Here is a 57,671-nt window from a genome sequence, read left to right as displayed (position 1 = left end):
CTGCGGCGTGAGCGTCGGACTGGTCAGGCTGTCGTCTCGGGTATCGATCGTCATACCGGATCTGCGCAAACGGAAGATTGAGGAGAATAGCAAGGCAATTCCCATGCCGAACGCATTCGCCGCCTTTCTCACCCGCATGGCATCGGCATGCGCAAAGCCCCTGTTCAATTCATGAACAGTGCTGCACACATTGATCAGAAACGAAACGCTCCAGCGCCGCGGCTAAAGCAGCGTGACGCATGATGCCACGCGCCGGTGCTTGCTGTGCGTGCACGGATCCCCTGCGCGGTGCATTGGCACACTTCTGGCTCCAGGCTGTCACGGCCGAGCGAAATATCGCGCCTGATATAGCCCATTCAAACATGTGAGGAGCACACAGATGAATCACGCAGAGATGCAGTTTCTGACCACCGAATTCCCGTACAAGAAGCAGTATGCGAATTTTATCGGCGGGGAATGGGTGAAGCCCGTGGGCGGAGAGTACTTCGACAACGTGTCGCCGATTACCGGCGAGCCCTTCACGTCGATCCCGCGCTCGCGCGAAGCCGATATCGAACTCGCGCTCGACGCCGCGCATCGCGCGAAAGTGGCATGGGGCAAAACCTCGACCACCGATCGCGCGAACATCCTGAACCGTATCGCCGACCGGATGGAAGCGAACCTGCAACGCCTCGCGGTCGCCGAGACGATCGACAACGGCAAGCCGTTGCGCGAAACCATGGCCGCCGACATTCCGCTCGCGATCGATCACTTTCGTTATTTCGCCGGCGCCGTGCGCGCGCAGGAAGGCTCGATCTCCGAGATCGACGACGATACCGTCGCTTATCACTTTCATGAACCGCTCGGCGTGGTCGGCCAGATCATCCCGTGGAATTTCCCGATCCTGATGGCGGTGTGGAAGCTCGCACCCGCGCTCGCCGCCGGCAACTGCGTCGTGCTGAAGCCGGCTGAGCAAACACCCGCTTCGATCCTCGTGCTGGTCGAACTGATTCAAGACCTGCTGCCCGCGGGCGTGCTGAACGTGGTGAACGGTTTCGGCCTGGAAGCCGGCAAGCCGCTCGCGTCGAACAAGCGCATCGCCAAGATCGCGTTTACCGGCGAGACCACGACCGGCCGTCTGATCATGCAGTACGCGAGCCAGAACATCATTCCGGTGACGCTCGAACTCGGCGGCAAGAGCCCGAACATCTTCTTCGCCGACGTGATGAATGCGGACGACAGTTACTTCGACAAGGCGCTCGAAGGCTTCACGATGTTCGCGCTGAATCAGGGCGAAGTGTGCACGTGTCCGTCGCGCGTGCTGATCGACGAGAAGATTTACGACCGCTTCATGGAACGTGCGTTGAAGCGCGTCGCCGCGATTGCGCAAGGGCATCCGCTGGACAGCAAGACGATGATCGGCGCGCAGGCCTCGCAGGAACAGCTCGAAAAAATCCTCTCGTATGTCAATCTCGGCAAACAGGAAGGCGCCGAATGTCTGATCGGCGGGGAACGCAACCTGCTTGGCGGTGAGCTGAGCAAGGGCTATTACGTGAAGCCGACCGTGTTCCGTGGCCACAACAAGATGCGCATCTTTCAGGAAGAAATTTTCGGGCCGGTGGTATCGGTCACGACGTTCAAAACCGAAGAGGAAGCGCTCGAAATCGCCAACGATACGCTCTACGGCTTGGGCGCCGGCGTATGGACACGCGACGGCACCCGCGCGTATCGCTTCGGCCGGCAAATCCAGGCGGGACGTGTGTGGACCAACTGCTATCACGCATATCCGGCGCATGCTGCGTTCGGCGGCTACAAGCAATCGGGCATCGGCCGTGAGAATCACAAGATGATGCTCGATCACTATCAGCAGACCAAGAACCTGCTCGTCAGCTATAGCGAGAAGCCGCTCGGTTTCTTCTAAGCCTCCTGCTAGCGCTCACGATCCTGTTCAAGCGGGCCGCATTGCGCGGCTCGCTCTTTTTCAGCGAGGACATGTGATGGCCGATGAAAAGAAAGTCGCCCGCGTGATCGCGACGCCTGCCGCAGTCGAGTTGATCGACAAGTTGCGCGCCGAACACGGGGGCGTGCTGTTCCATCAATCCGGCGGATGCTGCGACGGCAGCGCGCCGATGATGTTTCCCCGGAACGAGTTCATGGTCGGCTCGTCCGATGTGAAACTCGGGACGATCGCCGGCGTGCCGTTCTACATGAGCGAATCGCAATTCGAATACTGGCAGCACACGCAGTTGATCATCGACCTGGTGCCGGGAAATGGCGGGATGTTTTCTTTGGAGCGTCCTAGCGGCTTGCGGTTTTTGACGCGTTCCCGGCTTTTCGAAGACGACGAGAATGCGTGGCTGGAAACGCATCCGGTGGAACGGGGCGACGCGTGATCGTTCATGTTTGATCGACTACGTTGCGGCTGTATTTGAATCGTCGCTGATGGCGGGTGTTGCTGGCGCGCTTGCCAGCAGCGCGTCGCTATCGTCTTTCAGGCCGACGCCGGTGAGACCCAGGCGCCGCGCATGCGTCAGCAGGTAGTGCAACTTGTGCGCGGCCAACGGATAGTCGAGTCCTTCAGGACGCACGTTCGAAATGCAGTTGCGCTGCGCGTCGCTGCAACCCACTTTTGGCGCGTATGTCAGGTAGATGCCGAGGCTATCAGGCGAGCTCAAACCTGGCCGCTCGCCGATCAACATCACGACGATCTTCGCGTTGAGCAACTCGCCGATCTCATCGCCGAGCGCGACCCGTGCCTGACGCGCGACTACCACAGGACCAATTTTCCAGTCCGCTATTTTGGGGCGGACAGCTTGCAGCAGCGAAATCGATTGCTTCGATGCGGCGAACGCGGAAAGACCATCGCCGATCACGAACACGACATCGCTCGGCTCGGCCGAAATCTGCGCGAGCGCCGCGCGACTCTCCTCCGATAAGCGCCTGCCAAGATCGGGACGCCGCAAGTAATGCTCGCGATCGGGCGCGGCGCTATGCACATCCAGTGACTCGAAGCCTTGCGCGTGCAACTGCTCATGCAATACATCGGTATCGAGCGGATGATGCACCGCGTCGCGCGCCTGCGCATGCGACAGGTTGAACGCGAGCAACGGCGCGGTCGGCAAGCTGCTGCCCGCGCGGCCCAACGCAATGCGCGCATTGGTAAACTGGCGCAGCGCGTTCCACGGATTCTTTTCGAGGAAGTCACTCATGCGATGCCCATCCAGTCGCGCGCGCCTTCCAGCAACGGTTGCTGTGCCGATGCGCTCAGCAACGCACCGCGCGCGTCGGTGATCTGCATCGACTCCAGCCACTCTTCGAATTCCGGCGCTCGCCGTAAACCGAGCACGTCGCGCACATAAAGCGCGTCGTGGAACGACGTGCTTTGATAGTTGAGCATCACGTCATCCGCGCCCGGAATGCCCATGATGAAATTGATGCCCGCTACGCCGAGCAACGTCAGCAGGTTGTCCATGTCGTCCTGATCGGCTTCGGCATGGTTCGTATAGCAGATGTCGCAACCCATCGGCACACCGAGCAGCTTGCCGCAGAAATGATCTTCGAGACCGGCGCGCGTGATCTGCTTGCCGTCGTACAGATACTCCGGGCCGATGAAGCCCACCACGGTGTTCACCAGAAACGGATTGAACTTGCGCGCCACCGCATAGGCACGCACTTCGCACGTCTGTTGATCGACGCCGAAATGCGCGTCAGCCGATAACGCGCTGCCCTGGCCGGTTTCGAAGTACATCAGATTATTGCCGACCGTGCCGCGTTGCAGCGACAGTCCCGCTTCATACGCTTCCTGCAGCAGCGCGAGCGAAATGCCGAAGCCCGCGTTCGCTTTCTCCGTGCCCGCGATCGATTGAAACACCAAGTCGACCGGCGCACCTTTTTCGATTGCGGCGATCGTGCTGGTGACGTGGGTCAGCACGCACGATTGCGTCGGCACCTGATAGCGCTGGCGGAACTCGTCGATCATCAGCAAGAGCTTCGTGATCGCGGCGAGATTATCGCTGGCCGGGTTGATGCCGATCATCGCGTCGCCGCAGCCGTACATCAGGCCGTCGAGCATCGATGCGGCGATGCCTTTGACGTCGTCGGTCGGATGATTAGGTTGCAGACGTACCGACATGTGGCCCGGTAAACCGACCGTATTGCGAAAGCGCGTAATCACCGGACGTTTACGCGCCGCTGCGATCAGATCCTGGTTGCGCATCAGCTTGGACACCGCCGCGACCATCTCCGGCGTGAGGCCGGCGGTGATGCGCGTGAGCGCGTCGGCATCGGTCGTGTTGCTCAGCAGCCAGTTGCGGAAATCGCCGACCGTCAGATGCGCGATCTCGGCGAACGCCTGCGGCGAATGATCGTCGATCACGAGACGCGTGACCTCGTCGCTCTCGTAGGGGATCAGCGCTTCGTTGAGGAAGGTGCGCAACGGCAGCTGCGCGAGCGCCATCTTGGCCGCGACGCGTTCTTCTTCGCTTGCCGCCGCGACGCCCGCAAGCTGGTCGCCCGAACGTTGCGGACTGGCCTTCGCCATCAGCGTTTTCAGATCGGCGAAGCGATACGTGCGGCTGCCGATCGATTCGGTGTAGCTCATGTTTACCACTCCATCGCCGCTGCTTGCGCAGCGGCTTGATCCGTCATGTCATTCTTCTAGCAAAACGTCCGACGGCGCCGCGTCGCGTTGATTGCGCGTCAACAGGAAGTAGACGTAGCCCAGCGCGAGAAAGATTGCGAACACGATCGCCACCAGAAAATTGAAGTAGACCATCGTCGCCAGACAGATCACCGCGGCCACCAGCGCGAACGCCGGGAAGAACGGAAACAGCGGCGCGCGGAACGGGCGCTCCATGTTCGGCGCCGTGCGGCGCAGCTTGAACAGCGACAGCATGCTGATGATATACATCACGATAGCGCCAAATACCGACATCGTCACGATGTTTGCCGTCAGCGTCTGCCCGCCGAACTGGATCAGCTCGTCACTATAGATCGCTGCGATGCCGACCGCGCCGCCCGCCAGGACCGCGCGATGCGGCGTCTTGAAGCGCGGATGCACCTTGGAGAGCCACTCCGGCAGATAGCCCGCGCGAGCCAGCGCGAAGATCTGCCGCGAATAGCCGAGGATGATCCCGTGAAACGACGCGACGAGTCCGAACAGGCCCAGCCACACCAGCATGTGCATCCAGCCACTGTGTTCGCCGACGATGAATTTCATCGCTTGCGGCAGCGGATCATTGATGTTCGCGAGCTTGGTCCAGTCGCCGGCCGCGCCGGCAAACACCATGACGCCGATCGCGAGCACGACCAGCGTCAGAATGCCGGTGACGTAGGCGATTGGAATCGAACGTTTCGGGTTTTTGGCTTCTTCGGCGGCCATCGCGACGCCTTCGATCGCGAGGAAAAACCAGATCGCGAATGGAATCGCCGCGAACATCCCGTGGAATGAGCCCATGGTGAAGGTGTTCGCGCCGGACCAGCCGCCGGTTGTGAAGTTCGACCAGCGGAAACCGGGCGACACGACGCCCATGAAGACGAGCAGCTCGAAGATCGCGAGCAGTGTCACGCACAGTTCGAATGCCGCGGCGATTTGCACGCCGACGATATTCAACGCCATGAAGACGAGATAGGCGCCCATTGCTGCGTGCTTTGGTTCGAGGCCCGGGAATTGCACGTGCAGATAGGCGCCGATTGCGAGCGCGATGGCCGGTGGCGCGAATACGAATTCGACTAACGTTGCAGCACCTGCGAGATAGCCACCGGTCGGACCGAACGCCTGGCGCGCGTACGCGAATGGGCCGCCCGCGTGTGGAGTCGATGTGGTGAGTTCGGTGAAACTGAAGATGAAGGTCGTATACATCGCAGCGATGAAAATCGCCGTGATGACGAAGCCGAGTGTGCCGGCGGTCGCCCAGCCGTAGCTCCAGCCGAAATATTCGCCGGAAATGACGAGGCCGACGGCGATGCCCCATAGCTGCCATGTGCCAAGCGTCTGCTTCAGCTCGTGCTGCATGGCTTTACCGATGTGCTGACTGTTGGATTCTGATTTCACCGGGCGCTCCTGAGGTTGGCGTTTGTGCGGTTTGCTCGACGCCGCAAGGCTTTGCGGCGCGTGGGCCGACAGGCTTCAGCCGATGGTAGGGAGCCATTATTCGGTGGTGTTATCGAAATTCGGCAAAGTTCGGGGCGGAGGGGTTTGTCGAGGATGCTGTGTTAGCGGGCGCTTAACTGTGCTTACGTGCCACGGTGAAGTTCGCAAGATTTGGTAAACGGGGACGTGGTAGTTTTGTTTTTGTTCGTATCCATTCGCGCCGTGTTTTATCGACTCAATCAATCATGAACGAATCAGGCAATCGGGCTCGGTACGAAACGCGGCTCGCACGCGTGCTCGACCATATTTACGATCACCTCGATGAACCGCTCGACATTGAGCGTCTCGCGGAAATTGCGTATCTGTCGCCGTATCACTGGCATCGGATTTATCAGGCGATGTATGGCGAGACGGTCGCGACAACGGTGCGACGCTTGCGGCTGCATCGCGCGGCGGGGTATCTGGCGAATGGTTCGATGTCGATCGCGGAGATTGCCGAGCGTTCGGGTTACAGCAGTTTGCAGTCTTTTTCTCGTACTTTTCGTGCGGTGTTTGGTGTGCCGCCGGCGCAGTATCGCAAGCGAGGTACGCATAGCCGGTTTCGGCCGGCACTCTCAGGAGACGATCAAATGACGATGCGTGAAGTGGTGATCCGTTATGTGGAGCCGGTCGAGGTTTTGTCGATCGATCATGTTGGGCCGTATATGCAAATCGGGAAGGCGTTTGATGGTTTGTTCGGTTGGCTCGCCAAACATAATTTGCTGGCGGCGGAATTGCGCATGATCGGGATTTACTACGACGATCCTGGCGTGGTGGAAGAAGAGGCGTTGCGCTCGAAGGCTGGTGTGTTGTTGCCTCATCCGCTGCAAGTGGCCGTGACGGTGAGTCCGCCGGTTTCGGTCGCGCATCTGAAAGGCGGTGAATACGCGGTGTTGCGGCACAAAGGTCCGTACAGCGATATGCGTGCGGCGTATGAATGGCTGTATGGGACGTGGCTCGTGCAGTCTGGCCGTGAAGCAGCCGATGCGCCGGTGTTCGAGGAGTATCTGAATAGCCCGAAGGACACTGCGCCTGCGGATCTGGTTACGGAGATCTGTTTACCGTTGGCTTGATGGCGGCTTTTGTCTTCTTCGTTTACGTTGCCCGCTCTGTGCCCGCTTGTGCAGCGTGCTTCCCGGTTGCCTCTCTGGTTTTTATAGTCTTTGTATATGTATACGTAGTAATAGTTAACAAGCATCGCATCCGGCTGTGGATAACCTGGAAGTTCGTTTACGGATCAAGGGACTGCGTAAACCATAAGTCTGCGTAGTAAACACGGACAGGAAGACGGAGCCTGGGAAAACTTTTGTGCGGCCTGGTTAACCGGCGGTTTTATCAAGATTTCGCCCACAACGTGTCAGGTGGCTTGTACAAAAGTTGTCCAGAGGGGGCTGTGGATAAGTTTTTGGGCGTGCCGGGTGGCGTGGTGAAGTTTGGCGACGGGAGAAAAGCCTGTTGTAAGTGGCGAAGTGAGTTGAGCCTGGTACTCGGGGTGCTCTTGTATGTTTCTCATAGCATGCGAACCTGTACACCTACGTTCAGGCGTTCTTGCCGGCCGCGCGCGATATCTTCGAACGCTTCGATTTCTACACCCAGGTCGAGCGGCTGGCCAAGGCGAATCTGCGCTTGTCCTCGCCTCGAACGTCCCTCCCAGCGGAGGCGCGTCACGTTAGTGCCCCGCAGCCGATGTCACTCGCTCCAGCTCTGATGTCCCAACGGCAAAGCGTTCAACTCAGCACGTGACTCGCGCCATTGAGGCCAGTACTGGTCGATCAGTGCGACGAAGCGATCGCTGTGTTTCGGCTCTAGCAGGTGCAGCATCTCGTGCAACACGACATATTCAACAAGATCCTTTGGCTTCTTCACCAATTCAGTGTTGAGACGAATGTTACCCGCACGGTGATTGCAGCTACCCCACTTGGTCTTCATGCGCTGCAGGAAGTAGCCCGAGACGTGCACACCCAGCTTGGGCTCCCATTTGGCGATCAACTCCTGCACCAGGGCATGGAGCAAAGACATATGCCAGGCGTGCATCACCTCGGCTCGTTTGGCCATATCGTGGCCCGGCCGCACCGAGAGCGTGATGCGCTTGTGGTTCAGCTTGACGAAGGGCTTCACGTCCGCTTCCACCACGATCATCAGATGCCGGCGGCCCCATAGCTCATGACTCTCACGCTCGAGGAACTGGCGGGGTGTCTCGCGAGCCTGGGCTTTCAGCGTTTCTTGCTGCTGGCGAATCCACGCGAGCTTGGAGATGGCATAGGCTCGCGCCACCTCCGTACGGGTACTCTGCGGCGCCACCAGGGTCACGCGCCCGTCTGGCGGGTGCACGGTGAGGTGCACGTTCTTTACCCCTTTGCGGATCAGATTGATCCGTAGCGGACCCAAGGTAATCTCTTCGCTCATCAGTACCCTGGCTGATTTTTGATGATGTCGAAGATGGCCATGGTGGCGGCCTTGTTCCTCTTCATGATCGGGTAGATAGCATTCAGCACCTGGGCCTCCCGCGCGGAGTCGCCCTTCCAGCCCGACGGCGCCTTTTCACGAATAGCCTTGTCCAACATCAATGCCAAGGTCAGGTACTCGTCGCCATAGGGCGGAGTAGGTTCCTCCACGGTGTTTTCCGGCACAGCAGCGGCCAGCACGCTGGGCAAGTTGTTGTAAAGGACGGCGGCCTCCTTGTTGCCCTGCAGGGCGGTCGGCAGCTTGCTGCTATCTTGCCCTTGATTGCCCAACTTTTTGGCTAGGGCCTCGGCATTCTTCAAAAACTGCTCGTAGCTCTCGGTGTCGTCACGCTTCTGCTGAATCAGGTCCTCCAGCAGCTTGGACATCTGCTCATAGAACTTGGGGTCGGTCAATTGATCCCGGATGATGGTCTTGCGGACATTGTTGATGATGCCTTCCGCAATCGCGTTGCGCGACAGCTTGCCCTTCTCATTGAGTTTCCTGGCAATCGCATCGTGGATGCCCGTCTCGATGATCAGCTCGGTCAATGATAGCGAACTCAAGTCGCCTAGCAGGTCCGCCGGGTCGGCCTGGATGTAGGTGTTGATGAGGTGACGCATGTCGGCTTCGAAGGGCTTTGTGTCCAGTTCTTCGCCCGAGTTGTTCTTGATTGCAGCGCGCACCTCGCTGTAGAAGGCCGTTTCCTTCTCGAAGGTCTCAATCTGCTTTGCGCTGTAACCGGCCTCATCCAGGTTCTGTGCCAAGTCCGCATAGGCGCGCACTCATAGCCCCGAAGAGGTCGCGGTCCGGAATGCCGCCGTTCAGGTGGGCGCTGAGGTCCTGGATGTCTTCGGCTTCCGTGCTGTCGATGTAGCGCGGCAGGTTGAGGTTGTAGTCGTTCTTCTCACTTGCTATCTCGCTGAGCGGCACCATGCGGGCGTAGCCGGGCACGTCGTCCAGCTTGTGAAAGCTGTCGACGATGCGGTGCAGGTCTTGCTCGCGCAGGCGGTTCTTGTTGCCGTCCTTGATGAAACCCCTGCTGGCGTCGATCATCATCACGCCCTTGCGGGCGGCGGCGTTCTCTTTGTCCAGCACCAGGATGCAGGCAGGGATGCCGGTGCCGTAGAACAGGTTGGCCGGTAGGCCGATGATGCCCTTGAGGATGCCGCTGCTTACCAGTTGCTTGCGGATGACGGCTTCCGCATTACCGCGAAATAGCACGCCGTGCGGCAGGATGCAGGCCGCCTTCCCGCTGGCCTTCATACTGCGGATGATGTGCAGCAGATAGGCGTAGTCGCCCTGTTTGGTGGGCGGCGCACCCCACGTGAAACGCTTGTACGGGTCGTCAGTGGGGGTGAGGCCCGTGCTCCAGGCCTTATCGGAAAATGGCGGGTTGGCCACCACATAGTCATAGGTGCGCAGTTGCTCGCCATCCTTGAACTTGGGGTTGGCCAGTGTGTTGCCGCTGAGAATGTTGGCCGTGGGGAAGTCGTGCAGGATCATGTTCATCCGCGCCAAGCCGGCGGTGGTCACGTCTTTCTCCTGGCCTTCCAACGTGATGTGCTTGCCGGCCTCGGCGGCCACCTTCAGCAACAGCGAGCCCGAACCACAGGTGGGGTCGTAGGCGGTGGTGCGTGCCTTGGTGTTGGCGGGCGAGATGCCGATGACCTTGGCGATGACGCGGCTCACTTCGGACGGCGTGTAGAACTGGCCCTTGCTTTTGCCACTCTCGGTGGCGAAGTGGCGCATCAGATACTCGTACGCATCGCCCAGGATGTCGTCGTGCTCGGCGCGGTTCTGCGAGAAGTCCAGCTCGGGCTTCTGAAAGATGCTGATCAGATTGGTGAGGCGCTCGACCATCTCGGCGCCGGTGCCTAGCTTCTCGGGATCGTTGAAATTGGGAAAGTCGCTGCGCGCCAGGCGGCTGTTGGCATCGATCAGCGGCTGGATGATCTGGGTGTTGATCTTGTCGCCGATGTCGCTCTTGCCCTTGAGCGCGATCATGTCCTTGAAACTGGCGCCCTTGCGGATGACAACCGGCGGCGCGAAGTCGTCACTATCGGCGTACTTGTCGCTGATGTACTTGATGAACAGCATGAACAGGACATAGTCCTTGTACTGGCTGGCATCCATTCCGCCGCGCAGTTCATCGCAAGAGGCCCAGAGGGAGGAATAGAGGTCTGACTTCTTGATTGCCATAGTTTTCGAAAGTGATGTAGAAGCCGCTTTTCTAGTCAGTGCTGCAGTTTACACAGTTCCTGAAAGGGTCTTCCGCGCAGCCGAGGTAGGGTGGCCATTCGGGGGCACTTTGGGGGCAAACTTCGGCGGGTGATGGGACGGCTCCTTACCAGGCGGGGATTTGCCCGCTGAGTTTGCTAGTCCGTAAGGCATAAAGGGTTACAAGCAAATCGCTTGTAACCCTTTGAGTTTCTTGATTGGGCGTAAGTTACTTAAAAGTTCGCCTGCAATAGGATCGCAGTCAAACGTCAATATTCCCCGCCCTAAGCGCATTCGACTCAATGAAAGCCCGCCGCGGCTCCACATCATCCCCCATGAGCGTGGTGAAGATCCCATCAGCCGCAATAGCATCCTCGATCTGCACACGGAGCAAACGACGCACCGTCGGATCCATCGTCGTCTCCCAAAGCTGCTCAGGATTCATCTCGCCGAGACCTTTATAGCGTTGCTTGGAAATATTGCGTTCAGCATCCGCCAGCAACCACTTCATCGCGCTCTTGAAGTCGGTAACCGCCATGCTCCGCTCGCCGCGTTTGATGACAGCACCAGTCCCGATCAACCCCTTAAACGTATTAGCGGTATTGATCAGCTGTTGGAAATCGGCGGTCAACTGAAACTCTTCATCGAGCACAGAGATCTTCTGATTCCCGTGATGGGTCCGAGCGACGCGCAGCGAGCGCAGTTCACGCACGGGGTCATACATCGTCGTAACCGTGACTTCAGGCTTCAACGCATCATCACGCAGCTTCGCCTCAAGAGCCTTGGCCGAAGCCTCAGCCGCCGCTTCACTGGAGAGGTCAATAACAACCCCATCCATCACAGCCTCAAGCGCCCCAGCGTCATACAACCGGCTCAAGCGATTAACCACAGCCTGAGCCAGCAAATAAGCCCGAGCCAACTCACCCAACGCATCGCCTGTAATCGGCGTAGCGCTTTCCGAAGCCAGAAGCTCCGACCCTTGCAGCGCCAGCTTGAGGATGTGAGCATTAACCTCAGCCTCATCCTTCAAATACCGCTCATCCTTACCCGCCTTGATCTTGTACAGCGGCGGCTGCGCGATATAGATATACCCGCGCTCGATCATGTCCGGCATTTGCCGATAGAAGAACGTCAACAACAGCGTCCGAATGTGTGCACCGTCGACGTCAGCATCGGTCATGATGATGATCCGGTGATAACGCAGCTTCTCGAGGTTGTAGTCTTCCTTGCCGATCCCACAACCCAACGCGGTAATCAACGTAACGATCTGCTCCGAAGAAAGCAGCTTGTCATAGCGCGCCTTCTCGACGTTGAGCACCTTGCCGCGCAGCGGCAAGATCGCCTGAAACTTCCGATCACGCCCCTGCTTCGCCGACCCACCTGCCGAGTCACCCTCGACGATATAAATCTCCGACTTCGCCGGATCCTTCTCCTGGCAATCCGCGAGCTTCCCAGGCAACCCAACGCCGTCGAGAACGCCTTTACGCCGCGTCATCTCCCGCGCCTTCCGAGCCGCATCGCGTGCCCGCGCCGCATCGACAATCTTGCCGCAAATAATCTTCGCGTCGTTCGGCGTTTCCAGCAGGAATTCCTCGAGCGCCTTCGCGACCACATCCTCCACCGGCGCGCGCACTTCCGACGACACCAGCTTGTCCTTGGTCTGCGCGCTGAACTTCGGCTCCGGCACCTTCACCGACAGTACGCACGAAAGCCCTTCACGCATGTCATCGCCGGACGTCTCGACCTTCGCTTTCTTCGCGACTTCGTGATCGTTGATGTACTTGTTCAACACGCGCGTCATCGCCGCCCGCAACCCGGTCAGGTGCGTGCCGCCGTCGCGCTGCGGAATGTTGTTCGTGAAGCACAGCACGTTTTCGTTGTAGCTGTCGTTCCACTGCATCGCCACTTCCACGCCCACGCCGTCCTTCTCGCCGCTGATGTGGAATATGTTCGGATGCAGCACGGCCTTGTTCTTGTTGATGTACTCGACAAAACCCTTCACGCCGCCGACGAACGCGAAATCCTCTTCCTTGCCCGAGCGCTGATCCAGCAAACGAATCCGCACGCCGTTATTCAGGAACGACAGTTCGCGAATCCGCTTGGCCAGAATGTCGTAGTGATATTCGACATTGCCGAAGATCGTCTCATCAGCCATGAAGTGCACTTCGGTGCCGCGGTTCTCGGTGTCACCCACCACCGGAATCGGCGACACGGCCACACCGTCGACCTCTTCGATCACACGGTTCTGCGGCACGCCACGGTGGAATTCCATGAAGTGCTTCTTACCGTCGCGCCGCACCACGAGGCGCAGCCACGCCGACAGCGCGTTCACGCACGACACGCCCACACCATGCAAACCGCCAGAAACCTTATAGCTGTTCTGGTCGAACTTGCCGCCGGCATGCAGTTCGGTCATCACGATTTCAGCGGCGCTGCGCTTCGGATCGTGCTTGTCGTCCATCTTCAGGCCGGTCGGCACGCCGCGGCCGTTGTCGGTGATCGAAATGGAGTTGTCCGCGTGAATGATCACCTGGATGTCGTTGCAGTGCCCGGCCAGTGCCTCGTCGATCGAGTTGTCGAGCACCTCGAACACGAGGTGGTGCAAACCGGTGCCATCCGATGTATCCCCGATGTACATCCCCGGCCGCTTGCGCACAGCCTCCAGACCTTCGAGGATCTGAATGGACGAGGCGCCGTAGCTGTTGTCGGGTTGCGTATTGTTCGTTTCAGTCATGGATTTTTTCCGGTTCTGCGTTACTGCAAGGTTGCTGCTCTGGACTTTTCAAAACGCCATAAAAACGCCAAAGGGGCGCTGCGCCCCTTGGTGTGTTCTTGGTATTGGACGCGTCAGATGCGCATCGGCATCACCACGTATTTGAATTCGTCGTTCTCGGGAATCGTGATCAACGCGCTGGAGCTGGCGTCGCCAAGGCTCACTTGCAACATGTCGACCTTCAGGTTCGCGAGCACGTCGAGCAGATACGTGACGTTGAACCCGATATCGACGCTGTCGCCGCTGTACGCGATTTCCAGTTCTTCCTGCGCCTCTTCCTGATCGGCGTTGGTGGACATGATCTTCAACTGGCCCGGCTCGATGATGCAGCGCACGCCCTTGAACTTGTCCGACGTCAAAATCGCCGCGCGTTGCAGCGAACGCTGCAGTTCTTCGCGGCCAATCAGGAATTGGTTCTTGTGCGACTTCGGAATCACACGCTGGAAGTCGGGGAATTTGCCTTCCACCAGCTTCGACACCAGTTCGACCTGGCCGAACGTGAACTTCACCTGCGTTTGCGCGATGTCGATCTTCAGCGTGTCGTCGATGTCTTCCAGCAGGCGCTGCAATTCCAGAATCGTCTTGCGCGGAATGATCACTTCCTGACGCGAGAACGAGCCTTCAATCTTCATCGACGAAAACGCCAGACGGTGGCCGTCGGTTGCGACCGCCATCAGCTGGTCGCCGTCCACCACCAGCAGCATGCCGTTCAGGTAGTAGCGAATGTCCTGCTGGGCCATCGAAAAATGGACCATGCCGAGCAACTGGCGAAACGTCTTCTGGGGAACCACGAGGTTCGCGCCGTAGTCCCTAGCTTGCGCGACCGTCGGGAATTCGTCCGCGGCCAGGGTTTGCAGCGCAAAGCGGCTCTTGCCGGATTGCACGGTCAGGCGCTTGTCGTTCAGCGTGAGCGTGACCTGCCCGTCGGGCATCGCGCGCAGAATGTCGAGGAGCTTTCGTGCCGCCACCGTGGTCGCAACCGAATCGCCGCCCACGCCGAAATCGGCACGCGTGGTGATCTGCAACTCGAGGTCGGTCGACAGGAACGACACGTCCGGGCCGTTCTTGGTAATCAGCAAATTGGCGAGGATCGGCAGCGTATGGCGGCGTTCGACGATGCCGCTCACAGTTTGCAGCGGCCTGAGGAGGTTATCGCGTTCGGTCTTGACCAGTTGCATAGGGTTCCTTCGTTGATATAACGGCCTGCGCGCCTTGCCAGGCAAGCTTCGCAGCATGCAGCCGTGGCTCCCCGCCGGCACCATGCAGCGCCTGTCGCGGCGTGAAATCCGCCCGCGGCCGCCGGGCGGTTAAACCTGTATTGTGCCTGAAAACGGAACCGCCTCACTAAATTGGGGGCGAGTTTGGAAATAAACAGGTCGATTTCTCCGTCCGGGTCGCTTAGCCCTTCAGGGTCTGCTCCAGCACGTGCAATTCGTGGTTCAGTTGCGCGTCCTTGCTGCGCTCGTCGGCAATCTTGCGCACCGCGTGCAGCACGGTGGTGTGGTCGCGCCCGCCGAACAGCTCGCCGATTTCCGGCAGGCTCTTCTGCGTCAGCTCCTTCGCCAGATACATCGCGATCTGCCGCGGCCGCGCGATGTTCGCCGGACGCTTCTTCGAATACATGTCGGCGACCTTGATGCTGTAGAAGTCAGCCACGGTCTTCTGGATGTTTTCCACCGAAATCTGCCGGTTCTGCACCGTCAGCAGGTCTTTCAGCGCTTCTTTCGTCAGTTCGATCGTGATTTCGCGACCGTGGAACTTCGAGTACGCGAGGATCTTGCGCAACGCGCCTTCGAGCTCACGGACGTTCGAGCGCAAGTGCTTGGCGACGAAGAACGCGACGTCCTCGTTCAGGCTCACGAATTCCGATTGCGCCTTGCGCATCAGAATCGCGACGCGCATTTCCAGCTCGGGCGGCTCGATCGCGACCGTCAGGCCGGAGTCGAAGCGCGAGATCAGGCGGTCGTCGATGCCTGAAATTTCCTTCGGGTACGTGTCGCTGGTGATGATCACTTGCGCCTTGTTCGCGACCAGTGCCTCGAACGCGTAGAAGAATTCCTCTTGCGTACGCGACTTGCCGGAGAAGAACTGAATATCGTCGATCAGCAGCAGGTCGAGCGAGTGGTAATAGCGCTTGAAGTCGTCGAACGCCTTGCGCTGATACGCCTTCACCACGTCGGACACGTACTGTTCCGCGTGGATGTAGCGAATCCGCGCGCCGGCCTTGTCCATCAGAAGCTGATTGCCGATCGCGTGAATCAGGTGGGTCTTGCCCAGGCCCACGCCGCCATACAGGAATAGCGGGTTGTACGAGATGCCCGGGTTGTCCGCGACCTGAATCGCCGCGGCGCGGGCCAGCTGGTTGGCCTTACCGGTCACGAAGTTGTCGAACGTCAGAACCGGGTTCAGCTTCGAGCGCTCGTACATCGAGTCGCTTTCGCCGCTGCTGTTCGAGCCGGCGCTTTGGCCCGGACGCCAGGTGCGGCGTGCGGCCGCAGCTTCGTTCGCGTCGAGGCTCGGCAGATCGAGGTCGGCAGCGTCTTCAGCCGCCGCGCGGGCGTTCGCGTGTTGCGTCGCCATCGCCTGGTTGGCGCGCGCCATTTGCGCGGCTTGCACGGCGCCGACAGCCGCTTCCACCACGGCGCCGCCGGCGGAATGACCGCCGGGGTGACCACCCATCGGCGCGGAAGAAGCCGGACGTGCCGGTGCCGCTGCCGGGGGGGCGCGCATGCTGGCTTTCGGGTCCAGTACGAATTGCACGTCGACCGGGGCGTGCCAGAAATCGCGGGCCATATCCGCGATGCGGCCGGAGAACTGGCTCTTGACCCAGTCGAGCTTGAAGCGGTTCGGCGCGGCGATGCTCAGTGTGTTCGCAGCGGCGTCGAAGGCGACCGGGGCCAACGGTTTGATCCACGTCACATACTGCTGGGGCGTAAGCTCACGCTCCAGCAATGCGGAACAGTGTTGCCAGAAATCGTTCATCGAGTTGCTGTCGTTATGTATGCACGGCGGTCGCCGCTGCCCTTGTCGCGCGCGCAACAAGGCCCTGAGCAGCCAGGCGTAACGGCTCCAGGCGCTTGTGCCACAAGGGTTTGCGGAGCAAGCGAGCCGGAGCGGCGTGCAGGATTTTTGGGAAGTAAGGCGAGATTCTAACGCCAAAACGGACCCGCAAGGGAGTTATCCACAGGGACGGATCATCTGGCGAAGCAGGCCGGCCCTGCGGCCGAACCAGGCTAAACTATTGACGGCCAACGGAAAAGCGGTTTAAATAGCGGGTTCCGCGAAAACCAATTTCGGTAAACCTCCGGCCATTGCGCTTTCAGCGATGATCGCGCGGTTTTTTTTTCGATCAAGTGAGAGCAACATGAAACGTACTTACCAACCTTCCGTCACCCGTCGCAAGCGTACCCACGGCTTCCGCGTTCGCATGAAGACCGCAGGTGGCCGCAAGGTCATCAACGCACGTCGCGCGAAGGGCCGCAAGCGTCTCGCCATCTAAGGCGAGCGGATTGCGCGCTGTGACCGAAGCCCGCGGTGAAGCGGGAGCGGCAGGGGCGCAGCAACTGGGCTCGGTTCCGTTGCGAGCGCAAGCCGCCTTCCCCAAAGCCGCAAGGCTGCTGAAAACGGATGAATTTTCATCCGTTTTTCGTTTGCGCCCGTGGCGCCGCACCGCGCACTTCGTGGTGTATGGCCGGCCCACCGGCAACGACGCTCGCTTAGGCCTCGTGATCGGCAAGAAGTATGCGCCGCGCGCGGCCACGCGTAATCTGGTACGTCGAATCGCGCGTGAGGCCTTCCGGCTGCGTCGCGCGGAATTCGGCGGTTGGGATGTGCTGCTGCGTTTGCACACGCGCTTCGACAAGAAGGCTTTGCCGAGCGCCTCGTCGCCGCCGTTGAAGGCGCTGTGCCGCAGTGAAATCGAGACGCTGCTCGACAAGGCAGCGCGAGAAATTGTCCGTCGCGAGGCGCCGCCCGCGGAAGCGCCCAAGACGGAATGACGCTCACGTGACAGCCCGTATTGAAGTTTCGGCAGTTCTGGCAGTTTTGGCCGCCCTGCTGCACGGGCGTCACCCGGTACTCCACGTTGCGCGGCGCCGTCGGGCCGCACCAGCCATGCAAACGGTACTCATCGCTTTATTGCGTTTTTACAAGGTTGCCGTGAGCCCGATGCTCGGCAACCGGTGCCGCTTTTACCCTTCCTGCTCTGATTACGCGCGCGAAGCAATCCAGTATCATGGCGCCGCGCGCGGGACTTATCTCGCCGCCAGGCGTATTTGCCGCTGCCACCCGTTTTCCGCGGGCGGCATCGATCTCGTCCCGCCTCCCACTTCTGAAAAGCGCTGACGCGCCGTTCCATCGACACTGAGACAACGCATGGATATCAAACGCACCGTCCTATGGGTCATCTTTTTCATGTCAGCGGTCATGCTGTTCGACAACTGGCAACGCGACCACGGACGCCCGTCGATGTTCTTCCCGAGCGCCACGCCGACCAAGACCGTCGGTAGCGCCGCACCGGGAACCACGACGCCGGGAACCCAGCCGGCCGAACTGCCGGCCACCAGCGCAGCCGCGCCCGGCAACGCGCCGGCGGCGACGCAATCGCAACTCGTGAAGTTCGCGACCGACGTCTATAGCGGCGAAATCGATACGCGCGGCGGCACGTTGTCGCGGCTGTCGCTCGTCAAGCAAGGCGAAGACGGCAAGCAGGAACTGGTGATCACGCTGTTCGACCGCACCGACAACCACACGTATCTGGCCCGCACGGGTCTGCTCGGCGGCGATTTCCCGAACCACAACGACATCTTCACGCTGATGCCGAATCAGCAGACTCAACTGACGGGCGACGAAAAATCGTTCCAGCTCAGCTTCGAGTCGGCGGAAAAGGGTGGCGTGAAGGTCATCAAGACCTACACGTTCACGCGCGGCAGCTACGTGATCGGCGTCGACACGAAGATTCAGAACGTCGGCACCGCGCCGGTGACGCCGTCGGTCTATATGGAACTGGTGCGTGACGACCAGCCGGTGGAAACGCCGCGCTTCTCGCACACGTTCATCGGACCGGCTGTCTACACCGACCAGCATCACTTCCAGAAGATGACGTTCGGCGACATCGACAAGAACAAGCAGGATTACGCGACGCAGGCCGACAACGGCTGGATCGCGATGGTCCAGCATTACTTCGCGTCGGCCTGGATTCCGCAGCAGGGTGCGAAGCGCGACATCTACGTCGAGAAGATCGATCCGTCGCTGTATCGCGTCGGCGTGAAGCAGCCGTTGCCGACCATCGCGCCGGGCCAGACGGTTAGCGTGTCGGCGCGCCTGTTCGCCGGTCCGGAAGAAGAGCGCATGCTCGAAGGCATCGCGCCGGGTCTGGAACTGGTGAAGGACTACGGCTGGGTGACGATCATCGCGAAGCCGCTGTTCTGGCTGCTCTCGAAGATTCATAGCTATGTCGGCAACTGGGGCTGGTCGATCGTGCTGCTCACGGTGCTGATCAAGGCGGTGTTCTTCCCGCTGTCGGCCGCGAGCTACAAGTCGATGGCGCGCATGAAGGCGATCACGCCGCGCATGCAGGCGCTGCGCGAACGCTTCAAGGGCGATCCGCAGAAGATGAACGCGGCTCTGATGGAGTTGTACAAGACCGAGAAGGTCAATCCGTTCGGCGGCTGTCTGCCGGTTGTGATTCAGATTCCGGTGTTCATCTCGCTGTATTGGGTACTGCTGTCGTCGGTCGAAATGCGCGGTGCGCCGTGGATTCTGTGGATTCAGGATCTTTCGCAGCAGGATCCGTACTTCATCCTGCCGGTCCTGATGGCCGTCTCGATGTTCCTGCAGACCAAGCTGAACCCGACGCCGCCGGACCCGGTTCAAGCCAAGATGATGATGTTCATGCCGATCGCGTTCTCGGTCATGTTCTTCTTCTTCCCGGCCGGCCTGGTGCTGTACTACGTCGTGAACAACGTGCTGTCGATCGCGCAGCAGTACTACATCACGCGCATGATGGGCAAGACGAAGGTGAAGCCGGCCTGAGGTCCGGTCCGGGGCGCGCGGCAACGCCCGCGTCGGACTGACTGACGCAAGCCGACACGCTGGCTGACAGAGCAAGAGCAGCGGCAAAAAAGAAGCCGCCCGGTGCAAACCGGGCGGCTTTTTTCATGAGCGCTCAAATATAAGACGGCGCATCAACTACTCTTCAGCGTCTTCACCGTAAAAACGCTCGATCATCTCCTCGACCAGGTTGCGGTCTTTCGGCATCAGCGACGCGATCTTCGAAGCAAGTTCGATCGTTTCCGGCGTGGGCGGATATTTCTCGCCGCGCGCCAGCGGTCTGGTGCTTGAGCCTGGTGGCGGTCCGTAGTGAAGCCAATGCTCCTTGACGTTCAACCATTCGGCTAACGTGCGCAACTTGTCCGGCTTCGGGATCGTCGTACCCGTGAGCCATTTGTGCGCGGTTTGCGGCGTCACGGGACGCTCACCGTGATAGCGAAGATTGAATTGCTCGGCGAGCTTGGTCCCGCCGCGAATCTTGAGCGGCTCCAGCAGATCCTTCAACCTCTTGGCGAAGGCGGCTTTTTCTTTGTCGGTTGGCATGGGCCAGATTGTGCAATTCAGCGTCCAACCAGTTGACAACCAGGCAAGTTTTGGTTTAGCGTATTTGAGATAGTTTTAGCTTGCGATACGCGTGGCGCAAGGCGTTTCGAGGAATTTGATTTTTGCCAACTTTTCATTGTCTGGCCGGGTTCTTCGTGTTCGGCTTGTCTTGTTTCGTCCTAATTATTCTCAGATAGCGTAGTAGTAATCCTAGCTTATTTGAGATAAATCTGAATTGTCCGGATAAAGCAGCGACCGATCGGGTCGTCGCGCGTCGCGACGCGGCCGTCATGCGCGCCCGCGTTACAATGCCTCGCGCCGTATCGACCGGCGCTGCCCCGCCCTTCTCTCCGCTTCTTGCCACGCTCTCATGCTGACCACCGATTCCGATCCCATCGTCGCCATTGCTACCGCGCCAGGCCGGGGAGGTATCGGTGTCGTGCGGATTTCGTTCGGCCGCGCGGGAGAGGCGGCGGCCCTGCCGCTGATGCAAACGCTCACCGGCCAGGCGCTCGCACCGCGCCACGCCAGCTACGTCCCGTTCCTCGACGCCAGCGGCAACGCGCTCGACCGCGGCATCGCGCTGTACTTTCCGGCGCCGCACTCGTACACCGGCGAACACGTGCTCGAACTGCAAGGCCACGGCGGTCCGGTCGTGCTGCAACTCGTGCTGCAACGCTGCACCGATGCTGGCCGCGCGTTCGGCCTGCGGCTGGCCGAGCCGGGCGAATTCACCCGCCGCGCATTCCTGAACGACAAGCTGGATCTGGCGCAAGCGGAAGCCGTCGCCGATCTGATCGAGGCCAGCACCGAGGCCGCCGCGCGTTCGGCGGGCCGCTCGCTCGACGGCGCGTTTTCGCGCGACATCCACGCGCTGGTCGAAGAAGTGATCACGCTGCGCATGCTGGTCGAAGCGACGCTCGACTTCCCGGAGGAGGAAATCGACTTCCTCGAAGCCGCCGATGCTCGCGGCAAGCTCGCGCGCATTCGCGAGCGCCTCGCGCAGGTGCTGAGCGAAGCGCGGCAGGGGGCGTTGCTGCGCGAAGGCTTGTCGGTGGTGCTCGCGGGGCAGCCGAACGTCGGCAAATCGTCGCTGCTGAACGCGCTGGCCGGCGCGGAACTGGCCATCGTCACCCCGATCGCGGGCACGACACGCGACAAAGTCGCGCAGACCATTCAGATCGAAGGCATTCCGCTGCACGTGATCGACACCGCCGGCCTGCGCGACACCGAGGACGAAGTGGAGAAGATCGGCATTGCGCGCACGTGGAGCGAGATCGAGCGCGCGGACGTAGTGCTGCATCTGCTCGATGCGCGCGCCGGCATGACCGCCGAAGACGAGTCGATCGCCGGGCGCTTTCCGGGCGGTGTGCCGGTGGTGCGCGTGCTGAACAAGACCGACCTGACGGGCCTCGCGCCGGCGACGCAAGCGCTCGACGCGGATCTCGATCTCAGTGAAGTGCGGTTGTCGGCGAAACAGGGCGACGGCGTGGCGCTGCTGCGCGACGAGTTGCTGCGGATCGCCGGTTGGCAGGCGGGCGCGGAAAGCGTCTACCTGGCGCGCGAGCGGCATCTGATTGCATTGCGCGCCGCCCAGGAGCATCTGGCGACGGCGGCCGCGCACGCCGATCAGAACTCGCAGGCACTGGATCTGTTCGCCGAGGAACTGCGGCTCGCGCAGGATCAGTTGAACTCGATTACCGGCGAATTCAGCTCGGACGATCTGCTCGGAGTGATTTTCAGCAGATTCTGTATTGGCAAGTAGAGAAGAAGCTGGAATTCCCGGGCACACACGACATATAAGGCTCATGAGGCCACTCCGGCCTGCCGTTGAGCGGCCCTTTCACTACCTCTGTTGACACAAAAATCCACATATCTTTGGTACACAACCGCGATAAAGCTTAAAATCGCGGCTGTCTGCGTATCAACGATTCGAGCATGCCCCGCTTAGCCGTCCCTCTCACCGAATCCCGGATCCGCGCGCTCGAACCGCGCGCGACCCGCTATTGCGTCGCCGACGGCAATGGCCTCGTGATCGAAGTCATGACGACCGGCACCAAGGTCTGGCGCTTCCGCTATTCGTTGCACGGCAAACGCCAGCCGCTCGCGACAATCGGCGACTACCGGATGATCTCGCTGCGCGTCGCGCGGGCCAAGGCCCAGAAGTACGCGGAGATGGTCGCGCAGGGCATCTCGCCGGTCGCCACCGCGCGGCGCGATCGTGGCGCCGAAAGCAAGGCGGACGTTCTGAGCGAAGCGGCCGATCTGTATCTGGCCACGGCCATGGCGGACAAGTCGGACGAATATCGTCGCACCACCCGCCGCGCGCTCGACAAGGACGTATTGCCCGCGATCGGCGGCAAGCCGATCAGCGCGGTCACCGCCGACGACATCGTCGCGATCTGCGAGCGGATCAAAAGCCGGGGTTCGCCGAAAATGGCGCTGCACACGCGCAACGTGGTCAAACGCCTGTACGCGTATCTGATGGCCCGGCAACTCGCGACCTGCAATCCGGCCGAGGTCGTGCCGGCGCGCTCCATCGCCAGCTTCGACAGCCGCACCCGCGTGCTCTCCGGCGACGAGATCGGCACCATGCTGCGTGCAATCGACGCATCGAGCATTCGCCGGCCCCTGAAGCTGGCGCTGCATCTGCTGGTGCTGACGATGGTGCGCAAATCGGACCTGGTGGAGTCGACATGGGCCGAATTCGATCTGGACAACGCGGTGTGGACGATCCCCGCCGCGCGCCTGAACTCCGAGCGGGACCGCCTCGTCTATCTGCCGCATCAGGCGGTCTCGATGCTGCGCGAGCTTCATCGCGCCAAGGCGAGCCGAAACTTCGTATTCCCGAGCGTCAGGGGCGACGACCGGCCCATCGCGAGGAGCACGCTGAACCAGGCCGTCAAGGCACTCGGGCTCGAGGTCGAGCATTTCGTGCTGCACGACTTCCGGCGCACGGCGGCGACGCACTTGCGCGAGATCGCGCAGCGAGAGGATGCGCAGGCCGACGCATCGGCGCTCGCGTCGGAAAGTCTCCGGCAAGAGGACGAAGCGGCGGAGCAGCGTCGAAACCTTCTGCGTTGGGCGGACTTTGTCGATAAACAGATTGAAGCCGGGCGGCAAGCGGTGAGCAGCACGGTCTGACGGGCGTTGCCGCGGGTTTCGGCGTGGCCTCGCGGTCCCCTTTGCAACGCTCATTTGATGGTACACACGTCAAGATGGACTGGACGCAAGCCGCCGCAGTCAAAAGGAAATCAGATTCCCCGCGAGGTTTCAAAGGTGAGGCTTTGCGCCGTAGAAAAACACTTCTCGCGCTCGCTTCACACTGTCCTTCTTTCCCCCATTCCATCGCCTAAACTGAAGCAACGATGCACTCCGATACGGAGGTTCCGATGTCTGAATCGTTGATCGCTTATTTGATGGGGCCTGCCGTGATGGTGTTGGTCGGCCTTGCCATCTGGGCGGCGTCCCGCTATCACCGCGACACGAAGCCGCCAAAGTTCGAGCGCTGGCTCGATACGCACTATGCGGAGTGGCTGCATCACAAACACTGAGTGGCGTATCAAGCAAATGAAAAGGCCGTCGTATCGAGCGACGGCCTTCTTCTTTGAGGCGCGCGCATCGACTGCGCGCATCTGGGGCGACTACCAACCCGGTTGAGGCTGAGGCTCCCCGTACCCGTACTGTCCGGGCGGCGGCGCAGCGCATGCGACATAGGCGCGCTGGTACTGGTCATAGCAATATCCGGGCGGCGGCCCCGCATAGACCGGCGCGGGCTGATACGCCGGCTGTGCATAGACTGGCTGCTGGTAAGCCACCACCGGCGCCGGATTCAACGCGGAGCTGACCACCGCGCCCAGCACGGCGCCACCGATCAGCGCGCCGACCACGTCGCCGCCATTCCCGTGAGCCGACGCTTGCCCCGCTGCGCTCAGACTCCCAACCATCAACAACGCCACTGCGATCTTTTTCATGTTTAGCTCCCGCCGTTCCGGCATGGGACAGATTGTGGATGGCGCGCGCAGAAATAGATGCTGCAAGTGGTAACGGAACATTACGATATAAGCGCGCCCTGGCAACCGGGCCTGCCGCCCGCGCGTGCCCATTTGTCAAACGCAAAACAATCCCCCGATCAATGTAAAATCCGCCGCATAACCCGTCGGACAAATCCGACGACTCGCAAGGCTTTCCGACCTTCGATTCCGAGTCAGACCGGCGTCAAGCAGCCGGGGGCGAGACAAAGCCAATACGTAAGGGGCGTGCGCGTGAAACAATGGACCATCCGGCAACGGATTCTGTGCAGCTTCGGGATCGTGCTGATCGTGATGCTGGCAATGGCAATCGTCACTTTCGAGCAACTTGGCGGTATCGACCGCGATGCGAAGAGTCAACAGCAGGACTCGATGCCCGGCCTCTACTACGCGACGGCGATGCGGGCGGCGTGGTTCGAGAACTACTCCGTGACGCAGCGTCTGATCTACATCGACGCGGACCCCGACACCGTGAAGCGCGACACCACGCGTTTGCAGGAAACCCAGCAGGCGCTCCAGAAGCTCCTCAACGACTACAGCGCGACTATCTTCCGCGAAGTCGACCGCGAACTGTTCAACGATTTCCGCCAACAGCACGCGCAGTACCTGCCGATCCAGATGACGCTGCTGAACGCCTTGCCGGCCTCGAAGGACAACGCCGCGCGCATCTTCAGCACGCAGCTCACGCCGATCTGGGAAACCGGCCGGCTCTCAGTGCGCAAGCTGGTCGAAAACAACAAGAGCTATGCGGACCAGTCCGCCGACAGCATCCGCAACTCGGTCGAGACGACCCGCATCGTGCTGCTCGTGATGCTGCTGCTCGCCGCGGCTGTCGCCGTTCTGGCCGGTTACTGGCTGCTGCGCGCCGTCACCACGCCGATGGCCAAGGTGCTGCAAGTGGTCGACGTGATGCGCACCGGCGACCTGACACAACGCCTGCAACTGAATCGCGCGGATGAAATCGGCGCGCTCGAAGCCGGCTTCAACCGGATGACCGACGAACTCACCGCGCTGGTCGGCCAGGCGCAGAAGTCGGCGGTGCAGGTCACCACGTCGGTGACGGAAATCGCCGCGACCTCGCGCGAACAGCAAGCCACCGCGAACGAAACCGCCGCCAACACCACCGAGATCGGCGCGACGTCGCGCGAAATCTTCGCGACCTCGCGCGATCTGCTGCGCACCATGAACGAAGTGTCGGAAGTGGCAAGCCAGTCGGCGGCGCTCGCCGGCACCGGCCACGCCGGTCTCACGCGCATGGAAGAAACCATGCGCCTCGTGATGGAAGCGGCCGGCTCGGTCAACGCGAAGCTCGCGATCCTCAACGAGAAGGCCAGCAACATCAATCAGGTCGTCGCCACCATCACGAAGGTTGCGGATCAGACCAACCTGCTCTCGCTGAACGCGGCGATCGAAGCGGAAAAAGCCGGCGAATACGGCCGCGGCTTCGCGGTCGTGGCGACGGAGATCCGCCGGCTCGCCGATCAGACCGCCGTCGCGACTTACGACATCGAACAGATGGTCAAGGAGATCCAGTCAGCGGTGGCTGCGGGCGTGATGGGGATGGACAAGTTCTCCGAGGAAGTGCGGCGCGGCATGCTCGACGTGCAAAACGTGGGCGGTCATCTCACGCAGATCATCCAGCAGGTGCAGCAACTCGCGCCGCGTTTCTCGTTGGTCAACGAGGGCATGCAGACCCAGGCGACCGGCGCCGAGCAGATCACCCAGGCGCTGACGCAACTGTCGGAGGCCGCGCAGCAGACGGCGGAATCACTGCGCCAGTCGACTCAGGCGATCGACGATCTGACGCACGTCGCCAACAGTCTGCGCACCGGCGTATCGCGCTTCAAGGTGTTGGCCTGACGCGCCACGGCGAACCGGCAAAACCCGCCTCCTTCACGCCCGCCCATACGTCGATGCTCTTCATCCTCTTCACGCTCGATAGCGAACGCTACGTAATCGATGCGACGCAAGTGGAGCGTCTGATGCCGCTCACGCCGCAGTCGCCGCCGAAGACGATCCCCGGCGCGCCGTCGTGGGTGGCCGGCGTGCTCGATCACGAAGGCGCGCCGCTGCCGGTGATCGATCTGCTGGCGCTGGCGCTCGGCCGCCCCGCCGCGCAACTGATGTCGACGCGTGTCGTGCTGGTGCGCTATCCGCACGCGGGCAGCGTGCGCCTGCTCGCGGTGCTGCTCGAAGGCGCGACCCGCACGATTCGTCTGGATGCCGAAGCGTTTCACGAGACCGGCATCGACCTGCCGCACGCGCGCTATCTCGGCCCGGTCGCCAGTGAAGCGGGCGGCCTCGTGCAGTGGGTCCGCGTCGAGCATCTGCTGCCCGACGACGTGAAGGCGCTGCTGTTTCCCGAGGCGCACACATGAACGCGCATCACGACAACGCACTGCTGTATCGACGCTTCGCCGAGCTGCTGCATCGGACCATGGGGCTCGACGCCGCGTCGCTCGGTCATCACGCGATCGAACGCGCGGTCGACCAGCGCGCCGCCGTGTGGTGCGCGGACGGTCACGCCGGCGCCACGCTCGCCGACTACTGGGACGCGACGCAGACATCGCCAGCGCTGGTGCAGACGCTGATCGAAACCGTGGTGGTGCCGGAGACCTGGTTCTACCGCGACGCCGACGCCTTCAAGGCGCTCGCGCGGCTCGCGCATGAGCGCCTCGACGAGCGCGGTGCGGGACTGCCCCTGCGCATCCTGAGCCTGCCCTGCTCGACCGGCGAAGAGCCGTACACGATCGCGATGACCTTGCTCGACGCGGGCATCGACGCCGCGCGGCTGCGCATCGACGCGATGGATATCAGCGAACGCTCGCTCGCGCTCGCGCAGCGCGCAATCTACGGACGCAACTCGTTTCGGGGCAATGTGTTGGCGTTTCGCGACGCGCACTTCACACGCGCTGAAGACGGCTGGCGTCTCGCGCCGCGCATCGTCGACACGGTGCGCTTCTCGCACGCCAATCTGATGCAGCTCGACGCGTCGACGCTCGGCGTCTACGACTTCGTGTTCTGCCGCAACGTGCTGATTTACTTCGACCGCGAAACGCGGCAAACCGCGTTGCAGGCGCTCAATAGCGTGCTCGCCGAAAACGGCACGCTGTTCGTCGGTCCGGCGGAAACCGGACTGCTGATGCGCTACGGCATGCAGTCGGCGAAGATTCCGCTGGCGTTCGCGTTTCATCGCGGCGCGCCCGCCGACGTGCAGCCAGACAACTGGCACACCGCGCCGCTCGCCACGGCCGCCGCGCTTGCGATGACGCATTCGCCGGTGCCCGCGCTCGCGCCCGCACAGGTGTTCTCCGCCGAGCCTTTCGCGTGGCCCGATCCGGTTGCCCGCGCACCGCTCGACGGAGTGACGCGTTCAACGCCGCTCAACGGTATCGCGCAGTCCACCTTGTTCAACGGACTCGCGCCTCATCTGGGCAAACCGTCGACGCCCGCATCGCACGCGAACGCGCACGCCCCGCAACCGCCGCAGACCGCCGCGCCGACCACCGCCGCCCGTGACACGCTGCAAGCCGCGCACGCACTGGCCGACGCCGGCCGCCTCACGGCAGCCGCCACCGCGATCAACGCTTACCTGGAACAACACGCGCCGCACGCCGACGCGTTCTACCTGCTCGGCGTGCTGGCCGATGCCAGCGGCGACACGAACCTCGCCCGCGGCCAATATCGCAAGGCGCTCTATCTCGATCCTCAGCACGCTGAAGCGCTCGCGCATCTGGCGACGCTGCTCGAACTCGAAGGCGATCGCGACGGCGCGCGCCTGTTGATGCAGCGCGCGTCGCGCGCGCAGGGAGCGCCACGTGGTTGACGATCGCAGGGTGGCCGTCGACGATTGCTGGAACCGCATCGGCGTGCGTGGCGATTCGTCGTGCGAGCGGCTCGTCGAATACGTGCGATGCCTGAATTGCTCGGTGTTCGAAACGGCCGCGGCCAAACTGCTCGACCAGCCGATCCCGCTGGTGGATCTGTCGCGGCACGACATTCGCGCGCCGGCGCAACAGCAGCACGACGCGCAAGGTGCGAGCGAATCGTTCCTCGTGTTCCGGATCGGCGCCGAATGGCTCGCGCTGCCTACGCCGATCTTCAAACGCATCGTGCAGACGCGGCCCATTCATACGTTGCCCCATCGGCAGCATCGCGCGGTGCTGGGCGTCGTCAATGTGCAGGGCGAATTGCTGGTGTGCCTGTCGCTCGCGCATCTGCTCGGCTTCGAACCCGACACCGCCGCGCATGACGATCGCTCGCGTCACGATCTGCCGCGCTTGCTGGTGGTCGCGCGCGCCGAGGAGCACGCGGTGTTCCCCGTCGATCAGGTCGACGGGGTGCATCGGCTCGCGTCGGCCACCTTCCGTTCGCCGCCCGCGACGCTCTCGCAAGCGGCCGCCGCGCATACGCGCGCGGTCGCGCCGTGGCGCGGCATGAGCGTCGGCCTGCTCGACGCCGACGCGCTGCTCGACACGCTGAACCGGAGTCTCGGATGACGGACGACCCGCGCCGCCCGTCGCTGATCGATCTCTTCCGCGAAGAAGCGCGGACCCAGGCTCGCGTGCTCAACGACGGCCTGCTCGTGATCGACCGCGCGCCCGGCGACCCCGCCGCGCTCGAAGCCTGCATGCGGGCCGCGCATTCGTTGAAGGGCGCGGCGCGCATTGTCGGCGTGCAGGTCGGCGTCGAACTCGCGCATGCGATGGAAGACTGCTTTGTCGCCGCGCAGGAAGGGCGCGCGTTGCTCGACGCCGAGTGGATCGACGAGTTGCTGCGTGGCGTCGATATCGTCGCGCGCATCGGCAACGATGAAGACGAGTCGGCGCGCGACGCGGTCGGCGCGTGCGTAGCCGCGTTGCAGGCGCGGATGGCCGGTGTGGTGCCGCATGGGGCGGCCGTGCGGCGTGAGGTGGTGCCGCCGGTCGCTGCTGTTTCAGCGGCCGCACCCGTTGTGGTCACTCAGCCGCCTGCTGCAACAGCCGATGCCTCCAACGATGCGGATGCCGCCTTCAACCTGCTAGCCGACGCGCTGCGCGCCGAAGCTGCCGAAGCGATGACACCCGCCGTTGCCCCCGCCAGCGTACCGCCCGGTACGCCCGCCAACGCACCTGCATCAGCGAACGCAAACAGCAGCGCCAACGAACCCGGCCGCATGCTGCGCGTCCGCGCCGACAACCTCGACCGTCTGCTGTCGCTGTCCGGTGAATCGCTGGTCGAATCGCGCTGGCTGAAACCCTTCGCGCAATCGATGCTGCGCGTCAAACGCGTCCAGCGCGACAGCACCCGCGCGCTCGATCGGTTGCACGAAACGCTCGCCGACCTGAAGCTCGACCCGCGCGCGCACGCCGCGCTCGAAGAACTCCGGCGCCTGACCGCCGAATCGCAGCATCTGCTCGCCGATCGTCTCGCCGATCTGGAGAGCTTCGATCGCCGCTCGACGCATCTGTCGCAACAGCTTTACGACGCCGCGCTGCAATGCCGGATGCGTCCGTTCGGCGATGGCACCGGCGGACTCGCGCGCATGGTGCGCGACGTCGCGCGTTCGCTCGGCAAGAAGGTCCGCTGGCAACTGGTCGGCGAATCGACTCAGGTGGACCGTGACATTCTCGATCTCCTCGAAGCGCCGCTCGGCCACATGCTGCGCAATGCGCTCGACCACGGCATCGAAGCGCCCGCCGTGCGGCTCGCGCGCGGCAAACCGGAAGAAGGCACGCTCACGCTCGACGCGCGTCACACGGCCGGCGCGTTGCTGATCACCGTCTCCGACGACGGCGCGGGTATCGATCTCGAAGCGCTGCGTGCGTCGATCGTGCGCAAGAAACTGGCGAGCGGCGAAACGGCCGCGCGTCTCTCGGAAGCCGAGCTGCTCGAATTCCTGTTCCTGCCGGGCTTCTCGCTGCGCGATCAGGTGACCGAGGTATCGGGCCGCGGTGTCGGACTCGACGCGGTGCATGACGTGGTCAAACGGGTGCGCGGCACGGTGCGGATCACGCAGGAGCCAGGTCTCGGCACGCGCGTGCAGCTGCAATTGCCGCTCACGCTGTCGGTGATCCGCAGCCTGCTGATCGAAGTCGCGGGCGAGCCCTACGCGGTCCCGCTCGCGCACGTGAACCGCACGCTGCATGTGAGCCGCGCGGACATCGAATTGCTCGAAGGCCATCAGCACATCGCGTTCTCCGGCCGGCGCATCGGCGTCGTCACCGCGCATCAGATCCTCGACACCGCGCCGCCCGCCGATCAAGGCGGCACCGTCTGCATGATCGTGATTGGCGACGGCCCGCAAACCTACGGTGTAGTGGTCGACCGCTTTCTTGGCGAGCGGATGCTGGTCGTGCAGCCGCTCGACCCGCGCCTGGGCAAGATCCGCAACATCACGGCCGGCGCGTTGATGGAGAACGGCGATCCGGTGCTGATCGCCGACGTCGACGACTGGCTGCGTTCGGTCGAACGGCTGGTGGCGGGCGGCGATCTGAAGCACGCGCAGCACGGCGGTGCTCGAGCGGCGCAGCGCGCCACCCGGCGCGTGCTGGTGGTCGACGATTCGCTCACCGTGCGCGAGCTCGAACGCAAGCTGCTGGCCACGCGCGGTTACGACGTGACGATCGCCGTCGACGGCATGGACGGCTGGAATGCGGTGCGCGGCGAGCGCTTCGATCTCGTCATCACCGACATCGACATGCCGCGCATGGACGGCATCGAACTCGTCACGCTCATCAAGCGCGATCCGCAACTGCACGCGCTGCCGGTGATGATCGTCTCATACAAGGATCGTGAAGAGGATCGCCGCGCCGGTCTCGACGCGGGCGCGGATTATTATCTGGCGAAAGGCAGTTTCCATGACGAAGCACTGCTCGATGCCGTGCGTGATTTGATCGGCGAGGCCTACGGGTAAAACGGATGAAGATCGGAATCGTCAACGACATGCCGCTCGCCGTCGAGGCACTGCGGCGCGCGCTCGCGGCGCGCCCCGATTACGAGGTGCTGTGGGTCGCGCAGGACGGCCAGCAGGCGGTCGATTTCTGCGCCGCCCAACGGCCCGACATCGTGCTGATGGATCTGGTGATGCCGAACGTCGACGGGATCGAGGCCACGCGCCGCATCATGGCGCGCGCGCCGTGCGCGATCCTGATCGTCACCATCGACGTGGCCGCGAACGCGTGGCGCGTCTACGAAGCGATGGGCGCGGGCGCGCTCGACGCCGTCGATACGCCGTCGCTGAACGGCCCCGACGCGCACAAGAGCATCGCCACGCTGATCGCGAAGATCGACCGCATCGGCGCGCTCGTCAAGGAGCGCCATGCGCCCGGCGCGGCTGCGTCGGCGGGGATTGCGCACGTGACGAATCGCCATACGCCGCTGGTGGCGATCGGCGCGTCGGCGGGCGGACCGGCCGCGCTCGCCACGCTGCTCGCCGGGCTACCGAAGGATTTCAACGCGGCGACCGTGATCGTGCAGCACGTCGACGCGGCGTTCGCCGCCGGCATGGCGGACTGGCTGAACCAGCAATCGGCGCTGCCGGTGCGCATCGCCCGCGAAGGCGACCGGCCGCAAGCGGGCGTCGTGCTGCTCGCCGCCAGCGACGATCATCTGCATCTCAAGCTGCCCGACGTGCTCGGCTACACGCGCGTGCCGGAAGAGACGCCGTACCGCCCTTCCGTCGACGTGTTTTTTCACAGCGTGGTGGCACGCTGGCCGGCGCACGCGATCGGCGTGCTGCTGACCGGCATGGGCCGCGACGGCGCGATCGGACTCAAGGCGATGCGCACCAAGGGTTACCACACGATCGCACAGGACGAGGCGACCAGCGCGGTGTACGGCATGCCGAAGGCGGCCGCCGCACTCGACGCCGCCGCCGCGATCCTGCCATTGCCACGCATTGCCGCCGCGCTCGCCGCCGCGGCAAGCGCACGATAGAACGGACCCTGGCCACCTATGAGCCCGCTTCGATTCACTGACATTCATTCTGGCTGACATCATGGACACTCCAAAACCGCATCAGAACACCACCGCGCGGGGGCTCGCAGAACACGACGCGAATGCGCAGGCGCTCGCGGTGGACGCGGAGGACGCGCCCAACCTCGCCATCGACGACGCGTTGGCGCGCATCCTCGGCAATCCGCCCGCAGCCGAGTGCCCGATCATGGTGTTGCTGGTCGACGATCAGGCGATCATCGCCGAGGCGATCCGCCAGGCGTTGGCCGACGAAGCGAGCGTCGACTTCCACTACTGCGCGTCGCCCGAAGAAGCGGTGCATGTCGCCGCGGAAACGCGCGCGACCGTGATCCTCCAGGACCTCGTGATGCCCGGCACGGATGGCCTCACGCTGGTGCGGCAATACCGGCAGAATCCGGCGACGCGCGATATTCCGATCATCGTGCTGTCGACCAAGGAAGAGCCGCTCGTGAAAAGCGCGGCCTTCGCCGCCGGCGCGAACGACTATCTGGTGAAGCTGCCGGACCGCATCGAGCTGATCGCGCGGATCCGCTATCACTCACGCTCGTATCTGAACCTGCTGCAACGCGACGAGGCCTACCAGGCGCTGCGTCAATCGCAACAGCAGTTACTCGCGACCAACCTCGAATTGCAGCGGCTCACGCATTCGGACGGGCTGACGGGTTTGTCGAACCGGCGTTACCTCGATCAGTATCTGGCCGCCGAATGGCGTCGCGGCATGCGCGACAAGACCGGCGTCGGCTTCCTGATGATCGATGTGGATAACTTCAAGGCCTACAACGACACCTACGGACACGTGGCCGGCGACGAAGTGCTCAAGCGGGTCGCACAAACGGTCGAATCGTGCCTCGGACGCTCGCCGGATCTTGCGGCGCGCTTCGGTGGCGAAGAATTCGCGGTGGTGGTACCCGGGACGTCGTCAGGCGGCTTGCGCCTGCTCGCGGAAAAAATCCGCATCGCAATCGAGAATCTGGCGATTGCGCATTCGGGTTCGGCGACGGGCGTCGTGACGATCAGCATTGGCGCGGCGACGCTCGTGCCGTCGGCCAGCGAGCCGGTGACGACGTTGATCGAAGCCGCCGACGTCGGCCTGTATCGGGCGAAGCGGGATGGGAAGAATCAGGTGGCGGTGAGCGATTGATTGCTGCGGGCAGCGGTGGAGAAGTGATGCCGTGTTCCGCCCTGCCCGCTTCTCAGCATTGCCACGCTGCCGCGCCGGCCGGCGCATCGCCTCGATATTTGCTGCGCGCATCGGCGAGCACGCTCGCCTCGATCACGCCGTCGTCCGCGAGCGCCTTCAGCGCGGCCAACACGATAGCCTTGCGATCCACTTCGAAAAATGCCTGTTCAAGCAACAGGTCACGCTGCTGAATCCGGAACCGCTCGGACTGCGCATCAACGTGTTCATTCAGGTGAGCCTGGAAAAGCAGATGGAAGACGCGCTGCAACGTTTCGAGCAGGCGATTTCGGAGCGCCCCGAGGTGATGGAGTGCTACCTGATGACCGGCGACGCCGACTATCTGCTGCGCGTGGTCATGCCGGATATGCAGGCGCTCGAACGCTTCATCGTCGATCATCTGACGAAGATTCCGGGCATCTCCAATATCCGCTCGAGCTTTGCGCTCAAGCAAGTGCGTTATAAGACGGCGCTGCCGCTGCCGTCGTCGGAATTGACGCTGGCCGATCCCGACGACGTTGCGACAGATTGGCGGTGAGCTGCGCCGACCGCCAGTCAATCCGCTAGCGGACCACGCACTAGCTGACCGCGCCTTGCTGGCCAACCGCCGTCGTCAAGCGGCCTTGGCACGCGTGTAACGCGCAGCGGGCAGCTTGTGCGACAGATTCGGCTGCAATTGCTGGCGAGCGCTATTCAGGCGCTCCCAATCCGCCGCGTCCGGCAAGGACGGAATCGTCACCAGTTCGCCCTGGTCGAGACCGGCGAGCGCGGCGTCCACCATGTCCTCGGCGCTCATCACGATCTGCGTGGGCAAATGTTCGACGGCCAGCCCCGCGCGGTCCCAGAATGCAGTGCTGGTGGCGCCCGGCAACACGGCCTGCAACTGCACGCCTTTGCCGCCCACCTCGTGATGCAGCGACTGCGTCAGGTTCAGCACATACGCCTTGGTGCCGCTGTAGGTGCCGTTCAGCAACTCCGGCGACAGCGCCACGATCGACGAAATGTTGATCACGATGCCCTTGCCGCGCTCGACAAAGCCTGGCACGGCCGCCGCTGTCAGGCGCGTGAGCGCGGTCACGTTCAGATCGATCATCTTCTCCAGCGCATCGACATCGGAGTCGATCAGCGGGGCCGTCGCGCCGACGCCCGCGTTGTTGACCAGCATCGTGATGGCGTGATCCGTGCGCAGCCGTTCTTCGATGCGGCGCACGTCGGCCTTGACGGTCAGGTCGGCGCTGACGGTGTCCACCTGCCGTCCGGTTTCCTTCGTCAGACGCTCGGCGAGGCCGTTCAGCCGCTGCCCGTCCCGTGCGACCAGAATCAGGTCGTAACCGCGCCGCGCGAGGCGGTCTGCATACACCGCGCCGATGCCCGACGACGCGCCCGTCACCAATGCCGTCCCTTTAATCCCTTGGTTCCCTTCGCTTGCTTGCGTTGCCATTTGAAACTCTCCTTGCGGGCCTGGCGAATCGCGCCGCTGCCCTGTCCGATGAATGGGATAACCCGTGAACCTTCGCCGCCGCACCGTTTTAACGCGGCATGGCGGGGTTGACGAGGCAAGTCTAGGCGCGTAGTCTGCCGTCTCAAATGTCGTATTTACCTCGTTTTAGGACATCGCGATGAAGCACGTCGGCATAGTGGTTTTTCCCGGCTTCCAGATCCTCGATATGGTCGCGGTCTCGGTGTTCGAACTGGCGAATCTGGAGGCGGGCCAGCCCGAATACGACGTGGAAGTCATCTCCGAACGCGGTGGGATGGTGCGCAGTTCGTCGGGCGTCGAGATCGCCACGCGGCCGTTCGGCGATCCGGCGTATGACACGGTGGTCGTCACCGGCGCGATGGAGATCACGCCGTCATCGCCCGGCATGCTGGTGTTTTTGAACGACGCGCTCGCCGCGTCGCGCCGCACCGCCAGCATCTGCACCGGCGCCTTCGTGCTGGCCGAGGCCGGCATTCTCGACGGCCGCCACGCGACGACCCACTGGGCTCACGCGCGCAATCTGCAGCAGCGCTTTCCCGACACTCGGGTCGACGACGACCGCATCTTCATCGTCGACGGTTCGGTGTGGACCTCGGCCGGCATGACCGCGTGCATCGATCTATGTCTGGCGCTGGTCGAAAACGATCTCGGCGTGGACGTGTCGCGCGCGATCGCGAAGAAACTCGTGGTGTATCACCGGCGCACCGGCGGGCAATCGCAATTCTCGGCGATGCTGGATCTCGAGCCGAAATCCGACCGCATCCAGAACGCGCTCTCGTACGCGAAAGGCCATCTGCGCGAGCCGTTGACGGTCGAACAACTGGCCGACGTCGCGCATCTGAGTCCGCGCCAGTTCAGCCGTGCGTTTCGCGACGAGACCCGGCAGTCGCCGGCCAAGGCGATCGAGGCGTTGCGCGTCGAGGCCGCGCGCGCCATGCTGGAAGCTGGCCGTCATTCGATGGAAGCGGTCGCGGCCGACACCGGCTTCATCGACACCGAGCGGATGCGGCGCGCATTTCTGCGCGCGTACGGCCAGCCGCCGCAAGCGATCAAGCGCGCGGCGCGTGCGCTGTAACAGATGTGGTGGACAATGTCGACGACAGTGCCTCACCCCGATATGAACTTGCAACCAGGAAAGGAAGCGCGATGAACTATGACGACGGCAATCCCTTCGCAAGGATTCTGCGTGGCGAACTACCCTGCATCAAAGTGGCCGAAAGCGACGCTGCGCTGGCCTTCATGGACCTGATGCCGCAAGCCGACGGTCATCTGCTGGTTGTGCCGAAAGAGGCGGTGGCGGAGATTTTCGAGTTGTCGGACGCGTCGCTGGTGGCGAGCATGCGCATGACGCAGAAGCTCGCGATCGCCGTTCGCGCAGCCTTGCGCCCTGACGGCGTGTTCATCGGACAGTTCAACGGCGCCGCCGCGGGACAGACCGTGCGGCATGTGCATTTTCACGTGATCCCGCGTTGGGAAGGCCATCCGCTGAAGATGCACGCACGCGAAGTTGCCGATATGGACACGCTCGAAGCACTCGCCAAGCGTATCCGCTCGCACTGGCGCGCCGACTGACGCTGAACGCCGCCGAACGCCGGGCGTGGTTACGCGCCGTAACATCTGTAAAAGCCGTTGAAACCAGCGACGAGCGCGACGCGACTAGACTGTGATTTGCCTTGTAGCCTCAAGGCATTGAGTGTGGATCTCTTTTTAGCCTGCCCGAAACGGCAGGCTTTTTTCTTGGCGGTCCGGCCCCGCAGCTTGCCACAGCGCCTGGCGGACGTAAAAAAAAACCCGCGCGTGGCGGGTTGTCGATTCGCTAGCTAGCGCTGGTGCGGCGCCGGACCCGTGATGAGGCGGCGGCACACGGCGGCCACGCTGCACCAGACGGCCATGCACTCACACACGCCTGCATCCGACAGACACGCAAATGCGCTTCGACGGCTGCAGGCACGCGGGCTCGTTCGCCGCCACTAGCATCGACGACACCAGTTTGCGCGCTAAATCGCCTGTCCGGCGGCGTGCCACTTCAAGATGGCAAGCCGTTTCGCACAGCGCAGCACACAGGAGCAGCGGCGGCAAGCAGACGCGGCGTTTCAGAGATGGTGCCGAGAACGGCGCAGCGGATGCCGCCAGTCGATCCGCCGATGTCTCAGATGCACGGGCCGCATGTCGTGCAGTTGGCGATGTTCCTGCCACAATTCGTCCGAGAAAAGAAACGCGACGATGAGCAGCGGAATGACCAGAAAAGCGCCCAATATCAAATGCTCGATCACGGTGGCCTCCGATCGCAGGAGCATGAATTCATTGTAGAGCACCGCACGTGCCCATAAGGTGCCGCGCCGCTCATAAACGCGCGGCAGCCCACCTTCGACAATGCGATGCCTCTGCCCGCGCCGGCCCGCATGCCGCCGCCGCTTTCCGCAGGTGTTTTGCACGCTTTTTGCAGTCGCGCGCTACATTGGAGCGAAACGTTGCAAGAACTCCATTCACGGCGTCCTGACTAACCGGAACACGCATGCGCGCCGACGGGAGGCGCGCATCGCAACCGTCGCGACACAACTCGCGATCGAGTATGCGTTTTCGGTACTGAACCTGCGCAAGATTTATCTGATCGTCGACAAGTCGAATACCGCTGCGATTCACATCTATGAGAAATGCGGCTTCAGGCATGAAGCCGAGCTGATCGAGGAATTTTTCGGCAACGGCCGGTATCACAATGCGTTGCGCATGCGCATGTTCCAGTCGGAGTTCTTCAACGCCGGCGAGCGCGCCGAGTGAGCGCGCAATCCGCGTCGGGAGGCTGCGCGGCTTCGCCTGGGCGGGTCGGCAGCTTGCCTGGCATTGTTAATCTTCTGCACGTACACCGTTATTTCGTATTTCTGATTGAGTCGGCCGAATGACTTTGTGTGCAATGCACAAAATGCGCGTTCATTTTTATTAGTATGCTTAATTGGCACTGCGCGTTTACGCCAATACGTGCCGGAAGGCTTTACTGGTGAAAGCGGCGTGCTCTGCTTGTCTTTTAGTTATCCGTTTCAACGTCACCTGTTTAAGCCGCTGTTCAAGGTTTAAGCAACTGCGACGACCGGTGCGACAATTCGCCGCTGTTGCGACCGCACACAAGATGTGCTTGTCGTTCTCTTGCGTTCTTCTAAAGTGCGAGTTGCGGGTTCGACGTTAAAGTTAAATACATAGCTAACCTGAGTATTAACCCGCACCGGAGGAAAATATGAAATCGCGAATCGCCCTTGTTTTCGCCATTGCGGGTTTGGCTGCCGCGACTGTTCAGGCGCAAGACGTCGTGATCAAGCCGCAGCAAACCATCCAGTTCAAGGCCAATGCGTACGGCTGCCTGTCGAAGGATAAACTCGACGCCGCCGACCAGCACGCGCAAGCCGGTGAGCAGCAAAAGATGCAGGAATTCTTCTCCGGATATCAATGCGTGTCGACGCCGCAGAACTCGAATTTCCGGGTCGTGCGCGTGGTCGGACACGATGTCGAATTCGTGAATTCCGGCAATAGCGATACGCAAGGCCTTTGGGCGAACGACCGGTTTATCAAGCAATAAGCTGAACGCTGACAATCCGGCGACACGCCGGATTGCGATTTTGCACGTGCAAAGCGTCCGGAAATTAAAAGCCGGAGGCTGCGAACCTGTGAGTTAAAAAAACGGCTGGGCATGCAATGCCCAGCCGTTTTTTATTATCCACGCGCGCTCGCGGCACTTTGAATTTGAAGCAGGTAGAAAAAAGCCGATGCGGATTATCGAACCGCATCGGCAGTACGCCTTCTCGCAAAGCGCAGGAACAATCGTTACCCCGTCACACGTCGATCAATGCGAATCGCGCGGCACCAGCGCGCCGCTCGATCCGACCAGGAAGTCGAGATCCGCGCCCTGATCCGCTTGCAGCACGTGTTCGACGTACAGCTTGTAGTAACCGCGTTTGGGCGGCTCCGGCGCCTGCCACGCGGCGCGCCGGCGCGCGAGCTCGGCGTCGCTCACGTCCAGATGCAGGCGGCGCGCCGCGACGTCCAGCTCGATCACGTCACCGGTTTGCACGAACGCGAGCGGGCCGCCCGCGGCCGCTTCGGGCGACACGTGCAGCACCACCGCGCCATAGGCCGTACCGCTCATGCGGCCGTCGGAAATCCGCACCATGTCCGTGATGCCCTTTTGCAGCACCTTTTTCGGCAGCGGCATGTTGCCGACTTCCGCAAAGCCCGGATAGCCCTTCGGCCCCGCGCCCTTGAGCACCATGATGCAGTGCTCGTCGATGTCGAGCGACTCGTCGTCGATCTTCGCGTGCAGTTCCTCGATGTTCTCGAACACGACCGCGCGGCCGCGATGCTTGAGCAAGGCCTCCGTGGCCGCGGAAGGCTTGATCACCGCGCCATTCGGCGCGAGGTTGCCCTTGAGAACCGCAATGCCCGCCTTCGGCTTGAACGGTTCGGCGAACGTCGTGATGACCTTCTCGTCGTGATTCGGCGCGTTGCGCACGTTGTCCCAGATCGTCTTGCCGTTCACGGTCAGCGCATCGCGATGCAGCAGGCCCTGCTCGCCGAGCTGCTTCAACACCGCCGGCAAACCGCCCGCGTAATAAAAGTCTTCCATCAGATATTCACCTGACGGTTGCAGATTCACGAGACACGGCACGTTCGACCCGAGCTCCCAATCCTCCAGCGACAATTCCACGCCGATGCGTTTGGCCAGCGCGATCAGATGCACCACCGCATTGGTCGAACCGCCGATCGCCGCATTCGTGCGAATCGCGTTTTCAAACGCGTGGCGTGTGAGGATTTTGTCCATCGTCAGATCCTCGCGGACCATGTCGACGATGCGCCGGCCCGCGAGATGCGCGAGCACCTGGCGGCGGGCATCGACGGCGGGAATCGCCGCGTTGTGCGGCAGGCCCATGCCGAGCGATTCGACCATCGAGGCCATCGTCGACGCCGTGCCCATCGTCATGCAGTGACCGCGCGAGCGGTTCATGCACGATTCGGCTTCGGTGAATTCCTCCTGCGTCATCGCACCGGCGCGCACCTCCTCCGACATCTGCCAGACTCCCGTGCCCGAGCCGATCTGCTTGCCGCGAAACCGGCCGTTGAGCATCGGGCCGCCCGACACCGCGAGCGACGGCAGATTGCACGAGGCCGCGCCCATCAGCAGCGCGGGCGTGGTCTTGTCGCAGCCGACCAGCAGGATCACGCCGTCCATCGGATTGCCGCGAATCGATTCCTCGACGTCCATCGACGCGAGGTTGCGAAACATCATCGCGGTAGGCCGCAAATTGGTCTCGCCGAGCGACATCACCGGAAACTCGAGCGGCAAGCCGCCCGCTTCATGCACGCCCTTTTTCACGTACTCCGCCAGCTCGCGGAAGTGCGCGTTGCACGGCGTCAGTTCGGACCACGTATTGCAGATTCCGATCACCGGCCGGCCGTCGAATTCGTCGTGCGGAATGCCCTGGTTTTTCATCCACGACCGATGGATAAAACCGTCGCGGTCCTTGAGGCCGAACCACGCCTGACTGCGCAGCGGCTTTTTGGTCTGGTTCGAATCGGCCATGAAATCTCCCTGTGGGCACACCCATCAAGCAGGACTTGCGTCAGTGCACGCGCTTGCTGCGGCGGAACTGATCGAACAGCACCGCCAGCAGCAGAATCCCGCCGCGAATCAGGTACTGGTAGAAGGTCGGCACGTTCATCAGGCTCATTGCGTCCTGCACCGAGCCCATGATCAGCACGCCGACCAGCACGCCGGAAATCGTCGCGACTCCGCCCGTCAGCGAGACGCCGCCGAGCACGCACGCCGAAATCACGCCGAGTTCGAGCCCGACCGACGTTTTCGGGTCGCCGAGACTCATGCGCGACGCCAGCATCACGCCCGCGAAGCCGGTCACGAGTCCTTGCAATACGAACACTGTGATCTTGATCCGCGTTACCGGCAAGCCCGCCAGCACGGCCGCCTCGCTGTTGCCGCCGACGGCCAGCACGTTCTTGCCGAACACGGTTTTCTTCAGCAGGAAGCCGAACAGCACGAAGCCGACGATGTTGCTCCAGATCGGATACGAAATGCCGAGGAACGAGCCGCCGCCGAGGTCGAAGAAACGCTCTTCGGAGATCATCACGGCGTCGCCGTTCGACGTGATGAACGCGAGGCCGCGCACGACTTCCATCATCGCGAGCGTGACGATCAGCGAGTTGATCTTGTAGCGCGCCACCAGCACGCCGTTGAAGAGGCCGACCGCGCCACCCGCGAGCACGCCGGCCGCGACGCCGAGCAGCACGCTATGCGTCGCGGTGATCAGCGTGGACGCCACCACGCCGGCAAACGCGACGATCGATGCCACCGACAGATCCACTTCACCGAGCGCGAGAACGAACATCATCGTCACGGAGATCGAACCGATCAGCGTGACGGAGAGCAGCAAGCCCTGGATATTGCGCGAGCTGAGAAAGTCGGGAACGGTGAACGACAAGGCCGCGAACAGAATGATGAACACCATCACGATGCCGGACTTGTTGATCAGGTCCCAGCTGCGCGCGGCGCGCGCGCTCAAGCCCGCGGAGGCGACGGCTGGGGTCGAGGAGTCGGTTGAAGGTGTGTTCATCATGTCTGTTCCGTTTCAATGGCGCGATTCAGTGGCTTGCCTGGGTCGAGTCGAGTGAGTGGGGCGCCGTCAGCGCGGCAGCGCGAGCTTGATCAGCGCATCGGGCGTGGCCTGCGCCTTCGGCAGATCGCCGACGATGCGGCCTTCCTTCATCACGATCACGCGATCCGCGACGCCGATCACTTCGGCCAGGTCGCTCGACACGACGATGACCGTGCGGCCCGCTTCGGCGAGCCCATACAACAGTCCGTAAATCTCGCTGCGCGCGCCGACGTCGATACCGCGCGTGGGTTCATCCATCAGAAACACATCGATGTCTTCGGCGAGCCAGCGCGACAGAATCACCTTCTGCTGATTGCCGCCGGACAGTGTGCCGATCGGCGTCTCGCCGTTGCGCGTCTTGATCGCGAGCTTGCCGATGAACTCCTTGGCGGTCTGCGCTTCCTTGCGGCCGTTGAGCACGTGGAAGCGGCTGAAATGGCGGCGGCAACTGATGTTCAGGTTGTCCGATACCGACGCGATCGAGACGATGCCTTCCTGCTTGCGATCTTCCGGACACAGCGCGACGCCTGCGCGCACGGCGTCGCGCGGCGACGCGAAGCGCACGCGCTCGCCTTTTAGCGTGATCTCGCCGGCGGCCGGTTTGACCGCGCCGTAGATCAGCTTCATCAACTCGGAACGGCCTGCGCCGACGAGCCCGAAGAAGCCGACAATCTCGCCCTTGCGCGCCACGAACGAAGCCGGTTCGCGCAAGCCGGATCCCATCAGGCCTTTGACGTCGAGCTGCACATCGCCGAGTTCGCGCGAACGATAGCCGTACACGTCGGCGATCGAGCGGCCCACCATGCAGCTGATCAGCCGATCGCGATCGAGTCCTTCGCCGGCTTCGAACGTGTCGATGCGGCGGCCGTCGCGAAACACCGTTACGCGGTCGCACAGCTCGTACACTTCGTCCATCCGGTGCGTGACGTAGATGATCGCGCGGCCTTCAGCCTTCAACGCGCGGATGATCCGGAACAGTTGCGTGGTCTCGCGCGACGACAGCGAACTGGTCGGTTCGTCAAAGGCAATCACACGCGCGTCGCGCATCAGCGCCTTGCCGATCTCGATCATCTGCCGCTGGCCGATCGACAGATTCTTCACCTGCTGCGACGGATCGATCTTCTCGCCGAGCCGTTCCAGCTCACGCACGGCACGCGCGACCAGTGACTTTTCGTCCAGTACACCGAATCGATTGGGCAAGGCGCCGAGCATCAGGTTTTCCGCCACGGTCAGCTCCGGCACCAGATGCAGCTCCTGATAGATGATCGCGACACCCGCCGCGATGGCCGCCTTCGTCGTGGTGAACTGCTGGACGACGCCGCCAAGCGACAGGGTGCCCGCTGCGGGCTGGTTCACGCCGGACAGCACCTTCAGCAGCGTCGATTTGCCGGCGCCGTTTTCGCCCATCAAGCCATGCACTTCGCCGCGCCACACTTTGAGCGACACCTGGTCGAGCGCGAGCACGCCGGGAAAGCGCACGGTGATGCCGTCGAGTTGCAGATACGGCTCGGCGGCGGCGGATGCAGGCGAGGGCGCTTGCGCCGACAGCGCCGCTGCGTCGCTGTGGGACTCGGTGGGTAAGGACGTCATCGAAAAACCTCAAACGGGTGGACAACTGCGCGGGCCGATCTCGCGTGAGCGAGATGCGGCCCGCAAAAACATGCGGACTCGAATCGCGCTTAAATGCCGAGTTCTTTACGCACGTCCTGCCAGTTGCTGCGCACCATCAGCTTGCCGGTGGTTTGCGTGTCGGCCGGTGGCTGCTTGCCGTCCTTGATCCACTCGATGAGGTTCTCCGTGCTCTCCTTGCCGTGGTTGGTCGAGCTCACGGCGATCGTGCCGTAGAAGCCGGTCGGTTCCTTCTTCTGGAATTCGGCAAAGGCTTCGCCCGCGCCGTTGATGCCGACGCCGATCACATCCACCGCCGGAATATGCAGCTGCTCGGTCGCGCGTACGCCGCCCAGCACGCTTTCCTCGTTGAGCGCGAAGATCACCCACTTCTTGATGTTCGGATGCTGCGCAAGCACCGGCGACGACGCGTTGAAACCGCCTTCGTCATCGGTCGTCTTTTGCGGCGCGTCGTAGATGTTTTCCTTCTTGAAGCCGCCGGCCAACAGCGATTGCGTCGCGCCGTCGGTGCGCAGTTTCGCGGTCGGCAGTTCGTAGTTCGTGATGCGCAGCGCGCCGACTTCTTCGGGCTTCCAGCCGCGGCGCTTCATTTCATCGGTGATCGCCTGGCCGACCTGATTGCCGATCTTGAACGCCGACATGCCCAGATGCGGCACGTTCGCCAGCGGCTTGCCGGTGGAGTCGACCAGTTGATCGTCGACGGTGACGAACTTCATGTTGTAGCGCTTCGCACGCGCCTGAATCGCCGGTCCGAGCCGCACGTCGGGTGCGCAGATCACGAAGCCCTTGGCGCCTTGTGCGCCGAGGTTGTCGATCGCGGCCAACACTTTTTCGCCGTCCGGCGTGCCGATGTTGACGACCGAGAAGCCGTCCTTCTGACCGAGTGCGGTCGCGGCTTTCTGTTCGTTGATGAACCACGCCTGCTCCGGCATCTTCACGAGGAAGCCGACTTTGAGCGGCTGGTCCGCATGCGCGGACAGTTGCGCGGCAAACGGCGCGGCGAGGGCGGCGGCGGCCATCGCGGTGAGGGTCAAACGGCGAAGCTTGCTGGTCATGCCTGTCTCCTGAGGTTGAAAAGCTGCATTGATGTCGTTGGTTTGCAGCGGGGCAACGCGCGGCTGCGTCAGCCGGGGCGCGAATGAAGGTTGGGCGGCGCGGCGCATCGCGCTGCTGCGCGATGAGCGGCACGGTGCGCGGCGAAACACGTGACACGCATCGCGATCAACCCGCCACGTAGGCCGTTTTCACGGCCGTCCAGAAGGCTGCGTCGGTCGTGCCGTAGGCGGACGCCTTGCGGCCGCCGCCGGACGCCATTGATGTAATGGCGAAACGGGCTGGCAACGAGCGGGACGAGCGGATCGCGGTTCATCGACGGAAGGGCGCCACAAAGGGAAGCGTGGAAAGTCCACGAATGGTATGAGGCACCCCAATAACTTTCCAATCCCTTTTTAAGCCATCCCGATATCAGTTTCGGTATGGCATGATGGAGCCCTGAGTGGCCAAACCGCACGGCAACGCGGCTTCAGGCCGCTCACCGAAAAACAAGGTTGGGAGACAAGCGATGACGCGTAGCTACTCGAACTGGTTCGTCCGTGCGCGGCTCAAGACGCGCCAGTTACTGCTGCTCGCGGCGATGGAGGAGGAGGGCAACGTCCGGCGGGCCGCCGACGTGCTCGGCATGACGCAGCCCGCCGCGTCGCGTCTGCTGAAAGAGTTGGAGGACATGCTGGAGGTCAGCTTGTTCGACCGGACGCCGCACGGCATGCACGCCACGCTGTACGGGGAGGTGATGATCCGGCATGCGCGCATGGTGCTGTCGAATCTGAGCCACGCGCACGACGAAATCTCGGCGTTGCGCTCGGGCCTCGCGGGCCAGGTGCGCATCGGCGTGATCGCCGCAGCCGCCGCGACGATGGTGCCGCGTGCGATTGCCAGCGTGAAGGAACGTTATCCACAGTTGCAGATCTGGGCAGAGGTGGAAACCTCCGACGTGATGCTGCCGCGGCTCGCCGAAGGCGAACTCGACATCATGATCGGCCGGGTGCTGGAGCGGCAGAACCAGCTCAAAGCCGAAGTCCGCTACGAGCCGCTCGCCGACGAACCGCTCTGCGTGGTCGCGCGGCCCGGCCATCCTCTCGAAAATGAAACCGGTTTGACGCTGCGCGGGATCGTCAATGCGAGCTGGGTTTTGCATCCGCCGGGCAGCGTGCTGCGCCATCGCTTCGATCTGATGTTTTCGCAAATCGGGCTGAATCCACCGCAAAACGTGGTCAATACCAACAATTTTCTGGCGATTTCGAGCTTGCTGCTCCAAAGCGACATGTTGGCGGTTTTACCCGACGATGTGGCGCGTCAATACCAACAGTACGGCGTTCTGAAGCGCGTCCCGATCGATTTGCCGTGCCGGATGGATACATTCGGTATCATCACGCGCCAGTCGCATCTGCTTTCACCGGCGGCCGTCGTGGTGCTCGACGCCTTGCGGGAAGCTGCCGGCGAGGTCTACGGCGCGGCTTTCGAGCCGGCAGTGGCGCGATAAATGCGTCTCCCGTTGGCATAGCCGCCGGCTGACGGCGCGGGAGAAATGCGATGTACAACAAGCACGGAAAACGGCAACGCGCCGTCGACGATTCTTTTTCTGTTCGCTCCGCTGGAGCGAGCGCCTGGTTTAGCAACGGCATGGCTCTCAAATCGACGATTTACAAGGCGGAACTGCAGATCGCCAACATGGACCGGCACTACTACGCCGACCATTCGCTGACGATCGCCCGCCATCCCTCGGAAACCGACGAACGGATGATGGTCCGCGTCGCGGCGTTCGCGCTGTTCGCGCAGGAACGCCTCGAATTCTGCAAAGGTTTGTCGGATGTGGACGAACCGGATCTGTGGCAGAAGGATCTCACCGGCGCGGTCGAAACCTGGATCGAGGTCGGCCAGCCGGACGAACGGCGCATCGCCAAGGCGAGCGGCCGCTCGAACGAAGTGATCGTGATCGCCTACGGCGGCCGCACGTCGGACATCTGGTGGCAAGGCGTGCGCAACAAGGTGGAACGCATGCGCAACGTGACGGTGTGGACGCTCGGCGAAGACGTCGCGGCGGCGCTCGGCTCGCTCGCCGAACGCACGATGCGCCTGCAATGCACGGTGCAGGACGGCGAAGCCTGGCTCGGCAGCGCCGAAGCCGATGCGGTGAAAATCGAGTGGACGGTGCTGAAAGCGCCCGCCAACGCCTGACGCTTTTTTGACGCTTACTTGACGCAGAGTTCGCGATTAGCTCGACGCTAACGCTTGGCGTCTAAAGCGAAGTGACTCGCGCCGCTTCCGGCGGCCCCTTGAGCTCGACCATATTGCCCTCCGGATCGAACAGATACAGCGACTGCCCAAAACCGTCCGCGCCGTAGCGCAACGCCTGTTCGCCCAGCCGCGCGCCGTGCCCGGCCAGATGCGTCTTGAGCGCGTCGGCGTCGAACGATTCGACGCGCAAACACAGGTGATCCATGTTCCGCCCCGTGCCCGGCACGCCGTTTTCGGCATGGTCGAGCTTCGCGCCGACCTGCAACAGGTCGATCAGCGAGCGCCCCGCGCGCAATTGCGTCAGGCCCAGATCGCGCTGCTCCTTTTCGACGCTGCACCCGAGCACGTCGCAATAAAAGCGCGCCATGGCCTCGACGTTTGTCGCCCGGATGACGACGTGATCAATTTCGCGAATGTGGATTTTCATGTCGAACGCCCCTTGGCTGGTTCGCAGAACGGATGATTAGCCAGTGTAGGAGAAAAGGCGGCGCTGCGAGTGCGGGCCGTGAAACCACCAGAAAGGGCTGGATCAGGAATAGATAGGCGAAAAAAAGCCCGCTCTATGTGGAGCGGGCTGAATCCATATCAGGAGGAGACATGGAGGAGACAGGTACTAATATACACATCGGGTTGATGCGACGCAATAACTTTTTAAGGGAAAACCCGATATCAGGCCAAATTGTCGCAGTTTGTGGCAAAACGACTGCCTGGCGGCGGTTTCCACCCCTACGAACAAGCGCAATGACAGAGCAAGAACCGGGGCGTAGGGTGTGGGCATACGGCCTAAATTGGTGAACATCGACATCGCCCGCCTATCGGGACCCATCATGAACCGCAATACCGATCCTGACGACATCAGCACCGCCCCAGAGACCGTCAACTGGACTTCCGACGACGAACGCTGGGCCGCCGTCACGCGCCGCGAGCCGCGGGCCGACGGCGCATTCTTCTACGCGGTCAAAACGACCGGCGTGTTCTGCCGCCCGTCGTGCGCATCGCGCCAGCCGCGTCGCGAGAACGTCGCATTCTTCACCGACGCCGCCGCCGCGCGCGCCGCGGGCTTTCGCGATTGCAAGCGATGCCAGCCCGGCGGCCTGCCGCGCGAGCTGGAGATCGTGAACCGTGCATGCGCCGCGCTGGACGCCGACCCGCAACAGCGCCTCACGCTCGCGCAATTGAGCGACGCGGTGCACGTGAGCCCGTTTCACCTTCAGCGTCTGTTCAAGCGCGTCGTCGGCGTGTCGCCGCGGCAATATCAGGCCGCGCAGCGGGGTGCCGCATTGCGCGATGCGCTGCAGAGCGGGGCGGACGTCACGCGCGCCACGCTCGATGCCGGCTTCGGCTCGCCCTCGCGGATGTACGACAGTGCGCCGGCCGAACTGGGCATGGCGCCGTCCGCGTACCGCCGCAAGGGCGCGGGGCTGGTCGTGCGCTATGCCAGCGCGCCGACCTCGCTTGGCTTCGTGCTGGTCGCGGCCACGGACAAAGGCATCTGCAAGATCGGTTTCGGCGACGACGACGCCTTGCTGATCGACGAATTGCGCGGCGAGTTTGCCAATGCGGAGCTGTTGGAAGATTCCCAACAACTCGCCCCGTTCATCGCACAGATCGACGCCTATCTGCGCGGCACCCGTCAGGACTTCGACCTGCCCCTGGACATCGCCGCGACCGCGTTCCGGCAGCGCGTGTGGGACGCGCTGCGGCGCATTCCCTACGGCGAGACGCGCAGCTATTCGCAGATCGCCGAAGCCGTCGGCTCGCCGCGCGCGGTGCGCGCGGTGGCGACCGCCTGCGCGACGAATCCGGTGGCGCTGGCGATTCCTTGCCATCGGGTCGTACAAAAGGGCGGGGCATTGGCCGGATATCGCTGGGGGCTGCCGCGCAAGGCCGCACTGCTCGATAACGAGGCGCAGCATGCCGGCCATGCTTCGCTCGACCAACCCGCCCGCAAAAAAATGGCCTTTGCCGGCACCGACTCAAACTCAGCAACCGCTGCCAAACTGGACCATGCCGCGTGAGCACGCTTGACGATGTCGCAACCCTCGAATTGCCGTTCAAACCACCCTTCGACTGGCCGCGCCTGCTGCGCTTTTTCGGCGGACGCGCGACGCCCGGCGTCGAAGCGGTGGAAGACGGCGCGTACCGCCGCGCGATCGATTGGGCCGGCGCCAGTGGCACGCTAAGCGTGCGCCCGCACCCGCGCAAACGCTGCATTGTCGCGAGTATCGAAGGACCGGTAAGCCGGCACGCGGACGCGCTCGCCGTGCCGATTGCGAAGATGTTCGACGTGCACGCCGATCCGAAAAAGATCGGCGCCGAACTCGCCGCGGACCCGTGGCTTGCACCGCTCGTCGAAGCCGCACCCGGCCTGCGCGTGCCGGGTGCATGGTCGGGCTTCGAGCTGGTGGTGCGCGCGATCGTCGGCCAGCAGGTCAGCGTGAAGGCGGCGACCACCATCATCGGACGGGTGGTGCAGCGCGCCGGCGAACGCATCGACGGGCATCCGCATGAGAACACCGCATGGCGCTTTCCGACACCCGCCGCGCTGGCCGCGGTCGACCTCGCGCAGATCGGCATGCCGGGCAAACGCGTAGCGGCGTTGCAGGGCTTCGCGCATGCGGTCGCGACCGGCGACGTGCCGCTCGACAGCAGCGTCGTCGACGCAACCAGCCTGCGCGCGGCGTTGCTTGCGCTGCCCGGCATCGGCCCCTGGACCGTCGAGTATGTCGCGATGCGTGCATGGCGCGACGCCGACGCGTGGCCCGCATGGGACCTCGTGCTGATGCAGTCGATCTGCGCGCGCGATCCCTCGCTCGTGCGGCCCACCCAGCAACGCACGCGCACCGACGCGTGGCGGCCTTGGCGCGCGTATGCGGCCATGCATCTGTGGAACGAGGTGGCGGACCGCGCTGGCGCCGCGCGCGGCGGCTGAGGTCGCGCGTGGGTCGGGAAGACGCGGATCGGGTACCAGCCGCGTAACGGGTAGAGGGTAGAGGGGCGGAGCGACGCACCGCATGGCAGACGGATTCGTCCTGAAAACAGGCGGGATCGGCGGCTCGGATAGCCCGCCGAAGCGGCCTCAAGCAGCCGCCGTGGCGAGATGTTAAAGTGCCCGCTACTGAAAATCCCGCCGAACGTTGTCAACCGCGCAGTGCTGCTCGCGAGCAGCGAGGCGGCACATGGCGGCCGACAACGCCCGACTCGCATCAATGCCAAACACGACACCTCCCCGCACGACCGACGCGTTCCTGCACCGCCTGTCCGTGCTGACTTCAGGGCCGCAGCGCGACGCGCTGACGCGCGGCCTGCGCGGCATCGAAAGGGAAAGCCTGCGCGTCACGCACGACGGCCAGCTCGCGTTGACCCCGCATCCGCGCGCGCTCGGTTCGGCGCTCACGCATCCGTCGCTGACCACCGACTATTCCGAAGCGCTGCTGGAACTGATCACGCCAGCTGAGCACGACGTCGCGGTCACGCTCGAGAAGCTCGACACGCTGCATCGCTTTGTCTACGCGGAACTCGGCGACGAGATCCTGTGGAACAACTCGATGCCCGGCCTGCTGCCCGACACCGACGACGGCATTCCGATCGCGCATTACGGCACCTCGAACATCGGCAAACTGAAGTACGTGTACCGCATTGGGCTCGCGCTGCGCTACGGCCGCACGATGCAGTGCATCGCAGGCATCCACTACAACTATTCGCTGAACGAAGAAGTGTGGCGGCGGCTGCATGCCGACCAGCAATCCACCGCGAACGCCGTCGATTTCCAGTCGGAACGTTACCTCGCACTAATCCGAAATTTCCGTCGTACGAACTGGCTGCTGATGTATCTGTTCGGCGCGTCGCCGGCGCTGGATCGCCGTTTTCTCCGCGATCGCAAACACACGCTGGAAACCTTCGACGCCGACACGCTGTACCGTCCGTACGCGACCAGCCTGCGCATGAGCGACCTCGGCTATTCGAACACCACGGCGCAAGCCGCGCTGCATGCCGACTACGACACGCTGCCGGGCTATCTCGACGCGCTCGCGAAGGCCGTGAGCCAACCGTATCCGGCCTATGAGCAGATCGGCACGCAACGCGACGGCGAGTGGGTGCAGATCAACACCAACGTGCTGCAGATCGAAAACGAGTTCTACTCGACAATTCGTCCAAAGCGCGTCACATATCCGGGCGAGCGTCCGCTGCATGCGCTGGCCGCACGTGGCGTGCAATACGTCGAAGTGCGCTGCATGGATATCGATCCGTTCGAGCCGAGCGGGATCTCGCTGGAGACGTCGCGCTTTCTCGACGCCTACCTGCTGGTCTGCGCGCTCGACGACAGCGCGCTGCTGCCGCCGGACGCCTGCGCCGAAGCGAATCAGAATTTTGGTCGCGTGACGATGGAAGGCCGCAAGCCCAGCCTCGAACTGACGCGCGACGGGCAGCCGGTCGCGATGCTGGACTGGGCCAATGAACTGATGAGCAAGATCGACGCGACAGCAGCGGCACTCGACGCGTTGCGGGGCAGCGATGAGCATGCGCGCGCGGTGGCGGTTCAACGCGCGAAGCTCGCGGATGTATCGCTGACGCCGTCGGCGCGCGTGCTGCAAACGATGCGCGACAAGCAGCAGAGCTTCCTTGCGTTCGGCCTCGAGCAAAGCGACGCGCACGCCGCGTATTTCCGTTCGCGTCCGCTGGATGCCGCGCAGATTCAGGCGTTCGCCGAACTCGCCACGCAGTCGCTGGCTGAGCAGGCGAAACTCGAACGCGAAGAAGTCGGCTCGTTCGACGCATTCGTCGCGGCTTATCGCGCATACACGTTGAATCGCTTTAGCGTCTGAACAGCGCGCACAGTGATGTGACGAAGAAAGCGGCCCGCGTGGCCGCTTTTTTCTTATGCGCAGGTAACGTCGACGTAGCGCGTTGCTGAACCGCGAACACGATCGGCAAATTCTCCGCGCGTTCTGACGATTCTCTGATCCAGATGAAACACCGCACCGACGCCGCGGTCCAAACTGACATGACACGCTCCAGAACAGGAGGTATCAACGTGATGAACAAAGGTCTGTTGGCGGCGCTGTGTTTAGGTTTAGCCGCGACGGGGTGTTCGACGCAAGGGCAGGTCGATCCGGACGTCATGCAGATCGCGACAACGCCGTTGACGTGCTCGAACAAGCCCGAATGCGACGTGTGGTGGCAACGAGCGCAAACATGGGTGTCGAGCCATTCGACATACAAGATTGAAGCCGCGACCGACACGCTGATCCAGACCGCCGGCCCGGATGGCGGCAAGCGCGCGCTGGCGTTTCAGATCACGCGCACCGCGAACCCCGACGGCACAGCGACCATTGGCTTTGCCGCGCATTGCGACGACGCGCTGGGCTGCAAGCCGAACCCTTGGCAGGCGGGCGCCGACTTCAAGCAATACGTGCGAGGCAATCCAACCAACGCTCCGCAAAGTGGCGTGAAACCATCGCAATCCGCGCCCACGGCAACGCATCCTGATGCTGCGCAGGGACAATCGATCCCGGCAACGAACGGCGAAGCAATGACGCAGTAGCAGACGGAGACGCGCGTGGAGATGCAAAGCGATTGCATCGACGCGTCTCCGCTCGCAGCCTAACGATCGATCTCAGAGATCAACCTCAATGCCCTAACGAAGGCCCAGCACCTTTGCGCGGCTTGGTAATCCAGACCAATACCGCAAGGACCAGAAACGCTGCGCAAGAAATGCGGAAGAAATCGTTGGTAGCCATCATATAGGCTTGAGAGGTGACCACCTGATTCAACTGTGCGGTCACGCCATCGCCGGACAGGCCGATCCCCGCCAGCGCGTTGGTATAGGCATTGGTGTTCGACGAATACACGTTCACCGAATCGGTCAGCATCGCGTGATGGTAGATCGTGTCGTTCTCCCAGAACGTCGTGCTGATCGCCGTGCCGATCGCCCCTGATAACGTGCGGAAGAAGTTGGACAAACCGGATGCACTGGCGAGCCGATCGTCCGGCACGCTCGACAGCGTGATGGTGGTCATCGGCACGAAGAAACAGGCCACGCCGATACCTTGCACGAGGCGCGGCCAGATCACGTGGTTGAACGGCACGTCGAGCGTAAACGTCGAGTTCCAGAACGACACGAACGCGAACACGATGAACGCAAAGCTCGCCACCATGCGCAGGTTCAGCCGGTGCATGTTCTTGCCGATCAGCGGCGACAGGAACAGCGCGAGCAGGCCGACCGGCGCGGTCGCCAGACCGGCTAGCCCGGCGGTGTAGCCCATCACGGTTTGCAGCCACAGCGGGAAGATCACCACCGACCCGAAGAAGGCCATGAACCCGAACGAAATGATCAGCACGCCGAGCGCGAAGTTGCGGTCCTTGAACAGCGAGAGATCGACGACGGGCTCTTTCTCCGTCATCTCCCACACCAGCAGGAAGGCGATCGACACCACCGCGATCACCGCCAGCGACACGATGAACGTCGAGTTGAACCAGTCGCGGTCCTTGCCGAGGTCGAGCATCATCTGCAGACACGACACGCCGATCACGAGCAGCGCGAGGCCGACGGCATCGATGCGTTGCCGGGTGGTCTTCGTCTCACGGCCACGCAGCAGCAGGTACGCGCACACCGCCGAGAACAGCCCGATCGGCACGTTGATATAGAAGATCCACGGCCACGTGAAGTTGTCGGTGATGTAGCCGCCCATCACGGGTCCGAAGATCGGCGCGCAAATCACGGTCATCGCCCAGAGGCCCAGCGCGAGCCCGCGCTTCTCCGTCGGATAGGAGCGCATCAGGATGGTCTGCGAGAGCGGGACCATCGGCCCGGAGACCAGCCCTTGCACGAGCCGGAATGCGATCAGCGATTCGAAGTTGTGCGCGAAGCCGCACAGCGCCGACGCTAGCGTGAAGAGCAGCACGGACAGCGTGAACAGGCGCACTTCGCCGACGCGCCGCGCGAGCCAGCCTGTCAGCGGCACGGCGATCGCCGAAGCAACCGAATACGACGAGATGACCCAGGTACCCTGGCTGGTCGCCACGCCGAGACTGCCGGAAATGGTCGGCACCGCGACGTTCGCAATCGAGGTGTCGAGCACTTCCATGAAAGTGCCGAGCGCGAGACCGACGGTAAGCAGGGCCAGCGCACCGCCTTTGAGCGGCGCGGGTTCGGCGGCGGGCAAGGCAGCGGCAGGAGCCGTGGCGTCCATATGTTCTTCTCCTCAGCCGGGAAAGCTTGTCACGGCAGCTTTATCACGCCCAGCAAACGGCGTGCTTACATGCCGGATCATCCTCTGCCCCGACAGATATCTGAAAGCAATGGCGCTTTCGAAAGCGCCTCCTGGTTACTGGCCGCCGTGTTCCGGTGGCGACTCTTCGGGTGATTCTCCCTGCGATCCCGCTTGCGGCCCCAACCCGCAACCCACGCTGGTTCCACCGTCCAGACCGTTCGCAATGAAGCGGCCGAGCAGGTCAATCAGCGTCGCATGCTCGTCGGCGGAAAAGCCGCGCAATTGCTCGTTCAGCACTGCCGCGCCCAGACTGGGCAATTGCCGCGCAGCTTGATGGCCTTGCGACGTCAACTCCAGCTTCACCATCCGGCGGTCGGCGTCACTGCGCGTGCGCACCACAAAGCCTTTCTTTTCAAGGCGATCGAGCAGGCGCGTCATCGATCCGCTGTCGTAGGACATCGCGCGCGACAGTTCGAACGGCGTGCTCGCGCGCCGCGACGACAACATCAGGATTACGCCGATCTGCTGCGCGGTCAGCCCCAGCGGCTTGACCGCGCGGTCTGTCCGCTCGACCAGCACATTCCGCGCTTTCGTCAGGTAGTAGCCGAGACTCGATGTGAGTTGAATCTCGTCTGCTTTGTAGGGGCCATCAGTCATTGTGTTTCCGGGACATCGACAAGCAGAACGGAGTTTAGCTGCCTAAGCAGGGAAGTCAAATCGCATTGCGCGTCCGCGAGCAAGCAGAAAAACAACACGGACGTTGTCCGCGGGGCAAAGTATCTTGAAATTTCATTGCATGGTCAATATTATTTCAGGCAACGAGTTACGCGCGACCCGCGCCACCCGAGACCATGTTCTGACCGATTGTCCGCACGCCACGAGCGATGTGCGAAAAGGATTCCCCCCATGCTGTACCTCAAAAACACGCTTGGCGGCCTGAGCCGCTCCCTGACCGATTCCGCGTTGAATAGCTTCCAAGGGCCGCATCGCTGGTGGAAACTGGCGTTGTTCGCCGGGCTGTTCGTGCTGCCCGGCGGATCGGTGGGCGTTGCGCTATTGGCGTGGGTCGAGCATCGGCGGGGAGGCAAGGGCAGCAAGAGCGGCAAGGCGGCAGGCGTGGAACTGCCCGCTGCGCCGGTCCAGACAGAAAGCGTCACGGCGACGGCGGCCAGTGCAGCGAGTTCAACTGACGCGTGCCAGGCGCGCGGCGATGCACCGTGCCGGGCGGCGGCTGGCAAACTGGCCCGGCAAACTACATCGACGGAATCGCGCGTTTAACGGCCTCGCGGTGTGACGTCGACCCCGCCCGGTAACAGCACGTAACCTTCGCGACACCCTCAGTAACACACCTGCGCGCATCCTCGCATTACCCTTTCAGTTTCCCGCGCTCAAGCGGGCTCATACGCTAACATTCCGGCAGACCAAGATCTCGCCCGGCCGACGGGTCCGGCATCGGCCGCATCGCGGCGTCCAGAAGGAATTCACTGCATGCAGTCCGATCGAATCTCGCGCGCGCGGCCGCTGATGCCTCGCGTCCTGACCATCGCGGTAACAGCGGCTCTCGCCACGCTGCTGGCCGCTTGCGTCGTCGGCCCCGACTACAAGCGGCCAGCCACCGAGATCCCCGCCTCGTTCAAGGAAGCCGCCCCTGGCTGGAAAGTCGCCGAACCGGCCGATCAGCAAGATCGCGGCGCCTGGTGGACCATTTACGAAGACCCGCAACTCAACGCGCTCGAAGACAAGCTGAACGCCGCGAACCAGACCATCGCCCAATTCGCCGCCAACTACCGGCAGGCGCGCGCGCTGGTCGGCGAGGCGCGGGCCGCGTATTTCCCGACCATCGACGCCTCGGCGGGCGCGACGCGCTCCGGCAATGGCAGCCAGACCGGCGGCAACGCGACCACCGCGACGAGCCGTGCCGGCATCAGCAACAGTTTCAACGTGCAACTCAACGCAAGCTGGGAGCCGGATCTGTGGGGTTCGGTCACCCGCTCGGTCAACGCGCAGAAAGCCGGCCAGCAGGGCGCGGCTGCCGATCTGGCCAACGCGCGGCTCTCCGCCCAGGCCACGCTCGCGCAGACCTACTTCTTGCTGCGCGCACTCGACTCCACCCAGAGACTGCTCGACGACACGGTCGCGGCTTATCAACGTTCGCTGCAACTCACGCAAAACCAGTACGCAGCGGGTGTCGCCGCGCGCTCGGACGTGATCCAGGCGCAAACGCAGTTGCAATCGGCGCAGGCGGCCGCGATCGACAACGGCATCCAGCGCGCCCAGGACGAACACGCGATCGCCGTGCTGATCGGCGTGCCGGCCTCGGTCTTCTCGCTGCCGCCGATGCCGCTCACCGCCACGCCGCCCGCCGTGCCCGCGCAAATGCCGTCCGCGCTGCTCGAACGGCGTCCGGACATCGCGTCGGCGGAACGCAAGGCCGCGGCGGCGAACGAGCAGATCGGCGTGGCGATCGCCGCGTTCTTCCCGTCGCTGACGCTGTCGGCCACCGGTGGCTTCGAAAATTCGGTGTTCTCACAATTGCTGACCTTGCCGTCGCGCTTCTGGACACTCGGCCCGCAACTCGCGGGCACGCTGTTCGACGCCGGTCTGCGCAAAGCTCAGACCGAAGCCGCCCGCGCCACGTACGACGCGGACGTCGCGGCTTACCGCCAAACGGTGCTGACCGCGTTCCAGGACGTCGAGGACAACCTCGCGTCGCAGCGTATTCTCGAACAGGAGATCGTCGTGCAACGGCAAGCGGTCGAATCGGCTCGTCAGGCGCTCGCCATCGTCACGAACGAATACAAGGCGGGCACGGTCGGCTTCGTCAACGTGCTGACCGCGCAGACCACGGCGTTCATCGCGGAGCAGAAGCTCGAGAGCATTGCGGGGCAACGGATGGTGTCGTCGGTGGGTCTCGTGAAGGCGCTGGGCGGCGGCTGGGACGTGTCGCAGATGAATCGCGAAACGGGCGACGTGGCTGCGCCGGCGCCGCTGCCGGCAGCGTCGGCGGTGCCGGTCGCGCAAGGTGGCGGCGCCCCGCAGCAGACTCAGAGCAAATAAGCGCCGCGCGACTCGTCGACGCAAAGCTAAAGAGGCATGGCCGCGAAATGCGGCCATGCCTCTTCTTTATCGCACCAACGCATACCGACCTACGCCACCGCGTCGGCCCTTCGCGTCGTTAGTGCGCGAACGTCAACGTCACCGTATCCGGTCCGCTTGGCCGGCCCAGCAGATTCAGCAAGCCCGCGAGATTGTCGCGCGCCTCGGGCGCGGCGCTGGCCGTGCCCTGAAACGACGTCGACGCGGCCGATACCGTGCCGTTGCCGGTCAGCATCAGCGGGCCCTTGAGGGTCGTCAGATCGAGCGTGGACGACGCGCCCTGCGCCTGAAACGTCACCCGGTACGAGCCGAGCGGCTTGACCAGCGAAATCCGCGAACTGACGTCGTTCAGGGTCACGGTCAGTTGTCCGAACGCTTCCCGGTTGAAGCTGCGCCAGTCGGACCACGAGAGCTGCACATTGCCCTGCAGATCGAGCGTATTGAAGGGCGCGCCCAGCCCGCTTAGCAGCGAAGCCGGCACGGCGATCGTGCCGGGCGTGACAGTCGCGCTGCGCGGCGTGGCATCGACCGTGATCGGGTCGGGCATCGCCTCGCTGTGCCGCATGATCATGCGCACACGGCCGGTGAACAGCGGCCAGAACGCCGTGCGCCATTCGATCCGTCCAGGCAGCAGCGTCGCCGCGCTCATATCGGAGCCGGCGGCCAGCATCAGCGTGGCCGAGCCGTGCCAGAGCGAGCCGGCCGGGTCAACCAGATTGACGTGGCCATGCGTTTGCCGCGCGAACTGCGGTGTGATCCACGCGGCCGGCAACAACGCGAGCATCACAACCGCGGCGGACAACGCCGCGACCACCAGCCAGGGCAGCGCGGCGCGCAGGCGCCGCATCCAGTAACTCATGCGAAACCCCGTGACGACGCGCTCATTTCGCGGTCGCCGGCTGCAGCGACGCCGTCAGATCCACCTGGCCGTCGTCCTTGAGCGCGGTGACATGCGCCTCGGCGATCTGCACCTTGAACTGCCTGCGCGCATCGTCGACCCAGG

The 57,671-nt window shown here is 62.9% G+C and carries 52 protein-coding genes and 1 pseudogene (1 of these 53 running past the window's edge); 30 read left to right on the top strand and 23 right to left on the bottom strand.

The features are described 5' to 3' along the window. A protein-coding gene (locus HV744_RS10520; RefSeq protein WP_175149446.1) for a helix-turn-helix domain-containing protein crosses the window boundary here: on the bottom strand, positions 1–54 show its start. Its footprint begins 978 nt before the window's first position; 54 of the gene's 1,032 nt are visible here — the first part of the coding sequence; it begins with the start codon at positions 52–54; the stop codon falls past the left edge of the window. Positions 55–379: 325 nt separating this feature from the next. Here HV744_RS10520 and adh point away from each other — a divergent pair, with 325 nt between their 5' ends. Together adh and HV744_RS10510 are read left to right on the top strand one after the other, a co-directional pair. Then, entirely contained in the window at positions 380–1,900 is a 1,521-nt protein-coding gene (gene adh / locus HV744_RS10515) for an aldehyde dehydrogenase (RefSeq protein WP_175149445.1), read from the top strand. Positions 1,901–1,976: 76 nt separating this feature from the next. Beyond that, positions 1,977–2,372, top strand: coding sequence for a DUF779 domain-containing protein (locus HV744_RS10510; protein ID WP_175149444.1), 396 nt, complete (start codon positions 1,977–1,979; stop codon positions 2,370–2,372). 18 nt (positions 2,373–2,390) lie between these two features. Here the strand turns inward: HV744_RS10510 and eutC are convergent, their stop codons facing one another. The 3 genes from eutC to eat are packed head-to-tail and all read right to left on the bottom strand — an operon-like array spanning position 2,391 to position 6,031. Continuing rightward, a complete protein-coding gene (eutC, locus tag HV744_RS10505) occupies positions 2,391–3,188 on the bottom strand; it encodes an ethanolamine ammonia-lyase subunit EutC (protein WP_175149443.1) in 798 nt (265 codons plus the stop codon). Then, complete coding sequence (locus HV744_RS10500) at positions 3,185–4,579, bottom strand: ethanolamine ammonia-lyase subunit EutB (protein WP_175149442.1); 1,395 nt, start codon at positions 4,577–4,579, stop codon at positions 3,185–3,187. Before HV744_RS10500 ends, eutC begins: the two co-directional genes overlap by 4 nt. A gap of 48 nt (positions 4,580–4,627) precedes the next feature. After that, positions 4,628–6,031: an ethanolamine permease gene (gene eat, locus HV744_RS10495; protein ID WP_175149441.1), complete on the bottom strand. Its 1,404-nt coding sequence runs from the start codon at positions 6,029–6,031 to the stop codon at positions 4,628–4,630. A gap of 284 nt (positions 6,032–6,315) precedes the next feature. Between eat and HV744_RS10490 the strand changes: the two genes are divergently transcribed. Next, a complete protein-coding gene (locus HV744_RS10490; protein WP_175149440.1) occupies positions 6,316–7,182 on the top strand; it encodes an AraC family transcriptional regulator in 867 nt (288 codons plus the stop codon). 616 nt (positions 7,183–7,798) lie between these two features. Here HV744_RS10490 and HV744_RS10485 read toward each other — a convergent pair. From HV744_RS10485 to dnaA, 6 genes are all read right to left on the bottom strand, one after another. After that, the gene (locus HV744_RS10485; RefSeq protein ID WP_175149439.1) at positions 7,799–8,515 is read right to left on the bottom strand and encodes a M48 family metallopeptidase; all 717 of its coding nucleotides are present in this window, start codon (positions 8,513–8,515) and stop codon (positions 7,799–7,801) included. Next, positions 8,515–9,336, bottom strand: a complete 822-nt coding sequence (locus tag HV744_RS10480) for a hypothetical protein (RefSeq protein WP_175149438.1) — start codon at positions 9,334–9,336, stop codon at positions 8,515–8,517. The genes HV744_RS10485 and HV744_RS10480 overlap by 1 nt, the downstream gene beginning before the upstream one ends. Then, complete coding sequence (locus tag HV744_RS10475; protein ID WP_217469107.1) at positions 9,299–10,753, bottom strand: type I restriction-modification system subunit M; 1,455 nt, start codon at positions 10,751–10,753, stop codon at positions 9,299–9,301. The genes HV744_RS10480 and HV744_RS10475 overlap by 38 nt, the downstream gene beginning before the upstream one ends. Positions 10,754–11,033: 280 nt before the next feature. Beyond that, a complete protein-coding gene (gene gyrB / locus HV744_RS10470) occupies positions 11,034–13,505 on the bottom strand; it encodes a DNA topoisomerase (ATP-hydrolyzing) subunit B (RefSeq protein ID WP_175149437.1) in 2,472 nt (823 codons plus the stop codon). Positions 13,506–13,618: 113 nt separating this feature from the next. Then, on the bottom strand, positions 13,619–14,722 hold the full coding sequence (dnaN, locus tag HV744_RS10465) for a DNA polymerase III subunit beta (protein ID WP_175149436.1): 1,104 nt from the start codon (positions 14,720–14,722) through the stop codon (positions 13,619–13,621). A gap of 220 nt (positions 14,723–14,942) precedes the next feature. After that, positions 14,943–16,526 (bottom strand): chromosomal replication initiator protein DnaA, encoded by a 1,584-nt coding sequence (gene dnaA, locus HV744_RS10460; RefSeq protein WP_175149435.1) that lies wholly within the window; start codon positions 16,524–16,526, stop codon positions 14,943–14,945. Between the two features lie 382 nt (positions 16,527–16,908). On the opposite strand from dnaA, the gene rpmH reads away from it, so the two are divergent. From rpmH to yidC, 4 genes are all read left to right on the top strand, one after another. Further along, positions 16,909–17,043 carry a 50S ribosomal protein L34 gene (gene rpmH / locus HV744_RS10455; RefSeq protein WP_004198824.1) on the top strand — a complete coding sequence of 45 codons (135 nt, stop codon included), beginning with the start codon at positions 16,909–16,911 and terminating at the stop codon, positions 17,041–17,043. Between the two features lie 19 nt (positions 17,044–17,062). Continuing rightward, positions 17,063–17,542, top strand: a complete 480-nt coding sequence (locus tag HV744_RS10450; RefSeq protein ID WP_425497682.1) for a ribonuclease P protein component — start codon at positions 17,063–17,065, stop codon at positions 17,540–17,542. 115 nt (positions 17,543–17,657) lie between these two features. Continuing rightward, positions 17,658–17,888: a membrane protein insertion efficiency factor YidD gene (yidD, locus tag HV744_RS10445; RefSeq protein ID WP_007180115.1), complete on the top strand. Its 231-nt coding sequence runs from the start codon at positions 17,658–17,660 to the stop codon at positions 17,886–17,888. 30 nt (positions 17,889–17,918) lie between these two features. Continuing rightward, the gene (yidC, locus tag HV744_RS10440) at positions 17,919–19,577 is read left to right on the top strand and encodes a membrane protein insertase YidC (protein WP_175149433.1); all 1,659 of its coding nucleotides are present in this window, start codon (positions 17,919–17,921) and stop codon (positions 19,575–19,577) included. A gap of 156 nt (positions 19,578–19,733) precedes the next feature. Here the strand turns inward: yidC and HV744_RS10435 are convergent, their stop codons facing one another. Then, positions 19,734–20,138: an XRE family transcriptional regulator gene (locus HV744_RS10435; RefSeq protein ID WP_175149432.1), complete on the bottom strand. Its 405-nt coding sequence runs from the start codon at positions 20,136–20,138 to the stop codon at positions 19,734–19,736. Positions 20,139–20,508: 370 nt separating this feature from the next. On the opposite strand from HV744_RS10435, the gene mnmE reads away from it, so the two are divergent. From mnmE to HV744_RS10420, 3 genes are all read left to right on the top strand, one after another. Then, positions 20,509–21,903 carry a tRNA uridine-5-carboxymethylaminomethyl(34) synthesis GTPase MnmE gene (gene mnmE, locus HV744_RS10430; protein WP_175149431.1) on the top strand — a complete coding sequence of 465 codons (1,395 nt, stop codon included), beginning with the start codon at positions 20,509–20,511 and terminating at the stop codon, positions 21,901–21,903. A gap of 173 nt (positions 21,904–22,076) precedes the next feature. Beyond that, positions 22,077–23,282, top strand: a complete 1,206-nt coding sequence (locus HV744_RS10425; protein ID WP_175149430.1) for a tyrosine-type recombinase/integrase — start codon at positions 22,077–22,079, stop codon at positions 23,280–23,282. 248 nt (positions 23,283–23,530) lie between these two features. After that, complete coding sequence (locus HV744_RS10420) at positions 23,531–23,692, top strand: hypothetical protein (RefSeq protein WP_175149429.1); 162 nt, start codon at positions 23,531–23,533, stop codon at positions 23,690–23,692. 90 nt (positions 23,693–23,782) lie between these two features. Here the strand turns inward: HV744_RS10420 and HV744_RS10415 are convergent, their stop codons facing one another. Beyond that, entirely contained in the window at positions 23,783–24,112 is a 330-nt protein-coding gene (locus HV744_RS10415; RefSeq protein WP_175149428.1) for an ecotin precursor, read from the bottom strand. Positions 24,113–24,403: 291 nt separating this feature from the next. Here HV744_RS10415 and HV744_RS10410 point away from each other — a divergent pair, with 291 nt between their 5' ends. From HV744_RS10410 to HV744_RS10375, 8 genes are all read left to right on the top strand, one after another. Beyond that, positions 24,404–26,029 (top strand): methyl-accepting chemotaxis protein, encoded by a 1,626-nt coding sequence (locus tag HV744_RS10410; protein ID WP_175149427.1) that lies wholly within the window; start codon positions 24,404–24,406, stop codon positions 26,027–26,029. 53 nt (positions 26,030–26,082) lie between these two features. Then, positions 26,083–26,547, top strand: a complete 465-nt coding sequence (locus HV744_RS10405; protein WP_175149426.1) for a chemotaxis protein CheW — start codon at positions 26,083–26,085, stop codon at positions 26,545–26,547. Beyond that, the gene (locus HV744_RS10400) at positions 26,544–27,995 is read left to right on the top strand and encodes a CheR family methyltransferase (RefSeq protein ID WP_175149425.1); all 1,452 of its coding nucleotides are present in this window, start codon (positions 26,544–26,546) and stop codon (positions 27,993–27,995) included. Before HV744_RS10405 ends, HV744_RS10400 begins: the two co-directional genes overlap by 4 nt. Next, positions 27,988–28,668 carry a chemotaxis protein CheW gene (locus HV744_RS10395; protein ID WP_175149424.1) on the top strand — a complete coding sequence of 227 codons (681 nt, stop codon included), beginning with the start codon at positions 27,988–27,990 and terminating at the stop codon, positions 28,666–28,668. Before HV744_RS10400 ends, HV744_RS10395 begins: the two co-directional genes overlap by 8 nt. After that, the gene (locus HV744_RS10390; protein ID WP_175149423.1) at positions 28,665–31,064 is read left to right on the top strand and encodes a hybrid sensor histidine kinase/response regulator; all 2,400 of its coding nucleotides are present in this window, start codon (positions 28,665–28,667) and stop codon (positions 31,062–31,064) included. Before HV744_RS10395 ends, HV744_RS10390 begins: the two co-directional genes overlap by 4 nt. Before the next feature lie 5 nt (positions 31,065–31,069). Beyond that, complete coding sequence (cheB, locus tag HV744_RS10385; RefSeq protein ID WP_175149422.1) at positions 31,070–32,086, top strand: chemotaxis response regulator protein-glutamate methylesterase; 1,017 nt, start codon at positions 31,070–31,072, stop codon at positions 32,084–32,086. A 61-nt stretch (positions 32,087–32,147) separates the two neighbouring features. Further along, entirely contained in the window at positions 32,148–33,266 is a 1,119-nt protein-coding gene (locus tag HV744_RS10380) for a diguanylate cyclase (protein WP_175149421.1), read from the top strand. A gap of 31 nt (positions 33,267–33,297) precedes the next feature. Then, positions 33,298–33,840, top strand: a complete 543-nt coding sequence (locus HV744_RS10375) for an Lrp/AsnC family transcriptional regulator (RefSeq protein ID WP_246278998.1) — start codon at positions 33,298–33,300, stop codon at positions 33,838–33,840. Between the two features lie 75 nt (positions 33,841–33,915). Here the strand turns inward: HV744_RS10375 and HV744_RS10370 are convergent, their stop codons facing one another. Further along, positions 33,916–34,743, bottom strand: coding sequence for an SDR family NAD(P)-dependent oxidoreductase (locus tag HV744_RS10370; protein ID WP_175149420.1), 828 nt, complete (start codon positions 34,741–34,743; stop codon positions 33,916–33,918). 178 nt (positions 34,744–34,921) lie between these two features. Here HV744_RS10370 and HV744_RS10365 point away from each other — a divergent pair, with 178 nt between their 5' ends. Both HV744_RS10365 and HV744_RS10360 read left to right on the top strand, forming a co-directional pair. Next, positions 34,922–35,857 carry a GlxA family transcriptional regulator gene (locus tag HV744_RS10365; protein ID WP_175149419.1) on the top strand — a complete coding sequence of 312 codons (936 nt, stop codon included), beginning with the start codon at positions 34,922–34,924 and terminating at the stop codon, positions 35,855–35,857. A 71-nt stretch (positions 35,858–35,928) separates the two neighbouring features. Then, entirely contained in the window at positions 35,929–36,354 is a 426-nt protein-coding gene (locus tag HV744_RS10360; RefSeq protein WP_175149418.1) for an HIT family protein, read from the top strand. A 521-nt stretch (positions 36,355–36,875) separates the two neighbouring features. Here the strand turns inward: HV744_RS10360 and HV744_RS38235 are convergent. Beyond that, positions 36,876–37,055: a hypothetical protein gene (locus HV744_RS38235; RefSeq protein WP_175149570.1), complete on the bottom strand. Its 180-nt coding sequence runs from the start codon at positions 37,053–37,055 to the stop codon at positions 36,876–36,878. A 100-nt stretch (positions 37,056–37,155) separates the two neighbouring features. Here HV744_RS38235 and HV744_RS37975 point away from each other — a divergent pair, with 100 nt between their 5' ends. Together HV744_RS37975 and sap1 are read left to right on the top strand one after the other, a co-directional pair. Then, the gene (locus HV744_RS37975; protein WP_281363636.1) at positions 37,156–37,560 is read left to right on the top strand and encodes a GNAT family N-acetyltransferase; all 405 of its coding nucleotides are present in this window, start codon (positions 37,156–37,158) and stop codon (positions 37,558–37,560) included. 451 nt (positions 37,561–38,011) lie between these two features. Next, the gene (gene sap1 / locus HV744_RS10345; protein WP_175149417.1) at positions 38,012–38,350 is read left to right on the top strand and encodes a surface attachment protein Sap1; all 339 of its coding nucleotides are present in this window, start codon (positions 38,012–38,014) and stop codon (positions 38,348–38,350) included. Positions 38,351–38,614: 264 nt separating this feature from the next. On the opposite strand, the gene HV744_RS10340 is transcribed toward sap1, so the two are convergent. The 4 genes from HV744_RS10340 to HV744_RS10325 all read right to left on the bottom strand — a co-directional run bounded on the left by HV744_RS10340 (position 38,615) and on the right by HV744_RS10325 (position 44,119). Next, positions 38,615–40,348 carry an IlvD/Edd family dehydratase gene (locus HV744_RS10340; RefSeq protein WP_175149416.1) on the bottom strand — a complete coding sequence of 578 codons (1,734 nt, stop codon included), beginning with the start codon at positions 40,346–40,348 and terminating at the stop codon, positions 38,615–38,617. A gap of 40 nt (positions 40,349–40,388) precedes the next feature. Next, entirely contained in the window at positions 40,389–41,393 is a 1,005-nt protein-coding gene (gene araH, locus HV744_RS10335) for an L-arabinose ABC transporter permease AraH (RefSeq protein WP_175149569.1), read from the bottom strand. 69 nt (positions 41,394–41,462) lie between these two features. Next, the gene (gene araG, locus HV744_RS10330) at positions 41,463–43,025 is read right to left on the bottom strand and encodes an L-arabinose ABC transporter ATP-binding protein AraG (RefSeq protein ID WP_175149415.1); all 1,563 of its coding nucleotides are present in this window, start codon (positions 43,023–43,025) and stop codon (positions 41,463–41,465) included. An 89-nt stretch (positions 43,026–43,114) separates the two neighbouring features. Next, complete coding sequence (locus HV744_RS10325; protein WP_175149414.1) at positions 43,115–44,119, bottom strand: arabinose ABC transporter substrate-binding protein; 1,005 nt, start codon at positions 44,117–44,119, stop codon at positions 43,115–43,117. 506 nt (positions 44,120–44,625) lie between these two features. On the opposite strand from HV744_RS10325, the gene HV744_RS10320 reads away from it, so the two are divergent. Then, entirely contained in the window at positions 44,626–45,603 is a 978-nt protein-coding gene (locus HV744_RS10320; protein ID WP_175149413.1) for a LysR family transcriptional regulator, read from the top strand. Between the two features lie 140 nt (positions 45,604–45,743). Beyond that, the gene (locus HV744_RS10315; protein WP_175149412.1) at positions 45,744–46,298 is read left to right on the top strand and encodes a YaeQ family protein; all 555 of its coding nucleotides are present in this window, start codon (positions 45,744–45,746) and stop codon (positions 46,296–46,298) included. 61 nt (positions 46,299–46,359) lie between these two features. Here HV744_RS10315 and HV744_RS10310 read toward each other — a convergent pair whose 3' ends face one another. Next, complete coding sequence (locus HV744_RS10310) at positions 46,360–46,785, bottom strand: VOC family protein (protein ID WP_175149411.1); 426 nt, start codon at positions 46,783–46,785, stop codon at positions 46,360–46,362. A 400-nt stretch (positions 46,786–47,185) separates the two neighbouring features. Here HV744_RS10310 and ada point away from each other — a divergent pair, with 400 nt between their 5' ends. The 4 genes from ada to HV744_RS10290 all read left to right on the top strand — a co-directional run bounded on the left by ada (position 47,186) and on the right by HV744_RS10290 (position 51,903). Next, positions 47,186–48,376 (top strand): bifunctional DNA-binding transcriptional regulator/O6-methylguanine-DNA methyltransferase Ada, encoded by a 1,191-nt coding sequence (gene ada / locus HV744_RS10305; protein WP_175149410.1) that lies wholly within the window; start codon positions 47,186–47,188, stop codon positions 48,374–48,376. Further along, the gene (locus tag HV744_RS10300; RefSeq protein ID WP_175149409.1) at positions 48,373–49,290 is read left to right on the top strand and encodes a DNA-3-methyladenine glycosylase family protein; all 918 of its coding nucleotides are present in this window, start codon (positions 48,373–48,375) and stop codon (positions 49,288–49,290) included. The genes ada and HV744_RS10300 overlap by 4 nt, the downstream gene beginning before the upstream one ends. A 277-nt stretch (positions 49,291–49,567) precedes the next feature. Beyond that, positions 49,568–51,184 carry a glutamate--cysteine ligase gene (gene gshA, locus HV744_RS10295; RefSeq protein WP_175149408.1) on the top strand — a complete coding sequence of 539 codons (1,617 nt, stop codon included), beginning with the start codon at positions 49,568–49,570 and terminating at the stop codon, positions 51,182–51,184. 212 nt (positions 51,185–51,396) lie between these two features. Next, the gene (locus tag HV744_RS10290; protein WP_175149568.1) at positions 51,397–51,903 is read left to right on the top strand and encodes a hypothetical protein; all 507 of its coding nucleotides are present in this window, start codon (positions 51,397–51,399) and stop codon (positions 51,901–51,903) included. An 85-nt stretch (positions 51,904–51,988) separates the two neighbouring features. On the opposite strand, the gene HV744_RS10285 is transcribed toward HV744_RS10290, so the two are convergent. Then, a complete protein-coding gene (locus tag HV744_RS10285) occupies positions 51,989–53,551 on the bottom strand; it encodes a DHA2 family efflux MFS transporter permease subunit (RefSeq protein ID WP_175149407.1) in 1,563 nt (520 codons plus the stop codon). 135 nt (positions 53,552–53,686) lie between these two features. After that, on the bottom strand, positions 53,687–54,229 hold the full coding sequence (locus HV744_RS10280; RefSeq protein ID WP_175149406.1) for a MarR family winged helix-turn-helix transcriptional regulator: 543 nt from the start codon (positions 54,227–54,229) through the stop codon (positions 53,687–53,689). A 249-nt stretch (positions 54,230–54,478) separates the two neighbouring features. Here HV744_RS10280 and HV744_RS10275 point away from each other — a divergent pair, with 249 nt between their 5' ends. Together HV744_RS10275 and HV744_RS10270 are read left to right on the top strand one after the other, a co-directional pair. Then, positions 54,479–54,850 carry a hypothetical protein gene (locus HV744_RS10275; RefSeq protein WP_175149405.1) on the top strand — a complete coding sequence of 124 codons (372 nt, stop codon included), beginning with the start codon at positions 54,479–54,481 and terminating at the stop codon, positions 54,848–54,850. A 210-nt stretch (positions 54,851–55,060) separates the two neighbouring features. Further along, a complete protein-coding gene (locus HV744_RS10270) occupies positions 55,061–56,629 on the top strand; it encodes an efflux transporter outer membrane subunit (protein ID WP_175149404.1) in 1,569 nt (522 codons plus the stop codon). Positions 56,630–56,747: 118 nt separating this feature from the next. On the opposite strand, the gene HV744_RS10265 is transcribed toward HV744_RS10270, so the two are convergent. Together HV744_RS10265 and HV744_RS37215 are read right to left on the bottom strand one after the other, a co-directional pair. Beyond that, on the bottom strand, positions 56,748–57,527 hold the full coding sequence (locus HV744_RS10265) for a type II secretion system protein N (RefSeq protein ID WP_175149403.1): 780 nt from the start codon (positions 57,525–57,527) through the stop codon (positions 56,748–56,750). 22 nt (positions 57,528–57,549) lie between these two features. After that, positions 57,550–57,671, bottom strand: a pseudogene (locus HV744_RS37215) (type II secretion system protein M); the annotation flags it as partial.

Source organism: Paraburkholderia ultramafica, from assembly GCF_902859915.1.
GTDB lineage: Bacteria > Pseudomonadota > Gammaproteobacteria > Burkholderiales > Burkholderiaceae > Paraburkholderia > Paraburkholderia ultramafica.
Note: the sequence above shows the minus strand (reverse complement) of the source record. Positions and strands in the feature narration are given on the sequence as shown.

Coding starts and splice junctions, on each gene's coding strand:
- adh (WP_175149445.1), top strand. CDS start 380: ATGAATCACGCAGAGATGCAGTTTCTGACCACCGAATTCCCGTACAAG.
- HV744_RS10510 (WP_175149444.1), top strand. CDS start 1,977: ATGGCCGATGAAAAGAAAGTCGCCCGCGTGATCGCGACGCCTGCCGCA.
- eutC (WP_175149443.1), bottom strand. CDS start 3,188: ATGAGTGACTTCCTCGAAAAGAATCCGTGGAACGCGCTGCGCCAGTTT.
- HV744_RS10500 (WP_175149442.1), bottom strand. CDS start 4,579: ATGAGCTACACCGAATCGATCGGCAGCCGCACGTATCGCTTCGCCGAT.
- HV744_RS10490 (WP_175149440.1), top strand. CDS start 6,316: ATGAACGAATCAGGCAATCGGGCTCGGTACGAAACGCGGCTCGCACGC.
- HV744_RS10485 (WP_175149439.1), bottom strand. CDS start 8,515: ATGAGCGAAGAGATTACCTTGGGTCCGCTACGGATCAATCTGATCCGC.
- HV744_RS10475 (WP_217469107.1), bottom strand. CDS start 10,753: ATGGCAATCAAGAAGTCAGACCTCTATTCCTCCCTCTGGGCCTCTTGC.
- gyrB (WP_175149437.1), bottom strand. CDS start 13,505: ATGACTGAAACGAACAATACGCAACCCGACAACAGCTACGGCGCCTCG.
- dnaN (WP_175149436.1), bottom strand. CDS start 14,722: ATGCAACTGGTCAAGACCGAACGCGATAACCTCCTCAGGCCGCTGCAA.
- dnaA (WP_175149435.1), bottom strand. CDS start 16,526: ATGAACGATTTCTGGCAACACTGTTCCGCATTGCTGGAGCGTGAGCTT.
- rpmH (WP_004198824.1), top strand. CDS start 16,909: ATGAAACGTACTTACCAACCTTCCGTCACCCGTCGCAAGCGTACCCAC.
- yidD (WP_007180115.1), top strand. CDS start 17,658: ATGCAAACGGTACTCATCGCTTTATTGCGTTTTTACAAGGTTGCCGTG.
- yidC (WP_175149433.1), top strand. CDS start 17,919: ATGGATATCAAACGCACCGTCCTATGGGTCATCTTTTTCATGTCAGCG.
- HV744_RS10435 (WP_175149432.1), bottom strand. CDS start 20,138: ATGCCAACCGACAAAGAAAAAGCCGCCTTCGCCAAGAGGTTGAAGGAT.
- mnmE (WP_175149431.1), top strand. CDS start 20,509: ATGCTGACCACCGATTCCGATCCCATCGTCGCCATTGCTACCGCGCCA.
- HV744_RS10425 (WP_175149430.1), top strand. CDS start 22,077: ATGCCCCGCTTAGCCGTCCCTCTCACCGAATCCCGGATCCGCGCGCTC.
- HV744_RS10420 (WP_175149429.1), top strand. CDS start 23,531: ATGTCTGAATCGTTGATCGCTTATTTGATGGGGCCTGCCGTGATGGTG.
- HV744_RS10415 (WP_175149428.1), bottom strand. CDS start 24,112: ATGAAAAAGATCGCAGTGGCGTTGTTGATGGTTGGGAGTCTGAGCGCA.
- HV744_RS10405 (WP_175149426.1), top strand. CDS start 26,083: ATGCTCTTCATCCTCTTCACGCTCGATAGCGAACGCTACGTAATCGAT.
- HV744_RS10400 (WP_175149425.1), top strand. CDS start 26,544: ATGAACGCGCATCACGACAACGCACTGCTGTATCGACGCTTCGCCGAG.
- HV744_RS10390 (WP_175149423.1), top strand. CDS start 28,665: ATGACGGACGACCCGCGCCGCCCGTCGCTGATCGATCTCTTCCGCGAA.
- cheB (WP_175149422.1), top strand. CDS start 31,070: ATGAAGATCGGAATCGTCAACGACATGCCGCTCGCCGTCGAGGCACTG.
- HV744_RS10380 (WP_175149421.1), top strand. CDS start 32,148: ATGGACACTCCAAAACCGCATCAGAACACCACCGCGCGGGGGCTCGCA.
- HV744_RS10370 (WP_175149420.1), bottom strand. CDS start 34,743: ATGGCAACGCAAGCAAGCGAAGGGAACCAAGGGATTAAAGGGACGGCA.
- HV744_RS10365 (WP_175149419.1), top strand. CDS start 34,922: ATGAAGCACGTCGGCATAGTGGTTTTTCCCGGCTTCCAGATCCTCGAT.
- HV744_RS10360 (WP_175149418.1), top strand. CDS start 35,929: ATGAACTATGACGACGGCAATCCCTTCGCAAGGATTCTGCGTGGCGAA.
- HV744_RS37975 (WP_281363636.1), top strand. CDS start 37,156: ATGCGATGCCTCTGCCCGCGCCGGCCCGCATGCCGCCGCCGCTTTCCG.
- sap1 (WP_175149417.1), top strand. CDS start 38,012: ATGAAATCGCGAATCGCCCTTGTTTTCGCCATTGCGGGTTTGGCTGCC.
- HV744_RS10340 (WP_175149416.1), bottom strand. CDS start 40,348: ATGGCCGATTCGAACCAGACCAAAAAGCCGCTGCGCAGTCAGGCGTGG.
- araH (WP_175149569.1), bottom strand. CDS start 41,393: ATGAACACACCTTCAACCGACTCCTCGACCCCAGCCGTCGCCTCCGCG.
- araG (WP_175149415.1), bottom strand. CDS start 43,025: ATGACGTCCTTACCCACCGAGTCCCACAGCGACGCAGCGGCGCTGTCG.
- HV744_RS10325 (WP_175149414.1), bottom strand. CDS start 44,119: ATGACCAGCAAGCTTCGCCGTTTGACCCTCACCGCGATGGCCGCCGCC.
- HV744_RS10320 (WP_175149413.1), top strand. CDS start 44,626: ATGACGCGTAGCTACTCGAACTGGTTCGTCCGTGCGCGGCTCAAGACG.
- HV744_RS10315 (WP_175149412.1), top strand. CDS start 45,744: ATGGCTCTCAAATCGACGATTTACAAGGCGGAACTGCAGATCGCCAAC.
- HV744_RS10310 (WP_175149411.1), bottom strand. CDS start 46,785: ATGAAAATCCACATTCGCGAAATTGATCACGTCGTCATCCGGGCGACA.
- ada (WP_175149410.1), top strand. CDS start 47,186: ATGAACCGCAATACCGATCCTGACGACATCAGCACCGCCCCAGAGACC.
- gshA (WP_175149408.1), top strand. CDS start 49,568: ATGCCAAACACGACACCTCCCCGCACGACCGACGCGTTCCTGCACCGC.
- HV744_RS10290 (WP_175149568.1), top strand. CDS start 51,397: ATGAACAAAGGTCTGTTGGCGGCGCTGTGTTTAGGTTTAGCCGCGACG.
- HV744_RS10285 (WP_175149407.1), bottom strand. CDS start 53,551: ATGGACGCCACGGCTCCTGCCGCTGCCTTGCCCGCCGCCGAACCCGCG.
- HV744_RS10280 (WP_175149406.1), bottom strand. CDS start 54,229: ATGACTGATGGCCCCTACAAAGCAGACGAGATTCAACTCACATCGAGT.
- HV744_RS10275 (WP_175149405.1), top strand. CDS start 54,479: ATGCTGTACCTCAAAAACACGCTTGGCGGCCTGAGCCGCTCCCTGACC.
- HV744_RS10270 (WP_175149404.1), top strand. CDS start 55,061: ATGCAGTCCGATCGAATCTCGCGCGCGCGGCCGCTGATGCCTCGCGTC.
- HV744_RS10265 (WP_175149403.1), bottom strand. CDS start 57,527: ATGAGTTACTGGATGCGGCGCCTGCGCGCCGCGCTGCCCTGGCTGGTG.